Genomic DNA, 53,830 nt, shown 5'->3' with positions numbered 1-53,830 from the left:
CCAGCGCAACGCACTGGTGGTGGGTCTGGCCATGGGCTTCGCGGTCATCCCGAACATCTACTCCATCGCCGAAGACGCCGTGTTCAGCGTGCCGCGTGGCCTGACCCTCGGTTCCCTGGCCCTCGGTGCCACGCCGTGGCAAACCATGACTCGCGTGGTGATCCTCACCGCCAGCCCGGGCATTTTCTCGGCGTTGATGATCGGCATGGGCCGCGCGGTCGGTGAAACCATGATCGTGTTGATGGCCACCGGTAACACCCCGGTCATGGAAATGAACCTGTTCGAAGGCCTGCGCACCCTCGCCGCCAACGTCGCGGTGGAAATGCCCGAGTCGGAAGTCGGCGGCAGCCACTACCGCGTGCTGTTCCTCTCGGCGCTGGTGCTGCTGCTGTTCACCTTCGTCATGAACACCCTCGCGGAACTGATTCGTCAGCGTCTGCGCAAGAAATACTCGTCGCTTTAAGCAAAGGTAGAAGTCTGTGAAACAGAACTCCCTGAAAGGATGGTTCAAGAGCGGCGCCCCCGGCGTCTGGATCAGCGGTGGCGCGGTGTCCATCGCGGTCATCATGACCATTGGCCTATTGGCCGTGATTGCCGTGCGCGGCCTGGGTCACTTCTGGCCCGCGGACCTGGTGCACGCCAGCTACGACGTGCCGGGCCAGGCCAATCACCTGGTGATCGGCGAAATCGTACAGAAGGAAGAAGTGCCGCGTGCCCGCCTGAAGAGTGCCGGTTTGCCGGTGCCTGACGAAGGCCCGGAATTCATGACCCGCGAGTTGATCAAGGTTGGCAACCGCGACTTGAACGGCAACGACTTCACGTGGATTGTCGGCGAGTGGCTAACCAACCTGAAGACCCCGGTCGAATTGATGGCCATCGAGCGTCGCGAGTGGGGCAACTTCTACGGTTACCTGGTCAACGTCAAACAGGACGGCAAGGTCATCGCTGAAGGCGAAGCTGCCTGGCCTGAGTTGCAAGCGCGGATCAACCGTGTGAATCAGCTGGCCGCGCAACTCAAGACGCTGGAGAAGGTCGACATTGGCGCGATCAACGCCGGTCTCGAACGCATCCGCCTGCACGGCCGCAAGCTGGAACTGGACGGCAAGCTCGACGCGGCCGCGCAAGCGGACATGGAATCCGAGCGCGCCGAACTCAATGCCCGTTATCAGGAGATCGAGGCTCGCCTGGGCGACCTGCACGCGCAGTTCAACCGCGACAGCCTCACCGCCCGTGATGCCAACGGCAAGGAAATCGAAATCGGCCTGGGCAAAGTGGTGCACGCCTACCAGCCAAACGCCATGGGCACCTTCACCAAGATCGGCTTCTACTTCAGCAAGGTCTGGGAATTCCTGAGCGACGATCCGCGTGAAGCGAACACCGAAGGCGGGATTTTCCCGGCGATCTTCGGCACCGTGATGATGACCCTGATCATGGCGATGATCGTGACCCCGTTCGGTGTGCTGGCGGCGGTGTACCTGCGTGAATACGCCAAGCAGAACACCCTGACCCGGGTGATCCGCATCGCGGTGAACAACCTGGCAGGTGTGCCGGCCATCGTTTACGGCGTATTCGGTCTGGGCTTCTTCGTTTACGTGCTGGGTGGTTCGGTCGACCGCTTGTTCTTCCCTGAAGCCTTGCCGGCCCCGACCTTTGGTACGCCGGGTCTGCTCTGGGCTTCGTTGACCCTGGCGCTGCTGGCGGTGCCGGTGGTGATCGTGGCCACCGAAGAAGGCCTGGCGCGGATTCCTCGCACCGTGCGTGAAGGCTCGTTGGCCCTCGGCGCGACCAAGGCTGAAACCTTGTGGAAGATCGTGCTGCCGATGGCCAGCCCGGCCATGATGACCGGCATGATCCTCGCCGTGGCCCGTGCCGCCGGTGAAGTGGCGCCGCTGATGCTGGTGGGTGTAGTGAAACTGGCGCCGTCGCTGCCGTTGGACGGCAACTACCCGTACCTGCACCTGGACCAGAAGATCATGCACCTGGGCTTCCACATCTATGACGTCGGCTTCCAGAGCCCGAACGTTGAAGCTGCACGTCCGCTGGTATACGCCACGGCATTGCTGCTGGTGCTGGTGATCGCGACGTTGAACCTGTCGGCGGTGTACATCCGTAACCACCTGCGCGAGAAGTACAAGGCGCTGGATAGCTAATCACCCTGTAGGAGCCGGCTTGCTGGCGATGGCATCACCGCGGTGAACCTGGCAGACCGAGTCGCCAGCATCGCCAGCAAGCCGGCTCCTGCAAAAAATTGTGTAATCCGCGGGTACGACCCTCGGCCTACCGAACCGAATTTGTTAGCACAGGGAGCCTCCCATGCAGCACGAAACACATACCCACGGCATCAACATGTCGGCCCTGGGTCGCGACAAACAGAGCCTGAACCTCGAGCAGGAAACCGTAGCCATTGAAGTGCCGGGCCTGAGCCTGTTCTACGGCGACAAACAAGCGCTGTTCGACGTCAGCATGAACATCCCGAAACAGCGCGTGACCGCCTTCATCGGCCCGTCCGGCTGCGGCAAATCCACGCTGCTGCGCACCTTCAACCGCATGAACGACCTGGTCGATGGCTGCCGCGTCGAAGGCGCGATCAACCTGTACGGCAACAACATCTACCGCAAGGGCGAAGACGTGGCCGAACTGCGTCGTCGCGTCGGCATGGTGTTCCAGAAACCCAACCCGTTCCCGAAAACCATCTACGAGAACGTGGTCTACGGCCTGCGTATCCAGGGCATCAACAAGAAACGCGTGCTCGACGAAGCCGTCGAGTGGGCGTTGAAAGGCGCGGCGCTGTGGGACGAAGTCAAAGACCGTCTGCATGAGTCGGCATTGGGCCTGTCCGGTGGTCAGCAGCAACGTCTGGTGATCGCGCGCACCATCGCCGTGGAACCGGAAGTGCTGTTGCTCGACGAACCGTGCTCGGCACTCGACCCGATTTCGACGCTGAAAGTCGAAGAGCTGATCTACGAACTGAAATCGAAGTTCACCATCGTTATCGTGACCCACAACATGCAACAGGCCGCGCGGGTTTCCGACTACACGGCGTTCATGTACATGGGCAAACTGGTGGAATTCGGCGACACCGACACCCTGTTCACCAATCCGGCGAAGAAGCAGACCGAAGACTACATCACCGGTCGCTACGGCTAGGAAGCTGTGGTTGTTCACTGAACTGACGCTGCGGCCCACCGCACCTTACCGGACGCTCCAAGGACGCCAACATGATTAGTAAAGAAGGCCTTACCCATCACATTTCCGCGCAGTTCAACGCCGAGCTTGAGGAAGTGCGCAGCCACCTCCTGGCCATGGGCGGGCTGGTCGAGAAGCAGGTCAACGATGCGGTGACCGCGCTGATCGAGGCCGACTCCGGCCTGGCCCAGCAGGTGCGCGAGATCGACGACCAGATCAACCAGATGGAACGCAACATCGACGAAGAATGCCTGCGCATTCTGGCCCGTCGACAGCCAGCGGCATCGGACCTGCGTCTGATCATCAGCATCTCCAAGTCGGTGATCGACCTGGAGCGCATCGGTGACGAAGCGACCAAAATCGCCCGCCGCGCCATCCAGCTGTGCGAAGAAGGCGAAGCGCCGCGCGGTTATGTCGAGGTTCGCCACATCGGTGACCAGGTGCGCAACATGGTGCGCGATGCGTTGGACGCATTTGCCCGTTTCGACGCCGACCTGGCGTTGTCGGTGGCGCAGTACGACAAGATCATCGACCGCGAATACAAGACCGCCCTGCGCGAGCTGGCGACCTACATGATGGAAGACCCACGCTCTATCTCGCGGGTCTTGAGCATTATCTGGGTGCTGCGTTCGCTAGAGCGGATCGGCGACCACGCGCGCAACATCTCGGAATTGGTGATTTACCTGGTGCGCGGCACCGATGTGCGTCACCTGGGCCTCAAGCGCATGAAAGAAGAAGTTGAAGGAACAAGCGGTGAAACCGCTAATGTTCCGGGCAAAGCTGACGATAAGTAAGGTTGCCCAAGCAAAGCGCCCGGCCTTTTGGCCGGGCGTTTTTGTTTGCGGTCCACGAATTCGAAAAGCAGCACCCGCGAACGAAAAGAGCCGGCGTGACTGAAGGTTTTTGGCAATGTGCCATCAGCAAAGCGGTATGCTTGCCGGGATTTTTTAAAGGGGTTATGGATGAGTAAGGTCAGTGTTTTGGTCGTGGACGATGCCTCGTTCATTCGTGACCTGGTGAAGAAATGCCTGCGTAACTATTTCCCGGGCATGCGGATCGAAGACGCGGTCAACGGCAGAAAGGCTCAGGCCATGCTGGCGAAGGAAGCGTTCGACCTGGTCCTCTGCGACTGGGAGATGCCGGAAATGTCCGGTCTGGAACTGCTGACCTGGTGCCGCGAGCAAGACAGCCTCAAAAGTATGCCGTTCGTGATGGTGACCAGCCGCGGCGACAAAGAGAACGTCGTCCAGGCGATTCAGGCTGGCGTGTCCGGGTATGTCAGCAAACCCTTCACCAACGAGCAACTGATCACCAAGGTCAAGCAGGCGCTGCACAAGGTCGGCAAGCTCGACGCCTTGATCAACGTCGCAGCGACTAAAACCAGCTCGGCGTTCGCTAACGACTCCCTGAGCGCATTGACCGGCGGCAAACCCGCCGTGGTTGCACCGGCTGCCGCGGCCCCTGCTGCAGCACCCTCCCGAGGATTGCTCAACAGTCCGCCGGTCAAGGCACCGGTGGCTGCTGCTGCCTCCGTCGGCGGAGGCCGTGGTCAGGGTCAATTGCGTTTGCCGAACGGCATCCAGCAATGTGTGATCAAGGCCCTGAGCCTCAAGGAAGCGCTGCTGGTGGTAAAGCGCATCGACACCCTGCCGCAAGTCCTCGACAGCGCCGTACTCGACCTGGAGCAGGGCGACAACGCCGAAACGGCGCGCCTCAATGGCTATCTGCACGCCATCGTCGCCCACGAACAAAAGCCTGACAGCGAATGGCTGCAACTGACCTTCCGCTTCGTCGACCAGGACGCGCAGAAGCTCGACTACATCTCCCGCCTGATTGCCCGTGGCACGGCGCAGAAGCACTTCATACCTGGCGCTTAAGATCGCGTCGCCTGAAAGTCCGCCATCGCGAGCAGGCTCGCTCTTGCACTGGAATGCATTTCCACGTGGAAGCGAGGCTGCTCGCAACGCGTTCTTTACTTATTCCATCTCGCCGAATGGGCAAGCCGTGATTTGATTTATATTGGTTTTGATATAGATTGCTGAGTAAGGGTTTGCGCTCGGCCACTCCTTGCAACAGTCCAGAACGTCACACATCGATTTTGCCTATTACGCTTTTCCTTCCGCCAACAGGAGAAGTCGATGGGAAGACACAAGGATGTGGTGTTTGTCGGGAGTGCGCTCAAGGATCTGAAAGCGTTTCCGGTTGATGCGCGCCGGGCTGTGGGATTCCAGCTGGATCTTTTGCAACACGGTGATGAGCCTTTTGACTGGCGACCTATGAAAACAGTAGGGCGTGGGGTCAACGAAATCCGAATCACCGAGGAGTCGGGGGCGTTTCGCGTGTTCTATGTGGTTAACCGACCGGAGGCAATCTACGTGTTGCACGCCCTTCAAAAGACCACTCGAAAAACCGAAACGCGAGACATCGAACTGGCACGCGCCAGATATCAGGAAATAGGTTAATGCCATGAAGGATCATCAAAACCCGTCCCAGCGTTTTTCGAGTGTTTGGGATGCGTTGGAAGAGACTCCGCAGGAAGCGGCTAATATGCGTCTACGCGCCAAACTGATGCGCACACTTTGCGCCACCATTCGAGCCTGGGAGCTTCCGCAGAAAGAGGCGGCCAAGCGTCTTGATATATCCCAGCCACGGCTCAACGACATGCTTAACGGCAAGATCGACAAGTTTTCTCTGGATGCATTGGTGAATTTGTCAGCCGCTGCAAAGCTTGAAGTCGACATCTGCTTCCCATCGACCCAGACGCTTCAATTGGCCTGACTCGTTCGATGCCAGACAATCGCTCCCACAGGCAACATCAACTCTGTGGGAGCGCGTCTGCTCACGATGGCGTCAGTACGATCACCGTTGATCCCCCGCAATGCCCATTCTGAAACAACTGTCGACCACGCTGGTCAATTCCGGCTGCTAGGCTCAATTGCAGGTCTTACTCGACAGAATTCATCCTCATGTTGACGCGAATACTGCTTTTTTGTGGTCTGTGCATGGCCGCCGCTTCGGCGATGGCCACGACGATCTACAAATCCACCGATGCCAATGGCGTGGTCTCCTACAGCGACTTCCCCACCAGCAAAAACTCCAAGCCGTTTATTTTTCGTGACGGCATGGTCGAGCACCTTGAGCGTCAGGTACGCCTGATCATCATGAAGAAAAATGGCGTGGATAGCGTGTACGTGCGCAATGACCTGTATGCGCCGGTCGAAGTCGAATTGAGTTTTTCCGGGGTGAAAAACGCCAGCGGTGCACCGGGCAAGCCCATTCGGCGGGTGATACCGCAGCGCACCAGCGTTCGCATGGCGCAGCTCACGGCGACCAAGGCTGGAAAGCCACTCTCCTACGTTCCGAAGTTCAATTACTTCCTGGGCGACCCCTCAGGTCCCATGGTGGGCTATCGGTATCCGTTGCCGTGGCGGGGTGGCCCGTTCCGGATCAGTCAGGGCGCCAACGGTCCCTACAGCCACTTCGGCCCCAAGAGCCGTTACGCCATCGACATCGCCATGCCAGAGGGCACGCCAATCATTGCCGCACGGGGCGGGGTGGTGGTGAAAACCGAGAACCGCCAGAGCGGGCGCGGCACCGATGCCTCCGGCAATTTCGTGCGGGTGCTGCACGATGACGGGACCATGGGCGTGTACCTGCACCTCAAGCAAGGTTCGGTCAGGGTGCGAGAGGGGCAAAAGGTGGCGGTAGGCAGTGCATTGGCATTGTCGGGCAACACCGGCAACAGCACCGGGCCGCATTTGCATTTCGTGGTGCAGCGCAATACCGGGATGGGGCTGGTGTCGATTCCGTATCGGTTCAATCAGCCGGTGGGGATGCTGCCCAACTTTGCGTTGGGCAAGCAATAACGACGGTAAAGATGACTTATTGTGGCGAGGGAGCTTGCTCCCGCTCGGCTGCGCAGCAGCCGATAATCCGGTGAATGCGGTTGATCTGAACGATCGCGGTTGCAGGACTTGGAGCCGCTTCGCAACCCGGCGGGAGCAAGCTCCCTCGCCACATGAGTAATCGTTCAGCCGAGGTGTGAGTCAGTCGAGCATCAACACCTTGGCCAGCACGATCTTCGGACCTTTCATCTTCTTGATGATGATCCGCAGACCCTCGACTTCCAGCACTTCTTCCTCTTCCGGCACCCGTTTGAGGCTTTCGTAGACCAGCCCGGCAAGGGTTTCGGCTTCAACGTGGTCCAGATCGATACCCAGCAGACGTTCGACCTTGAACAGCGGTGTATCACCACGCACCAGCAGCTTGCCCGGTTGATACGCGAGGATCCCGCGCTCGGCCTTGCGGTGTTCGTCCTGAATGTCGCCCACCAGCACTTCCAGCACGTCTTCCATGGTCAGGTAGCCGATGATGTTGCCGTCGGCCTCTTCGACCACGGCGAAGTGCGAGCCGCCCTTGCGGAACTGCTCCAGCAATTGTGACAGCGGCATGTGCCGGGAGACGCGTTCCAGCGGGCGAGTCAGTTCGGCCAGGTTGAACGACTCGGGAATGTGGTCCAGCGCCGCCAGCTCCAGCAGCAAATCCTTGATGTGCAGCAGGCCGACGAACTCCTGGCGCTCGCTGTCGTACACCGGATAACGGCTGAACTTGTGGCGACGGAACATCGCCAGGATTTCCTTGAGCGGTGCGTTGAACTCCAGGGTCACCAGGTCTTCGCGGGAGTTGGCCCAGTCGACCACTTCCAGCTCGCCCATCTCTACCGCCGAGGCCAATACGCGCATGCCTTGGTCGCTCGGGTCCTGACCACGGCTGGAGTGCAGGATCAGCTTCAGTTCTTCGCGGCTGTAATGGTGCTCGTGATGCGGGCCGGGTTCACCTTGCCCGGCGATGCGCAAGATGGTGTTGGCGCTGGCGTTGAGCAGGTAGATCGCCGGGTACATGGCCCAGTAGAACAGGTACAGCGGCACAGCCGTCCACAGCGACAGCAGCTCGGGTTTGCGGATAGCCCAGGATTTCGGGGCCAGTTCGCCGACCACGATGTGCAGGTACGAAATGATGAAGAATGCGGTGAAGAACGACACACCTTTGACGATCTCGGCCGACTCGACGCCCACGGCGCTCAGCAACGGCTCAAGAATGTGCGCGAACGCCGGCTCACCGACCCAGCCCAGGCCCAGCGAGGCCAGGGTGATACCCAGTTGGCAGGCCGACAGGTACGCATCGAGCTGACTGTGCACGGTGCGCAGGATGTGGCCACGCCAGCCGTGTTGTTCAGCGATGGCCTCGACGCGGGTCGAGCGCAATTTGACCATGGCAAATTCCGCCGCAACGAAAAAGCCGTTGAGCAAAACCAGGATCAGAGCAAAAAGAATCATGCCGAAGTCGGCGAAAATTGTAGCGAGGGTCAAGCCAGGGGAAGGGTCCATGATGGAGTTTTGCGGTTTCCGTGAATTCGAAAGGGAAGAAAAATGTGTACCTGAAGGGCAGGCACAAGTCAGCCAATGTAGCGGCTGACTCGCAGATTGCCTAGTGGCGCGTGCTGGCCGGTATCAGTCGGCGGTGCTGATGACTCGGGATTTGCTGACCTGGGCAGGCGCGAAATGGCAGGTAAAGGTGCTGCCGTGGCCCGGTACGCTGCTGATTTCCATGCGCGCGCGGTGGCGCAACAGCACGTGTTTGACGATGGCCAGGCCAAGGCCGGTGCCACCGGTGTTGGAATTGCGGCTGGAGTCGACGCGATAGAAGCGTTCCGTCAGGCGCGGCAGGTGTTTGCTGTCGATGCCAATCCCGGAATCCTGCACGCTCAGGTGCGCGCCTTGCTCGTCGCCCCACCAGCGAATGCGGATATTGCCTTCGGCCGGGGTGTACTTCACCGCGTTGAACACCAGGTTGGAAAACGCGCTGCGCAATTCCGCTTCGCTGCCCCTGAGCAGGATGGTCGGGTCGGCCTCGAGGGTGAAGCGCTGGTTCTTCTGCCCGGACAGTTGCTGCGCATCGCTCTTGATCGATTGCAGCAAACCGTCGATCGCCACGGGCTGGTTATCCGACGGGTAGTCGGTGGCTTCCAGTTTGGCCAGCAACAGCAGGTCGTTGAGCAGGGTCTGCATGCGTCCGCCTTGCTGCTGCATCTGCTGCAAGGCCCGGGTCCAGCGCGGGTTCACTTCTTCGACGTTGTCGAGCAGGGTTTCCAGATAGCCGCAGATCACCGTCAGCGGCGTACGCAACTCGTGGGACACGTTGGCGATGAAGTCTTTGCGCATCTGTTCCAGCTGATGAATGCGCGTTACGTCGCGCACCAGCATCAGGTGTTCGTTGTTGCCATAACGGGTGATGTACAGCTGAATACGCACGCGGTCGTTGGTCGGCGAGGGGATTTCCAGCGGCTCGGCGTAGTTGTCCTGCTCGAAGTATTCCTTGAAGCGCGGATGGCGCACCAGGTTGGTCACCGGTTGGCCGCTGTCCTGCGGGGTCTTGAGGCCCAGCAGGGTTTCGGCGGCGCGGTTCCACCATTCCAGGTTGCCGTCGGTGTCGAGCATGATCACGGCGTCTTTCAACGCGGCGGTGGATTCCTGAACCCGGTCGATGACGGCTTGCAGGCGCCCGCGCACCCGTTGGTCACGACGCTGCAGGTGGTAGATGCTGTCGAACACTTCGCCCCACAGGCCGTAGCCATCGGGTGGTGCTTCATCGGGTTGGTGCAGGCGCAGCCATTCGTGCAGGCGCAGCAGTTGCTTGAGGGTCCAGGCCAGGTAAATTCCCAGGCCTGCGGCGAGGCTCCAGCCGTAGTAGCCGGTGATCAGGCCGACCACCAGGCAGGCGGTGACCAGCAGCAGCATGTGGCGAATCAGGGTGCCATGCCAGTTTTGATTCACGTGACGCGCGTCCTTGTCAGAAAAGCAGCTTTTAGCGCCAAGCTGGAAGCGGCTTGGCTTTTAGCTTGCCGCTTGAAGCTTGCAGGTCGTAGCTGCCGTCAAGCTTTGGTAGAAAAGCGGTAACCGGTGCCGCGCACGGTTTGTACCAGATTTTCATAGGCATCGCCGAGGGCTTTGCGCAGGCGACGGATGTGTACGTCGACCGTGCGTTCCTCGACATAGACGTTGCCGCCCCAGACCTGATCAAGCAACTGGCCACGGGTGTAGGCGCGTTCCTGGTGGGTCATGAAGAATTGCAGCAGGCGGTACTCGGTCGGGCCCATTTCTGCCGGTTTGCCGTCGATGGTCACGCGGTGGCCGATCGGGTCGAGCAGCAGGCCGCCGACTTCAATCGGCGCTTCGCCATCGGTAGGACCGGCGCGGCGCAGCACGGCTTTGAGGCGGGCGACCAGTTCACGCGGGGAAAACGGTTTGGTGATGTAGTCATCGGCGCCGACTTCCAGACCCTGAATCTTGTTGTCCTCTTCGCCCTTGGCGGTGAGCATGATGATCGGGATATCCCCGGTCAGCTCATCGCGCTTGAGGCGGCGGGCCAACTCGATGCCGGACGTGCCGGGCAGCATCCAGTCGAGCAGGATCAGGTCTGGCTTGCGGTCGACGATAATGGCATGCGCCTGCTGGGAGTTCTCCGCCTCCAGGCAGTCATAGCCGGCCATTTCCAAAGCAACGGCGATCATTTCGCGAATGGGCGCTTCGTCGTCGACGATCAGAATGCTCCTGCCAACCATGCCTTAATCCTCTTGTCATTTAACTGTCTTGCGCCGCATTAGATAACGGAATTATTGCAGTCGTGTGACAGTATTTTAGTCGACCGGCGATCGCCATGATCCTGGACTAAGCTCTAAGTCCGAATCCTGACAACCGCAAAAGGAAGGTTTCCATGAATCACCTTGCTCAATCCTGGAAGGCATTGCTGGTCACGGCTGCGCTAACGCTGCCGACACTGGCCTTTGCTGCCGATCCGGCGATGATGAAAGACGGCATGATGGTCGACCACAAAGGCATGACCCTGTACACGTTCGACAAGGACTCGGGCGGCAAGTCGATGTGCAACGACGACTGTGCGAAAAACTGGCCACCGATGATGGCGCCGGCGGGTGCCACGGCCGATGGCAAGTGGAGTGTCATCAAGCGCGATGACGGCACGAGTCAATACGCCTACGACGGCAAGCCGCTTTACACGTTTGTGAAGGACAAGGCGCCTGGAGACATGACGGGCGACAAAATGAAGGACGTCTGGCACGTTGTTCGCGAATCGCAAAAGTAATTCTCGCCTGCGCCTCTGCCCCGGTTAACGGGGCAGATTTCTGTCATCGCAGCCCGTAATCCAGCACGATCCCGACAAAAATCGCCAATCCAGCCCAGTGATTGTGCAAAAACGCCTTGAAACAGCGCATGCGGTCCTTGCCTCGGGTGTACCAGAACTCCCAGGCAAAACAGCCCGCTGCCACCGCCAGCCCCAGGTGGAACCAGCCACCGAGTTCGAACTTTGATCCGGCCAGCAACAGGCAACCCAGCGCCAACCCTTGCAGGGACAGGATGATTACCCGGTCCGCGTCGCCAAACAGGATGGCCGTGGACTTCACGCCGATCTTCAAGTCGTCATCGCGATCAGTCATCGCGTAATACGTGTCGTAACCCACCGTCCACAACAGATTGGCGATCCACAGCAGCCACGCCGCCGCCGGCAGTTCGCCGGTCTCGGCGGTGAACGCCATCGGCATGCCCCAGGAAAACGCCGCGCCCAGCACCACTTGCGGGTAGTAGGTGTAGCGCTTCATGAACGGGTAGGTGAAGGCCAGCGCCAGCCCCCCAAATGACAACCAGATCGTCGGGGCATTGGTGCACAGTACCAGCAGAAAACTCACGCCCATCAGCAGTGCAAAAAACACCAGCGCCTCTTTCGAGCTGATCTTGCCGCTGGCCAACGGACGTTGTGCAGTGCGTTTGACGTGGCCATCGACCTTGCGGTCAGCCCAGTCGTTGATTACGCAGCCGCCGGCCCGGGTCAGCACCACGCCGAGGACGAAAATCACGATGTTGGCCAGCGACGGCGAGCCCTTGCCGGCAATCCACAGCGCCCACAGCGTCGGCCACAGCAGCAGGTAGATGCCGATCGGCTTGTCCATGCGGGTCAACTGAATGAAATCCCAGGCCCGTGGGTTCAAGCGGTTCAGGGACTTGAGCAGGCTCTGGTACATCAACGGCTCTCCGGTTGGACGCCGGCGGCGTTCCACAGGGTCGGCAGGAAAATCTCGGCCACCAGGATGCTCAGCGCGCCACGATCGAAGCGCGAGCGGCGGCCCCATAATTCAGGTGCCCGCACGTCGCTCGGCAACCATTCTTGAGGGCAGTGGCAAATCTCGATGGCCTGACGCTGGAATGCACGGTCGCAAAACAGCAATTCGCCCAGGGAGCGACTGCCCAGTTCATCCATGTGCAAGCCGTCGCCCTGCAAGGCGCTGCGCGACGCCACACTGCGGGCAAACACCAAGGCTTCACCATGACCGCGCAAATACACCTCGCGCACCCAGCCTTCGCTGCCTTCGACCAGGTCCAGCGCGATGCATTCATCAGCGCGCAGGGGCTGCCAGCCTTCGAACAACGGCGTGACGCTGAACGCATCGTTGGTCAGATGAATCAGGCGTCTGGTCAGCGAGCCTTCATCGAACAACCAGTCGAGGGTTGAGGCGTCGGGGAGGGTAGCGAGTTGGCTTCTGGGCGCCCAGAGCAGGGATTTTGAGTGCGGCACAGTGAGTCATTATTGGCAGCAAATGAGGCGGCGAGCTTACCATGTCAGCTGATAAGTTTGAGTGATCTGGCCGCCCGTTGCGCCGAACAGGCTTGCATCTGGCCGGTCCCATCAGTACAAAACGCCCTGAGCCGGACAGCAGCGCTTTATCCATCGACTGTTCGCGCCAGTAAAAGCCTGAATCTGAGGAAATACCTGAATGAAAAAGTGGCAATGTGTGGTCTGCGGCCTGATCTACAACGAAGCCGACGGCTGGCCGGATGACGGCATTGCGCCGGGCACCCTGTGGCAGGACGTGCCGGAAGACTGGCTGTGCCCGGATTGCGGCGTCGGCAAAATGGATTTCGAAATGATCGAAATCAACTAAGACATTTAGAGGAGTAAGGAATGAACGCACCTGTCGTGATCGTCGGCACCGGCCTGGCTGGCTACAACCTGGCCCGGGAGTTTCGCAAACTCGATGGCGAAACCCCGCTGCTGCTGATTACCGCCGATGACGGGCGCTCCTACTCCAAACCGATGCTCTCCACCGGTTTCGGTAAAAACAAGGACGCCGACGGCCTGAGCATGGCCGAACCGGGGGCCATGGCCGAGCAGTTGAAAGCCGAAGTGCGCACCCACACGCGCATCAGCGGCATCGATCCTGGCCACAAACGCCTGTGGATCGGTGAAGAAGCGGTGTATTACCGCGACCTGATCCTGGCCTGGGGCGCCGAAACCGTGCGCGTACCTATCGAAGGCGACGCGGCGGACTGCGTATTCCCGATCAATGACCTGGAAGACTACGCTCGTTTCCGCGCAGCGGCCGCCGGCAAGCGTCGGGTGTTGCTGCTCGGTGCCGGCCTGATTGGCTGCGAGTTCGCCAACGACTTGAGCCTGGGCGGCTACGAGGTGCAACTGGTTGCACCGTGCGAACAAGTGATGCCGACCCTGTTGCACCCCGCAGCGGCCGCGGCGGTTCAGGCCGGGCTGGAAAGCCTCGGCGCGCGCTTCCACCTCGGGCCGGTGCTGACACGCCTGCAACGGGTCGACGATGGCCTGGAAGCGCACCTGTCCGATGGCCAGGTCATCCCGTGCGACGTGGTGGTGTCGGCCATCGGCCTGCGCCCACGCATCGATCTGGCGGCCGCTGCCGGGTTGCAGGTCAATCGTGGTGTGATGGTCGATCGTCACCTGAAAACCTCTCATGCCAATATCTACGCGCTGGGCGACTGCGCCGAAGTCGATGGGCTGAATCTGTTGTACGTGATGCCCCTGATGAGCTGTGCGAGAGCGCTGGCCCAGACCCTCGCCGGCAAGCCGACAGCGGTCGCCTATGGCCCGATGCCCATCACCGTGAAAACCCCGGTGTGTCCGGTCGTGGTGTCCCCGCCGCCACGGGGTATGGAGGGCATCTGGACGGTTGAAGGGCAGGGCGCCGACATCAAGGTTTTATGCCGCGATGCCAACGGCAAACTGCTCGGTTATGCCCTGACAGGCGCGGCCGTGATGGAGAAATTGGCCCTGAACAAAGAGCTTCCGGCGCTGCTGGCGTAAATACCGGTCGTTCTGTCGGAATCACCCCCCTTTTGCCCTTACATTGGCCGCGTCGACACTGGCGCGGCTCCTCTCTGCGTGCCATCCTCACTCCCGTCTGCCGCAGAGTAGAGCACCTGCGGCGCTTTGGGCGCTGCTCCACAGAGAGCAGCACGGACATAACAACAAAAAACCGTCAAAGGGGCTTCACTAATATGCGTAAACCAGAACTCGCTGCAGCAATTGCTGAAAAAGCAGACCTCACCAAAGAGCAGGCCAACCGCGTTCTCAACGCCGTTCTCGAAGAAATCACCGGCGCCCTGCACCGCAAAGACAGCGTCACGCTGGTTGGCTTCGGCACCTTCCTGCAACGCCACCGCGGCGCCCGCACCGGCAAAAACCCGCAAACCGGTGAACCTGTCAAAATCAAGGCCAGCAACACCGTTGCGTTCAAGCCAGGCAAGTCGTTGAAAGACAGCGTCAATCCGTAATTGCGGTGATCTCCTTCCCGAATAGGGAGGACCGCAATAAAAAATGGGCATACCGATTAAATCGGATGCCCATTTTTTATGCCTGAAAACACTGTGTCCCTGTGGGAGCTGTTACTTGCGGTTCAGCATCACCGGCAACTGCGCGACCAGCTTCGCGTTATTCAACGGTGCGCGGATAAACCCGCGTTGCGTGCCGTCCGGCCCGATCACCGCCAGGTTGCCGCTGTGGTCGACGGTGTAGTTTGGCTTGCTGGTATCCGCCGGGATGAAAGGGATGCTCACCGCGTTGGCGACTTTTTGCAGTTCTTCTACCGAGGTCGGCGTCAGGCCGATGAACTGCGGATCGAAGTAACCCAGATACTGCTTGAGCTGTTTCGGCGTATCGCGGTTCGGGTCGACGCTGACCAGCACGATCTGCAACTTGCCCACCGCCTCGGGAGGCAGTTCGCTTTTGATCTGACGCAGCTGGGCAAGGGTGGTCGGGCAGATGTCCGGGCAGAAGGTATAACCGAAGAACAGCAGCGACCACTTGCCCTTGAGTTCATTGATCTCGACCGGTTTGCCGTCCTGATCGGTCATCGTCACGCTCGGCAGGGTGCGGCTTTGCGGCAGCAGAATGATGCCTGCGTCGATCAGCGCCGTCGGATCGCCCTGGCCTTTGCCGGAGAGCACTTTGTTGATGGTCAGGCCCAGGACCAGCGCGATCAGGGCGACAAGGATGAAGACGGTTTTCTGGGTTCGAGTCATAGGTTCAACAATAAGTAGTGGTCTACGAGCAGCGCGATGAACAGCAGGAACAAGTAGTAGATAGAGTACTTGAACGTGTTGATCGCCGCGTGCGGCCGAGTGCCACGGTACAGCACCACGGCCCATTGCAGGAACCTCGCGCCCAGGCCAATCGCGCACGTCAGGTAAAGCAGGCCGCTCATGTGAATCACGTACGGCATCAGGCTCACGGCCAGCAACGCGCCGGTGTAAAGCAGGATGTGCACCTTGGTGTAATGCTCGCCGTGGGTCACCGGCAACATCGGAATGTCAGCCTTGGCGTATTCCTCTTTGCGGTGGATGGCCAGCGCCCAGAAGTGCGGTGGGGTCCAGGCGAAAATGATCAACACCAGCAGCAACGGTTCGGCGCTGACGTGACCGGTGGCAGCGGTCCAGCCGAGCAGGGGCGGAGCGGCACCGGCGAGGCCACCGATAACGATGTTCTGTGGCGTCGCGCGTTTGAGGAAGCCGGTGTAGACCACGGCATAGCCGAGCAAAGAGGCGAGGGTCAGCCATGCGGTCAGTGGATTGGTGAAGGCCAGCAACAAGGCCTGCCCCAGCAGAGCCAGCACCAGGGCAAAGGTCAGCGCGGCGGCTGGTGATACCCGGCCTTCAGCCAGGGGACGTTTGTGGGTGCGGGCCATGACAGCATCGATCCGCCGGTCCACCACATGGTTGACCGCTGCCGCACCGCCCGCACACAGGGCGATCCCCAGGTTGCCGAACACCAGCACGGTCCATGGCACCCCGGCGCGAGTGGCGAGGAACATCCCGACCAGCGAGGTGATGAGCATCAGCACCACCACTTTCGGCTTGGTCAGTTCCAGGTAGTCACGCCAGATCGCCTGGCTGTGACGTTCGCCGATCAAAATCGCCATGGCATCTCTCCTTTTATTGTTATGGGCCCGGCTGAATGTTTACGCGGGCTGAAGCGCCAGCGCGAAGGTTGCTTGACCCGGACCAGACTGGTTCGAGCGTGATAATTGACCAACACCATGGTCAGCAACAGGGCGGCTCCCCCGGCGTTGTGTGCGACGGCCACCGGCAGCGGCAGATGGAACAGCACATTGCTGATGCCCAAGGTGATTTGTGCCGCGAGGGCGACCAATACAAGGCCCGTCAGGCGCGTCATGCCGACCATTTTCAGTTGCCAGGCCAGACCGAGCAGCACCAGCGTCACCAGCAACGCGCCGATGCGGTGTGTGAGGTGAATCGCCGTGCGCGCATCGCTGTCCAGTTGTCCGCCGAGGTAGTTCGGGCCGATGTGCTGGGTCAGGTGAAATCCATTGGCGAAATCGGCAGGGGGCAGCCATTGGCCGTGGCAGGTCGGAAAGTCGATGCAGGCCACAGCGGCATAGTTGGAGCTGACCCAGCCACCCAGGGCGATTTGCCCGATCACCAGCAGCAGTCCGGCCGTCGCCCAGTGCTGCAAACGCCGTGGCACCGTCAATGCCGGGAGCACGCCGGAGAGGCGCAAGGTCAACAGGAACAACAGGCTCAACGTGGCAAAGCCGCCGAGCAAATGCCCGGTCACCACTTGCGGCCAAAGCTTGAGCGTCACCGTCCACATCCCGAACGCCGCTTGCGCAATCACCACCGCCAGCAGGAACAACGGCAGCTTCACCGGTTGTCCTGGATGCCGGCGATGGGTCCACGCGCGAACGGCCAGGGCCACAATCAACAGCCCCAGCGCGCCGGCGAAGTAGCGGTGGATCATTTCGTTCCAGCCCTTGTGGGCCTCCACCGGCGTGTCCGGGAAATGCAATTCGGCATGGGCCAGTTGGGCTTCGCTTTTCGGCACGCTGATAAAGCCGTAGCAGCCCGGCCAGTCCGGGCAGCCGAGGCCGGCGTGAGTCAGGCGGGTGTAGGCGCCGAGCAACACCACAATCAGTGCCAGCAAGGTGGCAAACAGCGCGAGGCGAAATCCAGGTTTGGCCATGACGATGCCCTTATCCGATGTTGGACAGTTTCAGCAGGTGACGCAGGTCATTGAGCAGATCCTTGCCTTTGACCGACGGGTCGTAGCGCAGCACCAGGTTGCCGTGGGGATCGATGATCCACAGTTGTGGCGCAGCCTTGTCACCGGTGGTCTTGGTGAACGTGGCGAGGTCCAGCGGATAACGTTGCAGTTGCGGGTATTCGCGGGTCAGCTTGGCCTCGTAATTGCTGCTCAACGGTTGTGCCGCGGCGATCGCATGGCTGGCGCGCCCGGCTTCGCGGCCCAGGCCGATCTGGATCTGCCGCGCCAGGTACACCAGTTGCTGACAGTCGACCGCGCAGTCCTTCGGTGCGGTCACCAGCAACTGCCAGCGCGCTTCCTCAGCCTGCACGCCGAGGTCGGCGCGGGTCTGGCCGTTGCCGATCAATTCGCCGTGATAGCTGCGACCTTCCGGCACCCAGAACTGCAGTTTGTACATGCCGGTGGCGAGGATCATCGGCCCGATCACGCCGAGCAGAATCAACAGCAACTGCACGCGTCCCTTGCGCCGGTTCACCGACGGTTTTGCCTCAGACATGCTGGGTGGATTCATGGCCGCTCCCATGGTGTTTCTCCTTTGCGTTGTGCCAGCCGAGGTAGAGATAAAGGCCAAACAGGGCGATCGACATGGCGAACCACTGCACGGCATAAGCGATGTGTTTTTCCGGCCCCATGGCAACCACTGGCCAATCGGCCTGGTAAGTCGCCGGTCCGGTTTCTGCGCGTAATTCGTAGGCGAAGCCGTCACGGTCGAGGGCTGTCCAGAGCTTTGGCGGGACAACCGCCGTGACCAGTTGCGGCCAGGTCTTGGTGTCGGGATCGGCATGCAACTGGAAAGTCGCGCCGGGCGGAACATAGACCCAGGCATCCAGACTCAATGCCTGGGTGGGTGTGGTGAATTGCGGTGGTGTACGCCGGTCGGGCCACGGCAGCCAGCCACGATTGACCAGCAGCCAAAGTCCGGTCGCCTGATCCTGGAACGGTTGCAGCAGCTCGACGCCGACCTTGCCGTCGCGCTGGCGGTTATCCAGCAACAGGCTGTGGCTGGCGTCGAACTGGCCGTGCAGGCGAACGCGGCGAAAGGCCGGGTCTGCGCTGTGTTGCAGTTCGGTGCTGGCCATTGGTTCGGCAACCCGGCGCTCGCTGTAGGTTTGCAGTAGTGCACTTTTCTCCGCGCCCCGGCCCAATTGCCAGAACCCGAGCGACACCAGCAGCGGCAGCAGCAGGCCTACCACCAATGTCGGCACAATGCCCGGCCGGAAGCGCTTCATGGCGTGGCCAGAAAGTCGGTCGGTGCGATAGCTATACTCAAGTGCATCGCTAGTCCCCCGGAGTCTCACCATGCTCAAAGCAGCCATCGTCCTGATGCTGATTGCCACGGTTGTCAGCCTGTTCAGCGGCCTGTTTTTTCTGGTCAAGGACGACAGCAGCTCGACCCGCCTCGTCATTGCCTTGAGTGTTCGTGTCGCGCTGGCCACCATTACCGTCGGCTTGATCGCCTGGGGTTTCTTCAGCGGCCAGCTGGTTTCCCACACCCCTTGGTAGGGCCTAAAGGACGTAGACGAAAACGAACAGTCCGATCCACACCACGTCCACGAAGTGCCAGTACCAACTCGCCGCCTCGAAGCCGAACTGATGCTCGTTGTCGAAGTGCCCGCGCATCACTCGCATCAGCATCACGAACAGGATGATGGTGCCCATGGTCACGTGCGCGCCGTGGAACCCGGTGAGCATGAAGAAGGTGGCGCCGTAGATGCCCGAACCCAGGGTCAGGCCCAGTTCCTGGTAGGCGTGGATGTATTCTTCAGCCTGGAAGCCGAGGAACGCACATCCCAACAGTACGGTGATCGCCAGCCAGATTTTCAATGCGCCGCGATGGCCTTTTTTCAAGGCGTGATGGGCGATGGTCACGGTCACGCTAGAGCTCACCAACAGCACGGTGTTGAGCAGCGGCAGGCCCCATGGACTGATGACGTCCTTGGGGGGAGGAAACAGTTTCGAGTCCGGGTTGTTCAGCAACGGCCAGACGAACTCGAAGTTCGGCCACAGCATGTGCGCCAGGCCTTTGGTGCCTTCTCCGCCGAGCGCCGGACCGGAGACCTGCCGGACATAGAACAGCGCACCGAAGAAGGCGATAAAAAACATCACCTCCGAGAAGATGAACCAGCTCATGCCCCAGCGAAACGAACGGTCCATCTGCGCGCTGTACAAGCCGCCGCGACTTTCCTTGATCACCGTGCCGAACCAGCCGAACAGCATGTAGGCCAGCAGCAGGCCACCGACGAAAAAGATCAGCGGGCCATGGGATTCGGGCCGCGCCGCTTTCAGATCGTTGAACCAGGTGGCCAGGCCGAACACCGTGACGAACATCCCGACCGTGGCGATGATCGGCCATTTGCTCTGGGCCGGAACGTAATAATGCTCATGAGTTGCCATTTATTGTTCTCCTTATCGGGCACGCTCAACCGCCAGTGTTTACTGCGACCGGTGGATGTCGGGCGGTGATATCGAACAGCGTGTAGGACAGCGTCAGGTGCTTCACTTCCTTGGGCATGTCACGGTCAACGATGAAACGTACCGGCATCTCGATCCGCTGCCCGGGTTGTAGCACTTGCTGGGTAAAGCAGAAGCATTCGGTCTTGTGGAAATACGCCGCCGCCGCGCTCGGCGCGATGCTCGGTACGGCCTGGGCGCTCATCGGCTTGTCGGTGGGGTTGTGCGCGATGAAGATCATCTCGTTCACCGCACCGGGGTTGGCCGTCAGTTCATCGTGCTTGGGATAGAAATCCCAGGACATGTCGGCGGAATTGGTCGACAGGAACTGCACGCGCACCTGCCGCGAGGTATCGACCGTTTGCTCGCCTTCGTACTGACCGGCAGTCTTGCCGTTGATGCCGAACACCTTGCACATCACGTCGTAGATCGGCACCAGGGCAAAGCCGAAGACAAACATCGCGACCACCACCAGCAATAGCCGAGTGACCAGCTTCTTCATCGAAATTGAATCAGCCATGAACTATGCCCTCCACCGAGAACCCTGTGGGAGCTGGCTTGCCAGCGATGGCTGCATGTCTGACACACCGCGGTGATCCCATCGCTGGCAAGCCAGCTCCCACAGGAATATCCACAAGGCAGAAATTGTTCATTTCACTTCCGGCGGCGTGGTGAAGGTGTGATACGGCGCCGGTGACGGAATGCTCCACTCCAGCCCTTCAGCCCCATCCCATGGTTTGGCCGGTGCCGGCGGGCCGCCGCGAATGGTCTTGATCACGATGAACAGGAAGAAAATCTGCGTGGCGCCGAACATGAAGGCACCGATCGACGACACCATGTTGAAGTCGGCGAATTGCAGGTTGTAGTCCGGAATCCGCCGTGGCATCCCAGCCAGGCCCACGAAGTGCATCGGGAAGAAAGCCATGTTCATGCCGATGAACGACAGCCAGAAGTGCAGCTTGCCGAGGGTTTCGTCGTACATGTGACCTGTCCACTTCGGCATCCAGTAGTACGCCGAAGCGAAGATCCCGAAGATCGCGCCCGGCACCAGCACATAGTGGAAGTGCGCGACCACGAAGTAAGTGTCCTGGTACTGGAAGTCCGCCGGGGCGATGGCCAGCATCAGCCCGGAGAACCCGCCGATGGAAAACAGGATCACGAACGCCACCGCAAACAGCATCGGTGTCTCGAAGGTCAGCGAGCCCTGCCACATGGTGCTGGCCCAGTTGAACACCTTCACGCCCGTTGGCACCGCGATCAGCAGCGTGGCGTACATGAAGAACAGCTCGCCCACCAGCGGAATGCCGACCACGAACATGTGGTGCGCCCAGACGATGAATGACAGGAACGCAATACTGGCCGTGGCGTAGACCATCGAGGTGTAGCCGAACAGCGGCTTGCGCGAAAAGGTCGGGATGATCGAGCTGACGGCACCGAAGGCCGGCAGAATCATGATGTACACCTCGGGGTGACCGAAGAACCAGAACACGTGCTGGAACAGCACCGGATCACCGCCGCCGGCAGCACTGAAGAAGCTGGTGCCGAAGTGGATGTCCATCAGCATCATCGTCACGCACCCGGCCAGCACCGGCATCACCGCGATCAGCAGGAACGCGGTGATCAGCCAGGTCCAGACGAACAGCGGCATTTTCATCAGCGTCATGCCGGGGGCGCGCAGGTTGAGGATGGTGGCGATCACGTTGATCGCGCCCATGATCGAACTGATCCCCATCAAGTGGATGGCGAAGATGAAGAACGTCACGCTTTCCGGCGCGTAGGTCGTGGACAGCGGCGCGTAGAACGTCCAGCCAAAGTTCGGCCCGCCCCCCGGGGTGAACAAGGTCGAAACCAGCATGATGAACGCCGCTGGCAGAAGCCAGAAGCTGAAGTTGTTCATCCGTGGCAGGGCCATGTCCGGCGCGCCGACCATCAGCGGAATCATCCAGTTGGCGAGGCCGACGAATGCCGGCATCACTGCGCCGAAGACCATCACCAGGCCGTGCATGGTGGTCATCTGGTTGAAAAATTCCGGCTGGACGATTTGCAGGCCCGGCTGGAACAGCTCGGCGCGAATCACCATCGCAAACGAGCCGCCGAGCAGGAACATGGAAAACGCGAACCACAGGTACAGCGTGCCGATGTCCTTGTGGTTGGTGGTCAGCACCCAACGCATCAGGCCTTTGGCAGGGCCGTGGGCGTGGTCGGCATGACCGTGGTCATCGATTACGGCGCTCATGGCCTGTCTCCTTTAACCGGATGGGCTGGGCAGGCCGGGGCGCAGTGCCCCGACCGGTTCCTGAGGTGAGCAATGGACCGGGTCATTTGCTTTCCGCCTGTTTCAGCTCAAGCACTTCTTTCGGAGTGACCATGTCGCCCTTGTTGTTGCCCCAGGCGTTACGTTCGTAGGTCACGACCGCCGCAATATCGACTTCCGAGAGCTGTTTGCCGAACGCCGCCATGGACGTGCCGGGCTTGCCGTGGAAGACAATGCTCAGGTGATCCTTGATCGGTCCGGTGGCAATTTTCGAGCCCTTGAGTGCCGGGAACATCGGCGGCAGACCTTGACCCTCGGCCTGGTGACAGGCCACGCAAGTGGTGTGATAGACCTTGTCGCCACGCTCCTTGAGCTCGTCGAGGGTCCATTCCTTGCTGGTCAGTTCCTTGAGTTGCGCGGCTTCCGCCTTGCGCTCACCCAGCCATTTCTCGTAATCGGCCTTCTCCTTGACCTCGACCACGATCGGCATGAACCCGTGGTCCTTGCCGCACAGCTCGGCGCACTGACCACGGTAGATGCCGGGCTTTTCGACACGCGTCCAGGCTTCGTTGACGAATCCCGGGATCGCGTCGCGCTTGACCGCGAAGGCCGGCACCCACCATGAGTGGATCACGTCGGCGGAGGTCACGAGGAAGCGCACTTTGGCGCCGATCGGCAGCACCAACGGCTTATCGACCTCAAGCAAGTAGTGCTCGCCCTTGGCTTCCTTGTTGTGGATCTGGTCGGCGGGGGTGGCCAGGTTGCTGAAGAACTCGACGTCCTGGCCCAGGTATTTGTAGTGCCATTTCCATTGATAGCCGGTGACCTGGATATCGATGTCCGGCTCACTGGCGTCGTACATCTTGATCAGGGTCGCCGTCGCGGGAACCGCCATGGCCACCAGGATGATGAAGGGCACGATGGTCCAGAGAATTTCGACGGTGGTGCTTTCATGAAACTTGGCCGCCACCTGCCCGGTCGAGCGGCGGTGCAGGATCATCGACCAGAACATGGCACCAAAGACGATGATGCCGATCACCACACAGATCCAGAAAATGGTCATGTGCAGGTCAAACACAGCGTGACTGATTTCAGTCGCTCCAGGCGCCATATTCACAGTCCAGGCGGCTTGCGCCTGGCTGAAAATCGACCACAACAGGAGGCCCATCCAGACATGTGGATGTCGCATCATTGCGGGTTCCCCTTATCGTTCTTGTTATCCCGCCGGCTTTCACCTGCGGCAAGGGAGCGGCTGCATCAGACTACGAACTTGAGCACCGGGCCTTGCTGCATATGCAGTCGGGCGTCATCAGCTAACTCCATTCCAACCCGAGTATAGACAGCGACTCCCACCTCGCAATGCGAAGGCGTAAATCATCTGAAACAGCATTAACTTGCGTTGCAGGGCACGAATGGAGAAGGATGCAGACGAGTGGTGGCAAACCGATATAACGGGGGCGTCTCAAGGATGAAATAATTATGACAAATGCGTCTTAGCATTTTTCGTAAGCCAGCTAAGTTATGTCTTCCCTATTTCATTGCCTTTGTTTCCTGGAGTTTTCATGAACACCGCCGCATTGCGCGAGCAGATCCAAACAGCCCAACAGCACGAAAAAGAAACCGGACTGCTGACTCGTCAGCTGGAAAGCAAGCTGCCTCATCTACATCCGGCGATCCAGTTGCCCGAGAAGGACGCCCAGGGTGTGCTGACGCGTTTTGTTGCCGCCTACATTGATGAAGTTCCTGATCTGCTGGATGCAGCCAATGAAGTCGCCAGGGAAGCGGGTATCGAGTCACAGATCAAACCGGTGCTGAAAATCGCCGAACAATACTTCCTCCAGCCGCCAGCCATCATGGCCGGCCATGTCGGGCTCGACAGCCTGCTGGACGAGGCTTATCTGGCGCATCGCTTTGTCGAAGAGGTCAACGACCTGTACATCAAGCATTTCGGCCAGCCACTGATCCCCTTGGACATGACTGTCGCCAACCTGATTGCCCACCAATTGATCGGTGAGGAATTTGCCAACCAACTCGATGAGGTCGTGCATCACGCCTTCGACGAAATGCTGAGCGAGGAGAGTTTCGCGCTGGAGTCGGTGGAAGCCTATCGCGAGAAGCTGAGCAGCCCAGAGACCGGCGCCGCGTGGAAGCGCTGGCCATGCATGTCCCGCCGCCTGGGCGTCAACCTGGAGCTGGATCAGACGGTCGTCTGAATATCAGGCGACTCTGTTCCTTGTGGGAGCGAGCAAGCTCGCTCCCACAAGGAATCTTCAGCCAGCCGCACCTATACCAGTGTTAGTCCGTACTCGTCCCTCAAGCCTGCGCTTCAACCCTCGAGACTCAATCAACAGCTTCGAACCCTTGGCCGCATTAGCCCGGCCCCATTCCTCCAGCAACTCCAGACACGAGTGGTCGATGTAGCTCAGGTTATTGAGCGGCACATGCACCGTCGCGCCTGCGGGAATGCTCCCGAGCACCTTGGTCAGCGCGGGTACTTTAAGAAACGTCGCCGCGCCCACCAGACGCAACTCCATCTCGCCGTCCTGAGGCAGGTCGATCAGGCTGATTTTCAAACGTGAAGCCTTCAGCGCCAGTTTCACCAGCGTCAGACCGAAACCGATCAGCACACCGGTCAGCAAATCAGTGAAGACGATGGCCAGCGCGGTAGCGGCATAGGTGAACATCGGCATCCGACCGTAGCGTCCGAGGCCGCGAAAGGCCTTGAGGTCCACCAGCTTGAACCCGGTGTACACCAGCACACCGGCCAGGCTGGCCACCGGAATGCTTTGCAGCACGCTCGACAGCAACAATACGAAAGCCAGCAGCCATAGCCCATGGAATATCGTCGAGTAGCGTGTGGTGGCGCCGGCCTGGACGTTGGCCGAGCTGCGGACGATCACGCCGGTCATCGGCAGGGCGCCGAGCAGGCCGCAGAGCATGTTGCCGACACCTTGCGCCGACAATTCCCGGTCGAAGTCCGAGCGCTGGCCGCTGTGCATCCGGTCTACCGCGGCAGCCGAGAGCAGGGTCTCGGCGCTGGCGATGAACGCCACGGCGAAGGCAGCGACGAGCAGGGTAGGGTCTGCCAGATTGAGCAGGTCTGCCGGTCGCAGCCAGTCAATGGCTTCCCACAGATTGGCCGGCACTTCCACCCGTTTGACCTGCAACGACAGGAGCAGGCTGGCGGTGGTGGCAAGACCGACGCCGAGCAGGGCGCCTGGAATAAAGCGCAGGGAGTACGGGCGCAGTTTTTCCCACAGCCACATCACGGCGATGGTCGATAACCCGAGCAGCCCGGCCTGCCAGCCAACGGACGGTATGGCCTGGGCCACTGCGGCGGGGAAGGTCGCGAGGTTATCCAGCCCCGACGGTTTTGGCGCTGCATCGAGCATCACATGGACCTGTGACAGGACGATCAATACGCCGATCCCGGCAAGCATGCCATACACAACGGCAGGCGCTGTCACACGGAACCAGCAGCCCAGTTTCAAGCGACCGGCCACCAGCTGCAGGAAACCTGCGAGCAGCAAGATCGGCCCGAGCATGACCACGCCATGCTGGCGCACCAGTTCGAACACCAGCACCGCCAAACCGGCGGCGGGGCCGCTCACTTGCAACGGCGAACCGGCCAGCCAGCCCACCACCAAACCACCGATGATCCCGGTGATCAGGCCTTTGGCCGGAGGTAACCCAGACGCGATGGCAATACCCATGCACAGCGGCAGGGCGACCAGGAAAACGACCACAGAAGCCAACAGCTCCCGTGGCAAAACAGCTTTGAATTGCGCAGCACGCATGGTGATTCTCCCGAAGTTTTCTTCAGGCATGGCGAAGCCGGGCTGCCTGATCGGCAGCCTCGACTGTTCCACACAGATTTAGGAGGTTTTAGAAGCGCGCTTTGGGCGTCGCCACCGGAAGGGGCAGGCTGCCATTGAGCGGCAGGAAACATCCCTGATCGGCGTCGTAGGCTTTGATTTCGCTGGTTTCGATGTTGTAGACCCAACCGTGGATAAACAATTGACCATTAGCCATTCGCGAGGCCACCGATGGGTGAGTGCGCAAGTGCTGCAATTGGGCGATGACATTCTCTTCGGTGAGGATGTGCATGCTTTCGCTTTCATTCGCGCAGTTGCAGTTGTCCTGGACCATGGTCTTCGCCACTTCCGCATGCCGCAGCCAGGCTTTGACCGTGGGCATTTTTTCCAGGCTTTGCGGGTTGAGCACCGCGCGCATCGCGCCGCAGTCGGAGTGCCCGCAGATAATGATGTGATGCACGCCGAGGGCCAGTACGGCGTATTCGATAGCCGTGGAAACACCGCCGTTCATTTGCCCGTAAGGGGGGACGACGTTGCCGACATTACGGGTGACGAACAGATCGCCGGGGGAGCTTTGGGTGATCAGTTCAGGAACGATGCGCGAATCGGCGCAGGCGATGAACATGGCGCGTGGCCGTTGGGCTGTGGCGAGTTTTTTGAAGAGTTCTTCCTGCTGCGGAAAAATCTCATGATGAAAATGCAAAAAGCCGTCAACGATATGCTGCAGCGCTGCATCGGCGGTTTCCGCCTCGGGTTGGGCGGAAGCCGACGCAGCCAACGGCTGTTTATCCTTGTCACTCATGATTCATCCTCTTTGGCGGAGTCAGGGAGTTTTCCGTGAAGTCCGGTGTGAAGCCAGTGGCTGTATAAAAAACATCCAGGTCGAAGATCTCGACCCGTCAGTCACTCGATGAACAAGGTAGCGGCCGAATCTTAACTGAAACTGAATAAAGCGCTCTAGAACGTGTGTTCCAGGTCACAAAAAACGTGACTGGCCTAATCTTCCAGCGCGTTCTTCAATATTCAACGATAGGCCAATTCGTCCTCAAATCAGTGACATTTGGCGACCCGGCGGACAAAAGGCCTCGCAGTCCAGGTTGAATCCCTCTCGATGATTGAGCCCAAGGCGCTTGATGGTCTTGGCAAACCGCTGCGCCAGCAGATCGGCAAAGGGTCCTTCTCCGCGCATTCGTGCGCCAAAGCGGCTGTCGTACAACTCGCCGCCACGGCTCTGGCGAATCAGGCTCAGTACATGCGCTGCCCTTTGAGGGTAGTGGGCGGCCAACCATTCTTCGAACAGCGGCGCCACCTCCAGCGGCAGGCGCAACATCATGTAAGCAGCGCTTTGCGCCCCGGCTGCCTGGGCTTCGGTGAGCAGGCTTTCGAGTTCGCTGTCGTTGATCATCGGAATCATCGGTGAACACAGCACCCCCACCGGGATTCCGGCCTCGCGCATGACCCTGATCGCCCGCAACCGGGCCTTGGGCGCTGCGGCGCGCGGTTCGAGGGTGCGTTTGAGTTCGTCGTCCAGCGTGGTCAGGCTGATCATCACCGCCACCAACCGTTGTCGGGCGAGTTCGGCCAGCAGATCGAGGTCGCGCAAAATCAACGAGCCTTTGGTGACGATGGTTACTGGATGCCGGTAACGCAGCAGCACTTCGAGGGTTTGCCGGGTGATCTTGTACTCGCGCTCGATCGGCTGATACGGATCGGTGTTGGAGCCCAGGTTGATCGGCGCACATTGATAACCGCGTTTGGACAGCTGTTGTTCCAGCACCTCCACGGCATTGGTTTTGGCGATCAGCCTGGTTTCGAAATCCAGCCCCGGCGACATGTCCCAATAGGCGTGGCTGGGTCGCGCATAGCAATAAATGCATCCGTGCTCGCAACCGCGATAGGGATTGATCGAGCGATCGAAAGGCAGGTCCGGCGAGTTATTGCGGGTGATGATGGTTTTCGCCGTCTCGATACGCACCTCTGTGCCTTGGGTCGTTGGCACTTCCTGATACCAGCCGTCGTCCTCGGCCACCGAACGATGGGGGGCGAAACGGTTGTGCGGGTTGGTCGCGGTGCCGCGACCGCGTGGGGGCAATGGCGTGTGCATGGGCATGATCCGGATGCTGTATGTGCATACAGTATCGCGGGATCCTTCAGCATGCCACTGCCGTTCGGCACCTTTTACTTTTAAATGTCGCTCAGGCAATTAAGCGAAACATATAAAGTGTGGTTTATATGGAGCGAATATCGGTATTGTTTTCTCGCGGTAAACTTAAAAATTAATATCAATTAAAGGGATTTTATAATGTCGTTTTTTAATCGTCGTGGCATCTTTCTTCAAAAGCTTGGCCCTACTATCGTCGATCCGGATGAAGTCCTGGTTTCCATGCAATTTGCTCTTAAAGAGTCGCTTCAGGATGAAGATGGCGTGTCGACAGACACGTTGCTGGACTCCAGCATCTTCATTGCTTCGTCTTACGATGGTGGAAAGTCTTTCAGCCTTGAGAAGACAAGAGACGTAGATGGTGATGGCGACATCGATCATGACGACAAAGCAAAGATGCTGGCATTGGCCACGGCCTACGCGACTATTGTCAATCCGTAATGGACACTTGCCGTTTCATCGAAGCAGGAAAGGCCGACAGCGAGAATCATTATGTGGAAACCTGATAAAGAAGGTGTGTATCTTCAGCGTGTAGAAACCGATGAAGGTCATGAAATAATTATAAAGTTGGTACGGGCGCTAACTGATAATGTGGATAGCCTGCAGCAGTTAGAGCGTTCTGGAAAAGTAATAAGCATGTCGTTGCATATAGCATTTGACGGTGCCGAAAAATACAAGCTCGATTTCGATCCTTGGTCGGATATCAATGTCATTCCGGATGGAAGCATTGATGAGCAGGATATCAGCGCAATAACGGAAGTTGGACTTTCCTTCTATCGGCAGCAAGTCATAAGCCCGGAGTATGGCGTTTTTCTTTTTCTGAATGACGTTGATCTTGTCGAGGTTTTTGACCCTGCGAAACCGATTGAGGATGTCGCGCCATTGAGACACGTCGTTCGAATTGAAACGCTTGATCTAGACGATACCGATGGACCGGAACTCGACGCATCTTTTTACGCCACATCTATTGATGAAGGTGCCACTTTTGCAGTCAGGAAAATTAACGCCCACAGTTACAATTTGATAGAAACGCCCGGTCTGTCAGACTTGGTCAAAGCTTTTTTCAAACTGAAGCTATAGGACGGCGTCGCTTGAAGTCTGCCGGGTGCCCCCTGACGTTTGGTCACGCGCTCCCGGCAGCAGCCTTTCACATTTAATTCACGCCTGCCTGACAGGTCTTTGACCGCTCAGGCAAGGAGGGTGTTCGTTACATGATGCAGGCGGACATCGATAAGCTGCGAGCTGCGCTGATCAACGGCGATTGCAGCACGAGCCCCTTCGCGGCGTGCTCGATGAAAAACTGGTTCAAATCGGCGCATGTCGAGTAGCAACGCCTCCCACTGCATTGCGCAGTGGAAGGCGCTCTCATCTGAGAACTACTCTTCAGTTTTCTTTTTCAGCTTCGGGTTCGGGAAAAACTGTACGGCCTGAACCTTGGTATCCGGCGCTTTCAGGGCAGACGTATTGACCCGCGTGCCCAATTCCTTGGGCACAGACAGACCTTGTTCATTCAGCGTATCGGAATAACCGCAAGCCACACACTCACGGTGCGGTACGCTGTCTTCGTTCCACATCATCAGCTTGTCCGGCTCGCTGCAGGCCGGGCAAACCGCCCCGGCGATAAAGCGTCGTTTGGTAATCACGGGACCCTCACTCATGCTGCCGCGTCCTCACTCAGGCCGCTGTGGCGCAAGAGTGCGTCAATCGAAGGCTCACGGCCACGGAAGTCGACGAACAACACCATCGGCTCCTGGGAACCACCGCGCGCGAGGATCGCTTCACGGAATGCGCGGCCAGTATTGGCGTTGAGCACGCCTTCTTCCTCGAACTTCGAGAACGCATCGGCGGACAGCACTTCTGCCCATTTATAGCTGTAGTAGCCCGCGGCATAACCACCGGCGAAGATGTGCGCAAAGCTGTTGGGGAAGCGGTTGTAGGCCGGCGGACGCATGACCGAAACCTCGTCACGCACGCCTTCAAGCACTTGCAGCACAGTGCGACCGTCGCCGTGGGTGGCATGCAGCTCGAAGTCGAACAGCGAGAATTCCAGTTGGCGGACCATCATCAGGCCGGACTGGAAGTTTTTCGCCGCGAGCATCTTCTGCAGCAGGTCCTGTGGAAGTGGCTCGCCGGTTTCGTAATGACCGGAAATCAGCGCCAGGCCTTCCGGCTCCCAACACCAGTTTTCCATGAACTGGCTTGGCAGCTCGACCGCATCCCAGGCCACACCGTTAATGCCGGAAACCCCGGCGTGTTCGACGCGAGTCAGCAAGTGATGCAGACCATGACCGAACTCGTGGAACAGGGTGGTCACTTCATCGTGGGTCAGCAGGGCGGGCTTGCCGCTGTCAGCCGGGGTGAAGTTGCAGACCAGGTTGGCCACCGGGCTTTGCAGTACACCTTCGGCGGTGCGGCGACGGTCGCGGGCGCCATCCATCCAGGCACCGCCACGCTTGTTGGCGCGGGCGTAAAGGTCGAAGAAGAAACGACCGACGTGCTGGCCGTTTTCCTTGATCTCGAACAGGCGTACATCCGGGTGCCAGGTGTCGAAACCTTTCTGCTCGGCGATCTCGATGCCGTACAGACGTTGCACAATGGCGAACAGACCGCTCAGCACTTTATCGATCGGGAAGTAGGCGCGAAGGGCTTCCTGGGCAACGCTGTAACGCTGCTCGCGAAGTTTCTCGCCGTAGAAACCGCTGTCCCAGCTCTGCAGATCCGGGCAGCCCTGCTCGGCGGCGTAAGCCTTGAGCTGTTGCAAGTCCTGGGCGGCGAACGGCTTGCTGCGTTGGGCCAGGTCGCGCAGGAAACTCAGCACTTGATCGCTCGACTCGGCCATTTTGGTTGCCAGGCTCAATTCCGAGAAACTGCCGAAACCCAGCAGTCTTGCCAGCTCCTGACGCAGGTCGAGGATTTCTTCCATGACCGGGCCGTTATCGTTCTGACCGGCATTCGGGCCCTGGTCCGACGCACGGGTGCAGTAGGCGGCGTAGACTTCTTCGCGCAATGCACGGTCGTGGGCGTAGGTCATCACCGCGTAGTAGCTCGGGAATTCCAGAGTGATCAGCCAGCCATCCAGCTCTTTGGCCTGCGCGGCGGCAGCCATTTGCGCCTTGGCCGAATCGGTCAGGCCGGCAAGAGCCGCTTCATCGGTAATGTGCTTGGTCCAGGCTTGGGTGGCGTCGAGCAACTGGTTGGAGAAGCGGCTGCCCAGCTCGGACAATTTGCTCTGCACTTCGGCGTAACGCTTCTGCTCGGCTTCCGGCAGGTCGATACCCGACAGACGGAAGTCACGCAGGGCGTGTTCCAGTATGGTTTTTTGCGCGACGTCGAAACCGGCGGCTTCCGGGCTGTTGGCCAGGGCTTCATAGGCCTGGAACAGTTCACGGTTCTGGCCCATTTCAGTGGAGTAGGCGCTCAAGGCCGGCAGGCATGACTCGTAGGCTTCGCGCAATTCGGCGCTGTTGCACACGGCGTTCAAGTGGCTGACCGGGCTCCACGCGGCGCCCAGGCGATCGTTGAGCTCGTCCATCGCCAGCACCAGGCCGGCCCAGGTCGGTTGTTTGCCCTGGGTCTTGAGGATCTCGATAATGGCGGCGCGGTTGTCAGCCAGGATCTGTTCAATGGCCGGTTGCACATGCTCGGCACGGATCGCGGAGAACGGCGGCAGGTCGTAGGACTGCAAAAGAGGGTTGTTCACGCTCACGGTTGGCACCTTGGCTGGAAGAAACATGCAGCCATCTTAATTACAATCGACGTTCACCGCAGCTATCAGCAACAGAGAGAAACCCTATCGTGAATCTTCGCAAGTATCAGAACCACACGCCGCTGCTGGGCAAAGGCGCTTTTGTCGACCGCTCGGCGGTGGTGATCGGCGACGTCGAAATCGGCGAAGACAGCTCGGTATGGCCATTGACGGTGATCCGCGGCGACATGCACCGCATCCGCATCGGTGCGCGCACCAGCGTGCAGGACGGCTGCGTGCTGCACATCACCCATGCCGGGCCTTTCAACCCTGACGGTTACCCGCTGCTGATCGGCGATGACGTGACCATCGCCCATAAAGTCATGCTGCACGGTTGCAGCGTAGGCAGCCGGGTGTTGATTGGCATGGGCAGCATCGTCATGGACGGCGCGGTGGTCGGCGACGATGTGATCATTGGTGCCGGCAGTCTGGTGCCTCCGGGCAAGCGCCTGGAATGCGGCTTTTTGTATGTGGGCAGTCCGGTGAAGCAGGTGCGACCCCTGACCGACAAGGAACAAGCCTTTTTCACTTACAGCGCGGCGAACTACGTGAAGCTCAAGGATCTGCATCTGGCCGAAGGCTACGACCAAATCTGAAACGCTTCTCTATTGCCCAGGAATTTTCATGCATTACCAAACCGTTCTATTTGACCTCGACGGCACACTGACCGACCCGCGCGAAGGCATCACGCGTTCGATTCAGTTCGCCTTGAGCAAGCTCGGCATCGATGAGCCCGACCTGACCCGGCTCGAGCACTTCATCGGCCCGCCGTTGTTGCAGGCATTCATGCAGTTCTATGACTTTGATGAGCCGAAGGCCTGGGAAGCGGTGAATTTTTACCGGGAGCGTTTCAAAGTCACCGGCCTGTACGAAAACCGCGTGTTCGACGGCGTCACACCGCTATTGGAAACCCTCAGCGGACAAGGACGACAGCTGTACGTCGCCACCTCCAAACCGTGGGTGTTCGCCCGTGAGATCGCCCGGCATTTCGACTTCGCCAAGCATTTCAAGGTGATTTATGGGAGTGAACTCGATGGCACCCGGACCAACAAAGTCGAGCTGATCGCGCACTTGATGGCCGAAGAAGGCCTGGACCCGGCCAATACGTTGATGATCGGCGACCGCAAGCACGACCTGATCGGTGCACGTAGCAATGGCCTGGATGCGGCCGCGGTAGGGTACGGGTTTGGCAGTCGGGAAGAGCTGAGCGCTGAAGCACCGGCCTATCATTTTGAAACGCTGGACGAGATGCATCAGGCGTTTTTGCAGCGCTAGTCAGTACGCCATCGCGGGCAAGCCCGCTCCCACAGAGTCCGTGTCAGCCAGACCTTTTTGGATAAACACCTAACTCCTGTGGGAGCGGGCTTGCCCGCGATGAGGGCCTGTCAGCCACTGATGTTCTTTGATTCCGACAACACGTTGAGCGCCACTTTGCGCTCATCTACCGGCAACGCCCCCAGCTTCTGCGCCGCCGCATAGAATTTCAGCCAATCGCGGCCCTCCTTCTCGAACAGCGCAGCAAATGCCGGCACCCACTGGTCATACAGGCCAAACGGCAACAACCGTGCATTGTTCATCGGCGCATTGATCCAGGCGTCGTAACGTTTGTCCCCGGCCCATTGGCGGTCACGCATCTGACGGTATTCGCTGCGCAGACGCTCGAACTCCGCCGCTTTGCGCTGGCGCATTTGCTCCGGCGGCAATGGCTGGGCGTAGAGTTTTTCAAGGCGGGTTCGGCTGTCCAGAACCAGTTGAATGAACTGATCCCGTTGCTGCGCCTTCGCTCCGCTTTCCGGTGGCAGGTGACGGAATGCGCGCCATTGGCGGGTGCCTTCCTGCTCGACGAAGGTGGCGAATGACTCGTTGAACTCCGTGTCGTCCTTCACATATACGCGTTGATGCGCCAGTTCGTGAAAGATCAGCGTGGCGAGGCGTTCATCGCCCCATCCCATCATCGAACTCATGATCGGATCGTTGAACCAGCCGAGCGTCGAATACGCCTCGACACCGCCAATCGACACGTCCAGGCCTTGCAGGCGCTGTAACGCCGCTTCACCGCGAGCCGCGCTCTGGCTGTAATAGCCGCGATAGGCCACGCAGCCGGCAATGGGGAAACAGTGATTTTGTGGTTTCAGGGAAAATTCCGGCGTAGCGAACACGTTCCAGACTACATAAGGGCGGCCTATGTCAGCGTACAAACGGTAACTCTGGTTATCCGGCAGGTGCAGCTGTTGACTGGCGAACGTCCGGGCCTTCTGCGATTCGACCAGGTGCGCACGCAGTTTCTGATCGCGCTGTGGGTCGGCAATGACTTCGGAAACCGGCTCCCGAGCCCGCAGCAGTTGCATCTGACCACTGGCCAGCTGGCTGTAGTAGCTGATGCTGGAGCAACCGTTGAGCAACAAAAACAACACACCCGGAAACAAAACGCGCAAAACGCGATCAAGTAACCCAAGGCTTGGACGCGGCCTGATCAAAATAAAAATCTCTGGAGAGTCTGCTCGCAAGACTATCCCGCTTGACTGGAGCTCCGCTATGCGCAAGTTGATGCTGACGGGAGGCCTGCTGATGCTGGCCGGTTGTGCCGGGTTCGGATTACCTCACCATGATCCGACGCAGGCGTGGATCGATCTGGAGTCGCATCAGGAAGACACGGCCCTGCTGGCGATGGAGGTGGACAACAAGGCAGCCACCGACAAGCGTTACTTCGAGGTGCAGCCGGGCAGCCATGAGTTGACGGTTCGCTACCAGTTCCCGGTTGAGCCCACCAACATCGGCCCCGATGCTGAGCCGCTGTGGCGTGATTGTCAGATGAACGTGAAATTCAAAGACTTCAACGCCGGTGAACGTTACCAACTGCAAGCGGGGAACATTGGTTTTCGTCCGTGGGCCAAACTTTACGATCAGCAGCGAAAAGTCATAGGACAGGGCACACCGGCAGGCTGCCAACGCACTTGATCAGCGCTATTCTGAGTATTCAGATATCGGGATACTCATCATGCGCAGGTTGATGCTGTTACTGACTACAACCGCGGTGGCCGGCTGTTCGGCGCCGATGCCGGCCGCTAATCCGCAAATGGCGTGGGTCGACTTCTCCACGCCTTTCCCAAATGACAAATTGCTGATGGCCGAGCGACTGGACAATCAGCGTTTGCGCGAAGGGCGTTATTTCCAGGTCACGCCCGGTAGCCATGAGCTGACGGTTCGCTTCGACTTTGAAGTGCCAGGCGGAGGTGCGGACTTGTTCAACGGTTCCACGGAGCGGCTGTGCTACATGATCATCAAGTACGATCATTTTGAAGCCGGTCAGCGTTACGTGTTGCAAGCCCGCTCCATGGCATTCACCCCGCAGGCACGCCTGTATAACGCCAAACGTGAAATCGTCGCTGAAGAGCGCCAGATCAACTGTGTGCCGTGAAGTCGGTCAGCGATCGTTCTTCTGGTAGATGATCTTCTTGGTGCCGCCTTCGCAAGAGCCGACCACCATGTTCTGGTCGTGCACTTCGTCATTAGTGACGATTTCCAGGGTATAGGAAGCAACCTTTTGGGCCTGGATCTTGGCTTCGATTTCGGCCTTGAGTTCTTCACAGGGTTTTGGTGCGGCAAAGGCCGATGTGGCCAGCGCGCAACAGATAACCACCAAGGCAAAACGTTTCATGGTTGAGACTCCCTTGAGGCAGCGCGCATGGGGCATGCGTTTATTGCTGCTGTCATTTATTCGACCATAGTTTTGCGCGTGTTGTTTTGTTTCAAGGCAAAAAAGATCGCAGCCTCGGCGGCTCCTGGCTGAGGCGGCAGGAGATGCCGAAGGCTGCGATCTTTACCATGTTTTAACTCACCAACGTCGCGTCCAGGGTGATCTTGGCATTCAGTACCTTGGAAACCGGGCAACCTTCTTTGGCCTTGTTGCTCAGCTCCTCGAACTGCGCCTGGCTGGCGCCGGGAATTTTGGCCTTGAGGATCAGTTTCACGGCCGTGATGGCAAAACCGCCGTCCACCTGATCAAGGGTGACTTCGGCATGGGTATCGATGCTGTCAGCCTTGAGGCCCGCGTCGCCGAGGATCATGGAGAACGCCATGGAAAAACAACCCGCGTGCGCGGCGCCGATCAGTTCTTCAGGGTTGGTGCCCTTGCCGCCTTCGAAGCGCGCCTTGAAGCCGTAGGGCGCTTCCCGCAGCACACCGGTTTCCGTGGAAATCGAGCCGATGCCGGTTTTCAGATCACCTTCCCAATGGGCCGATGCTTTTTTGATGATAGCCATGCCTGTCTCCTCCAAGAGCCGGCGCGAAACATCGCGCCTTTGTGGTTTCGTTCGCTAGGGTTCTGAGGATAGACCGTGGCGCAAAGTTCACCTCATCTGATCGGTCCGCTTTTTTTGTAGGAATTTTTCCCCTGCTATTGAAACTCGGGTATATGCCCTCATTGCATGAAACACGCTTTTGGATTCGGCAGGTTTTCGTTCGCGAGAAAAAACCTGCGCCCTCAATTGGAGAAGCAGGTTTATGAAACGACTGTCCGATATCAAGTTTTCAACCCTCGATCTGGTACCCGTGCGGGAAAATGGCAGCCCAGCCCAGTCCCTGCGCAACTCGCTGGACCTGGCACAGCATGTCGAAAAATTCGGCTACAACCGCTTTTGGGTCGCCGAACACCACAACATGGACGGCATCGCCAGCTCCGCGACCTCGGTGCTGCTGGGGTATCTGGCGGGTGGCACATCGACCATCCGCGTCGGGTCGGGCGGGGTGATGCTGCCCAACCACGCGCCACTGGTGATCGCTGAACAGTTCGGCACTCTGGAAAGCCTCTATCCCGGGCGGATCGACCTGGGCCTCGGACGTGCGCCGGGTTCGGACCAGATGACCGCTCGCGCGTTGCGTCGTGAACGCTCCGGCAGCGCCGACGACTTCCCGGAAGATGTTGCGGAACTGATGCGTTACCTCGGCCCCCGTACGCCGGACCAGCGTGTCATCGCAATGCCGGGCACCGGTACGAATGTTCCGATCTGGCTGTTGGGCTCCAGTCTGTTCAGTGCGCAGCTGGCAGGCGAACGGGGTTTGCCTTACGCCTTCGCGTCACATTTCGCACCGCGGTTCATGCACGAGGCGATTCGCGTCTACCGTAATCACTTCAAGCCTTCCGCGGTTTTGGACAAGCCCTATGTGATGCTTGGCGTACCGCTGGTGGCGGCAGATACCGATGAACAGGCCGACTATCTGGCCACCTCAGTGTTCCAGCGTATTCTCGCCCTGATGCGCGGCCAGAGCCTGGTCCAGCGCCCACCGGTGAAAACCATGGACGGCCTGTGGCTGCCTCATGAGCGAGAAGCGGTGAGTGACTTCCTCGGCCTGGCAATGATTGGCAGCCCGGAGAAAATCCGCGCCAGACTGGAAGTGCTGGTCGAACAGACTCAGCCCGATGAGCTGATTTTTACCTGCGACCTGTACGAACATTCCGATCGTCTGCATTCCTACGAACTGCTAGCCCAAGTCATGAACGGCTGAGGTCAAGCAGGGATAAAAAAGCCGACGCCATGGCGTCGGCTTTTTATTGGCTAAAGAAATCAGGCTATCGCTTGTAGACGATGACCTTGGTGCCGCTTTCACACGTGCCGACCACTTGTCCGCCGGCCTCGGCGCCTTTATCGACAATTTCCAGCGAATACCCGGCAACGCCCTTGGCATCCAGTTTTGCAGCGATTTCAGCTTTGAGCTCTTCGCATGGCTTACCGTTGGCGAACGCGGTGCCTGCAAGGCTCAATAAACCTAGCGCCAAAATAAACTTCTTCATCAGTTGCATCCCCGGTCGGATCAAAGGGGCGCCCAGCATAGGCCGGACGCACTTATGTAGCGCTTTGCCATTTCCTATGGCAATCGGCCAGCGCGCAAGTTCAGAAGATGGGCCGACACTCAGCTGCTGGCAATCCGGAATCCGACTTTGAGCGTCACTTGGAAGTGCGCAGCCTTGCCGTCCTTGATATGCCCACGGGTTTCGGTCACTTCAAACCATTCCAGGTGCTTGATGCTTTTGGCCGCTTCAGCCAGGGCATTGTTGATCGCATCTTCGATGCTGCTGGTGGACGAGCCAACCAGTTCGACTTTCTTGTAGGTGTGATGGTCAGACATGGGCGTTCTCCTTTGGGTGTGAACTACAGCCTAGCAGTGAATTTCTGTCTTACTTCTGTCGCCCGATCCGACATGGAAGTTCACATTTACTGCACTTTCTCGATGCCCTGAAGTCCCAACCAACACACGCCACTCATCAACAATGCAGGAGAGCCACCATGGCTAACAGTTCCCTACGTAAAGCCTCATTGCAAAGTATGGAAGCGGAGATCGAGAGTCTGCTCAAATCCTTGGAAAACCTTAAGGACGACGCCTCGGACGAGTCGCGTAAGACCCTCAAAGTGCTCAAAGGCAATGCCGAAAACGCACTGAGGCATTCGCGCCATCTGCTCGCCGATGCCTATGAAGAGGTCAAGGTCAAAACCCGTGAGACCGGCATTGCCACCCGGGACTACGCCCAGGAACACCCTTGGACTACAGCGGGTGTCGCCGTCGGTGCACTGGGCCTGTTGGCGGCCTACTTGCTGTGCAAACGCGGTGACTGATCCGTTTGGCGCAGCTCATTCTTGAGCCATTGCGCCAATTGCCGGGCGCGCCCGTCCGCGGCGCGCTTGGGCAACCACAGCGCCAGATGTGCCGGGGTTTCGCTGAAGCCCCATGGCGCTATCAGACGGCCGGCTTTCAAATCTTCCGCCACCAACGGCTCCGGGGCAATCGCCACGCCCAACCCGGCCACGGCCGCTTCCAGCAAATAATACAAATGCTCGAAACCCTGCCCGTACTTCAACGCCTTGGCGTCGAGGCCGCTTTGCTGCGCCCAACTGGGCCAGGCTTGCGGACGTGAGGTGGTGTGCAGCAACGGTTCATCGAGCAGGGCAGTGGATGGCGCCGTTTTCAGGCGTTCGTAACCGGCGAACCGCGGACTCATGACCGGACCGATCCGTTCGCTGGCCAGTTCGAAGACTTGCATGTCCGCGGGCCAGGGCGGTTCGGCAAACACCAGCAAAGCATCCAGGCCCGGGCGACGCGGATCGAGATCGCCTTCGCCGGCAGACAGGTGCAAGCGCAGGTCCGGCAGGTCAGCATTCAACCGTCCGAGACGCGGAATGAACCAGCGTGCCAGCAAGCTCCCGGAGCAGCCCAGCACAAACGGCGCGTCGGCTGTGCTTTGTGTGAGTTCTGCGCAGACCGAACGCAAGCGTTCGAAGGCTTCAGCGCTGGCGTCACGTAAGCGCATCCCGGCATCTGTGAGTTTAAGGCCACGACCTTCTTTGATGAAAAGGCTCACACCGAGATGCTCTTCAAGCACTTTGAGCTGCCGGCTGACAGCGCCGTGGGTTACGTGCAGCTGCTCCGCAGCCTGACTGACGCTGTTCAGGCGGGCGGTCGCCTCGAAGGCGCGTAGTGCATTGAGCGGGGGGAGGTCGTGGCTCATTTTATCTGTGAGTTTTCCTGACGGGTTGTGTCGATCTTATCGGTTTTCAGTCCGGGGCGTCAGGGGTAGAGTGGACCCCACTGAATTTTTATGCACCCTTTCACGCATTCAACTGGAGCGCCCAAATGACCCAGACTAATCTGCGCAACGGCCCTGATGCCAACGGCCTGTTTGGCGCGTTCGGCGGCCGTTACGTCGCTGAAACCTTGATGCCTTTGATCCTCGATCTGGCCCGCGAATACGAAGCGGCCAAGGAAGATCCTGCGTTCAAGGAAGAATTGGCCTACTTCCAGCGCGACTATGTCGGACGCCCAAGCCCGCTTTATTTCGCGGAACGCCTGACCGAGTTCTGCGGCGGCGCGAAGATTTACCTCAAGCGTGAAGAGCTGAACCACACCGGCGCGCACAAAATCAACAACTGCATCGGCCAGATCCTGCTGGCGCGACGCATGGGTAAAAAACGCATCATCGCCGAAACCGGCGCTGGCATGCATGGCGTGGCAACGGCCACCGTCGCCGCGCGTTTTGGTCTCGACTGCGTGATCTACATGGGCACCACTGACATTGAGCGTCAGCAGGCCAACGTATTCCGAATGAAGTTGCTGGGCGCCGAAGTGATTCCGGTCGTAGCCGGCACCGGTACCCTAAAGGACGCGATGAACGAAGCCTTGCGTGACTGGGTGACCAACGTCGACAGCACCTTCTATCTGATCGGCACTGTGGCCGGCCCGCACCCTTATCCAGCGATGGTTCGCGACTTCCAGGCCGTCATCGGCAAGGAAACCCGTGATCAATTGCAAGCCCAGGAAGGCCGTCTGCCGGACAGCCTGGTGGCGTGCATCGGCGGTGGCTCCAACGCCATGGGCCTGTTCCATCCGTTCCTCGACGACAAGAGCGTTGAAATCATTGGTGTTGAAGCCGCCGGTTACGGTATTGAAACCGGCAAGCACGCGGCCAGCCTCAACGGCGGCGTACCGGGCGTGCTGCACGGTAACCGCACCTTCCTGTTGCAGGACGAGGATGGCCAGATCATCGACGCTCACTCGATTTCAGCCGGTCTCGATTACCCGGGCATCGGCCCGGAACACGCCTGGTTGCATGACATCGGCCGCGTTCAGTACACCTCGGTGACTGACGACGAAGCCCTCGCGGCGTTCCATCAATGCTGCCGCCTGGAAGGGATCATTCCAGCGCTGGAAAGCGCCCATGCCCTTGCTGAAGTATTCAAACGCGCACCGAGCCTGCCGAAGGATCACTTGATGGTGGTCAACCTGTCCGGCCGTGGCGACAAAGACATGCAAACCGTGATGCATCACATGGAACAATCCAAGCAGGAGAAACACTGATGAGCCGCCTGCAAACACGTTTTGCCGAACTCAAGGAACAAAATCGCGCTGCCCTCGTGACCTTCGTCACCGCTGGCGATCCGGGCTATGACACGTCCCTGGCGATCCTCAAGGGTTTGCCGGCAGCCGGCGCTGACGTGATCGAATTGGGCATGCCCTTCACCGATCCGATGGCCGACGGTCCGGCGATCCAGCTCGCCAACATACGCGCCCTGGGTGCCAGGCAGAATCTGGCGAAAACCCTGGAAATGGTCCGCGAGTTCCGCAAGGACAACAACGAAACCCCGCTGGTACTGATGGGTTACTTCAACCCGATCCACATGTACGGCGTGCCACGCTTCATCGCCGAAGCTAAAGAAGCCGGTGTCGATGGCTTGATCGTGGTCGACATGCCGCCCGAGCATAACGGCGAACTGTGCGACCCGGCTCAGGCAGCTGGCATCGACTTCATCCGCCTGACCACACCGACCACCGATGACGTACGTCTGCCAACGGTGCTCAATGGCAGCTCCGGATTCGTGTACTACGTGTCGGTGGCCGGTGTGACCGGTGCTGGAGCGGCTACGCTGGAACACGTCGAAGAGGCGGTGGCTCGCCTGCGTCGCCATACCGATCTGCCGATCAGTATCGGTTTCGGCATTCGCACGCCAGAACAAGCCGCGGCTATCGCACGTCTGGCCGATGGTGTGGTGGTGGGGTCGGCGTTGATCGATCACATCGCCAATGCCACCACGCCGGATCAGGCAATCGATGGCGTATTGAGCCTGTGCTCGGCGCTGGCCGACGGCGTGCGTAAGGCCCGCGTCAGCTAAAGATAAAGTTCTTGATACAGAGGAATTAGAGCCAGATCGCCGCCTTCGGCCGCTTCTACAGGGAACGCATTTTCATGTAGGAGCCGTCGAAGGCTGCGATCTTTGCTTTTATTACCTCAAGGCAACTCCAACCCACCCGACGCTTTGTGCAATTTGCGCAAGTGCTCACCAATCTGTTTCACGTTGGCTTCGTTGGCAGCCATTTCCGCTGCTCGAGACGGTTCGAGCAGTGCTCGTACTTCCTTGTCCAGATCCCCGGTCAACGCCTGAAGCTGCTTTTGCCGCAGGCTGGTTTCCGACTCCAGGCGCTGCCATTCATGCGGTTGCGGCAAGCCGTATCCGCCGCTGCCAAGCAGTTCTGCCGGTCGGCTGAGAAAGCCACTGTTGTCGAGAATTTGCCTCAGCGTCGCGTTGGCCTTGTCCATTCCGCCGTTTTTCAGCTCGCGAGCGCCCAGATAACGCTGTTTGACTTCGTCCTGAGCCAGCAACATCTGACGCCTGAAACTCGCTTGCTCCAGCAGCAGCAGGGCCGCGCTGGTGCGCAAGTCGGCCTGGTCGAACCACGTGCGGCGTTGCGCAGCCTTCAAGTCCAGCCAGTCTTCGACGGTTTCCTGTTTCACCGGCAAGTGCTTTTTCAACACTTCGAACATCGCTTGATAGCGATCCCGGAATGAATCGAACCGATAGCCCAGGCGCAGTGCTTCCCGTGGATCGTCCAGCACGCTGGTATCCGCCAGCCCGCGCCCTTTCAGCACTTCCAGCAGGCCGTTGGGCATGATGTTGTCCAGAGAGACCAGTTTTGAATTGTTGGTGCCGCTGCGCAGAAGCTTCAGCTCCTCCACGGCGCAGTTGTTGGAGAGGAAAAAGTAATTGCCGTCGTAACTCCAGTGCATCTCGGCGGCTCGTTCCACCACACCTTCAATCTCGCTGCGCGACAGGTTCAATGGCACGGACGCCAGGCTGCGCAGTTCGGTCTTGGTGTACTCGTCGATGACCTGGGCCAACGGCAACACAAACAGGCGTGAGGGATATTTACCCACCAGGCCATCCCAGCTCGACAACTGCACGTCGCCGACGAAGGCTCGGTAAGACAGCACCAGATGCTGGTCCAGATCCAACCGACAATCCGGCCCGCGTGGTCGGCCCGGTGCGCAGATCACCAGGCGCAACATGCTGTGGCCCCAGCGGCTGACCCAGTTCTGATTAGCCTCGGCCAATAGATAGTCGACGGCGTACACCCGCTCCGGATCGACCTGGCCCAGCGGCGTTTTGGCAAAGTCATTACCGGCATTGAGGAAAGCAAAGGTTTTGCCACAGTCGCTTTTGGCGGCTGGGGCCCAGCCAAAGTGTTCTTTGTAATAGCGGTACAGCGCCGGACGACGGCAGGCGTAGCTCGGGTCGAGGAGGAAATACTCCATGTTGACCGCGACGAACTCTTTGGGGCTGCTGGTCTCGTAGATGTCCGGGCTACGGGCGATCTGGCGGTTGTGCTGTTCGCGCTCGCCGCGACGACCCACGTATTGCGGCCAGCCGGCGAGGTCGAGCAGGCGCGGATCGTCGCTGAGGGTGAAGCGGCGGCCAGACTGGCCTCGGCATTGATCTGCAATACCGACCAGTCCTGAGCTGCTGTCTTGCCGGGTGCAACGTTGAATCAGCGTGCGCTGCGTCTGGGGCCACAGGCGCGAGCGATCATAGATGTGGGTCAGTTCGTGCAGCACGGTGGCCAGCATTTCCCGACGCACAGTGCCGTGGGGACGATTGGTTTTCTTGGTTGCGGCGCTGCCATCCGTAAGGCTGGCCAGCAGATTGCGGTTCAGATCGAGCTCAGACACCGGCGATGCCTGGCCGTAGGCGTTGGCGGGCATCTTATCGGTCCAGCCGACGTCGATGCGCCGGTCGAGCTGCTTGATGAAATGCGGCGGCAGGGCCTGCATGGCTTCATCAAGCAAGGCCTGGCTGGCCTGCTGTTGCGCGGGGCTCAGGCCTTCGGTCTTGAGGTGGAGTTCAAGGTCGGCGTGGGCCATGTTGCCGAGCAGCAACATGACCCCGGCCAACAGCCAGGCTGCTGGAGACCTCACAGTGCGAGGATGGCTTCAGCGAGATCCTGATCACTGGCGTCTCGGGCTTCCGGAACGCGCGTGCGCAACAAATTGAAAGCCGATTCCAGGTGCGCACCACGGATGTCTCCGTTGCTGGCGACGAAACTGGCGGCGTCGTCTTGAGCTTCGCGGACGATTTTCGAATCACGAATGGATGTGGTGGTATCGGATGTGAAATCGAGTGTGCGCTCGGTCGCGCGGATAAGAATGTTACTGGTGGCAACCAGGGTATGGGCCTGGGCCACATCGGCCAACAACAGCAGGCCAAGGGTGGCGGCAATCAGCGGGCTACGCATGGAACGACTCCGGAGAAACTTGGGATAACTATTGGACGAGAATTGCCTGTGCCAGTTCAAGGTCGCTGGCATGAAGTTTTGGCTGGGTCCGGCGCAGGTACGACAGGGCCGATTCCAGCTGTGCGCCTCTCAATTGGCCGTCACTGGCGATGAATGCTGCGGCATCATCCCGGGCGGCGAGCAGCAGTTTATGGTCGAAGGGCGCGGAGGTCACCAAGCTTGTGGCGTAACCACTGGCTACAGTGCCTTGGGTCGACAGATTGAAAGCGTCAAAAGCGTAGGCCGAACCCGAGCAGGTGGCCGCAAAAAACACGGGGAGGACGAATGTCTTTGAAAGAAAACCCATGAGACTCGACTGTTGAAAGTGAGCCCCAAGGCTAGCGCAACGCCCGGTCTAGAGCCAGCATGGAAACATTGGGACACGTCGGGCGTGTCCCAAATCAAGGCAAACGCTTAGATCGTCAGGATCGCCTGCGCCAATTGCGCATCGGTAGCGTTCAGCTGAGGCGCCTGGTGCCGAATGTGGTCCATCGCGCTTTCCAGTTTTACCCCACGGATCGCGCCTTCACTGGCGACGAAGCTGGCGGCGTCGTCACGGGCTGCGAGCACGATCTTGTCGTCTTTAAAAGACGAAGTGACGTCCGAGGTCGCATCGGATGTGGCTTTGAGTGCACCGACGACGGCATCGGTGGTCACGATGAAGCTGGTGGCGTGGGCATTGGCAGCCACGGCAAGCAGGGCTGCAGCGCTGAGCAGACGAAGGCGGGTCATGGTGTAACTCCTTTGGATAAACGGATAGAGAGGTGGCGCAATAACTGAACAATCAGACGCCAGACACCTGGCGTTCGCCACGTTCTGACTTGATATTAGGCCGGAGTATGCGGGTTCGAACAGTCTTGAAGAAAAAACACTTAATTAAGCCAGATGGCGCGGATTAATGTCGGCGGCCAACTGTTCTGCTTGATTCGGATATTTGTAAAACTGTACCTGTTTGCTTTTTCGGGCCAAGAACGACAAAACCCGTCGTGATTTCTCACGACGGGTTTTGCCTTGGCAATTCGGGTTGCTGGCGGTGGACCCTACAGGTCAGAGCCAGCGACGCTAACTTAGCGCCAGAACGGCTTGCTCAGCTCTTCGTAGCGTTGTGCTTCGCTAATCCCGGCATCAGCCAGCAGACGCGAATCCAGACGAGCCAATTGGTGGCGGCTGGAGATGCGGCGCTGCCAAAGCATCAGGTTGGCGATAACGCGCAGAGGCATGGAAGCCTGGGTTTTTGCAGCAGTGTCTTCGAAGAACAGTTCGGAACTGAGTGTACGTTCCATGGTTGACATCCTTCCGCTTGTGGCGGGATTAGGTAGTGGTTTAACTGGTGCCCATGATCCTCTCGTTTGCCTAGTCTCTGTAGATACAGTTCATCTGTATTGTGAGAGCTCAGTTAACTGTTTATAGGGGGTGTACTGGTCAAAATTGAGGCAACTGTACCTATCTGCTCCATTGTGGTGCATTTATGGCGGTTGGCCTTGGTTTTGTAGGATATGACGGTAGGAAATTACCAGTACAGCAGTACAGTTTTTGGGAGAAATCAGTTTGACGATCGCCCGCTGACGAAACTGTGTTTGCGTCAGCGGCGATCTGTACCAATTACACCGCGATCATTCGCCCGGTTTCTTCCAGGTTCATGTGCCAGCTCAGGGCATCGCGCAGAATGTGCGGGGTGTGTCCACCTGCCGCGCAAGCGGTTTCGAAGTAACTGTTGAGGGCCTGGCGGTAGTCAGGGTGCACGCAGTTGTCGATGATGACCCTGGCGCGCTCGCGGGGCGCCAGGCCTCGCAGGTCGGCCAGGCCGACTTCGGTGACCAGGATGTCAACGTCATGCTCGGTATGGTCGACGTGGCTGACCATCGGTACCACGCTGGAAATCGCGCCGCCCTTGGCAATCGACTTGGTCACGAAGATCGCCAGATGCGCATTGCGTGCAAAGTCGCCCGAGCCGCCAATGCCGTTCATCATCCGCGTTCCGCAGACATGGGTGGAGTTGACGTTGCCATAGATGTCGAACTCCAGCGCCGTATTGATACCGATGATCCCAAGGCGACGCACCACTTCAGGGTGGTTGGAGATCTCCTGGGGCCGCAGCACCAGTTTGTCTTTGTAGCGCTCCAGGTTGCCGAACACATCGGCATTGCGGCGGCTGGAGAGGGTGATCGAACTGCCTGAAGCAAAGCTCAGCTTGCCGGCGTCGATCAGGTCGAACGTCGAGTCCTGCAGCACTTCGGAATACATCGTCAGGTCTTCGAAAGGCGAGTCGATCAGGCCGCACATCACCGAGTTGGCGATCGTGCCGATCCCGGCCTGCAACGGTCCGAGCTTGTTGGTCATGCGCCCGGCGTCCACTTCCTGTTTGAAGAAATCGATCAAATGGTCGGCGATGGCTTGTGTATCGGTGTCGGGCGGCAGCACGGTGGACGGCGAGTCCGGCTGATGGGTGACCACGATCGCGACGATCTTTTCCGGGGGAATAGGGATGGCGGTGCTGCCAATGCGATCATCGACCTTGACCAGTGGAATCGGCGTACGGGTCGGGCGATAGGTCGGGATATAGATGTCGTGCAGGCCTTCGAGATTCGGGTTGTGCGCCAGGTTGATCTCGACGATCACCTGCTGGGCGAAAATCGCGAAGCTGGCGGAGTTGCCCACGGACGTGGTCGGCACGATATGGCCTTGCTCGGTGATCGCTACGGCTTCGATCACTGCGATGTCCGGTAGCTTGAGTTGCTGGTTGCGCAGTTGCTCGACGGTTTCCGAAAGGTGTTGGTCGATGAACATCACCTCACCGGCGTTGATCGCCTTGCGCAAGGTGCTGTCGACCTGAAACGGCATGCGTCGCGACAGTACGCCGGCTTCGGTGAGTTGCTTGTCGAGGTCGTTGCCCAGGCTGGCGCCGGTCATCAGGCTGATCTTCAGCGGCGTGACCTTGGCTCGCTCGGCCAGTGCGTGGGGTACGGCCTTGGCTTCGCCGGCGCGGGTGAAGCCGCTCATGCCAACGGTCATGCCGTCCTGAATCAGAGCGGCGGCGTCGGCAGCGCTCATCACTTTGTCCAACAACGATGGCAGGCGAATACGGTCACGGTACATGGATTGTTATCTCGGGCAACGGGTATCAGGACGCGCAGTCTAGTTAATTTCCCTGGCCCGTGTCCCGCTACCAAGGTCGCAAACGAGGCGTCTATTCCGGGGTTTTCAAGCAAAACACCGTTACCGGATCGGTAACAAAGGCGCAGATTGTCTGGCCTTTTGCACAAACAAAAACGCCCCGACGAGTCGGGGCGTTCCAGTAGTGCCAGGTGAATTACTCGACGGCTTTAACCATGTCTTCGATGACTTTCTTGGCGTCGCCGAACACCATCATGGTCTTGTCGAGGTAGAACAGTTCGTTGTCCAGGCCGGCATAGCCGCTGGCCATGGAGCGCTTGTTGACGATGATGGTCTTGGCCTTGAACGCTTCGAGAATCGGCATGCCGGCAATCGGCGATTTCGGATCGTTCTTCGCGGCAGGGTTGACCACGTCGTTGGCGCCGAGCACCAGCACCACGTCGGCCTGGCCGAACTCGGAGTTGATGTCTTCCATCTCGAACACCTGGTCGTAAGGCACTTCGGCCTCGGCGAGCAGTACGTTCATGTGCCCGGGCATGCGACCAGCCACCGGGTGAATCGCGTACTTCACGGTGACACCACGATGGGTCAGCTTCTCGGTCAGTTCTTTCAGCGCGTGCTGCGCACGGGCCACCGCCAGGCCGTAACCCGGAACGATGATCACGGTGTCGGCATTGGTCAGCAGGAAGGTCGCGTCGTCAGCCGAGCCGGATTTCACCGGGCGAGCTTCCTTGGCGCCTGCAGGACCAGCGTCGGCTGTATTGCCGAAACCGCCGAGCAACACATTAAAGAAGGAACGGTTCATCGCCTTGCACATGATGTACGAGAGGATCGCACCGGATGAGCCTACCAGCGAGCCGGCAATGATCAGCATCGAGTTGTTCAGCGAGAAGCCGATACCCGCCGCTGCCCAGCCGGAATAGCTGTTGAGCATCGACACCACCACTGGCATGTCTGCACCACCGATCGGGATGATGATCAACACGCCCATGATGAAGGCCAGAGCCAGCATCAAGGCGAAGGCAGTAAGGCTGCCGGTCAGCATGAAGGTCACACCCAGGACCAGTGTGGCAACACCCAGCAGCAGGTTCAGTTTGTGCTGACCGCTGAACTGTACCGGTGCGCCCTGGAACAGGCGGAACTTGTACTTGCCCGACAGCTTGCCGAATGCGATCACCGAACCGGAGAAGGTGATTGCACCAATGGCTGCGCCAAGGAACAGCTCCAGACGGTTACCTGCCGGAATCGCGTCGCCCAGTTGCTTGACGATGCCCAGCGATTGCGGCTCGACCACCGCGGCGATGGCAATGAACACCGCGGCCAGGCCGATCATGCTGTGCATGAACGCAACCAGTTCCGGCATCTTGGTCATTTCAACGCGCTTGGCCATGATCGAACCGGCAGTACCGCCGACCAGCAAGCCAACGATGACGTAGCCGATGCCGGCAGTTGCCAGCTCCGCACCCAGCTTATAAATGAGGCCAACGGTAGTCAGGATCGCCAACGCCATGCCGAGCATGCCGAACAGGTTGCCGCGACGCGAAGTGGTAGGGTGCGACAGGCCTTTGAGGGCCTGAATGAAGCAGATCGACGCGATCAGGTAGAGCGTCGTTACAAGGTTCATGCTCATTACTTCGGCGCCTCTTCTTTTACGGCTTTCGGGGCTTTTTTCTTGAACATCTCAAGCATGCGGCGGGTGACCAGGAAACCACCAAACACGTTGACCGCTGCCAGTGCGACCGCCAGCGTGCCCATGGTTTTACCCAGTGGTGTCACGGTTAAAGCGGCAGCGAGCATGGCGCCGACGATGACAATCGCGGAGATCGCGTTGGTCACCGCCATCAGTGGCGTGTGCAGCGCAGGCGTTACGTTCCAGACCACGTGATAACCGACATAGATCGCCAGCACGAAGATGATCAGGTTGTAGATACCGGGGGAGATAAGCTCTTCCATCGTCTGAATCCCTGCTTAGGCGTTTTTGCGGATGACTTGGCCGTCGCGGCACATCAGGCACGCGGCGACGATGTCGTCTTCGAGGTTGATCTCGAACTGGCCTTCTTTGGTGAAGACCAGCTTCAGGAAGTCCAGCAGGTTGCGGGCGTACAGCGCCGAAGCGTCAGCCGCCACTGCGCCGGCCAGGTTGGTCGGGCCGACAATGGTCACGCCATTCTCGACAACCACCTGGTCAGCCACGGTCAGCGGGCAGTTACCACCTTGGGCCGCGGCGAGGTCGATGACCACCGAGCCTGGTTTCATCTGCGCCACGGTTTCCGCGCTCAACAGTGTCGGTGCCTTGCGGCCCGGAATCAGTGCGGTGGTGATGACGATGTCGGCCTGCTTGGCGCGTTCGTGTACGGCCACGGCCTGGCGCTGCATCCAGCTGGCTGGCATTGGGCGTGCGTAACCGCCAACACCGACGGCGCATTCACGCTCTTCATCGGTCTCGTACGGCACGTCGACGAACTTGGCGCCGAGGGATTCGATCTGCTCTTTTACCGCAGGACGCACGTCTGACGCTTCGATCACCGCGCCCAGGCGTTTCGCCGTAGCGATTGCCTGCAAACCGGCAACACCGGCGCCGAGAATCAGCACGCGCGCCGCTTTCACGGTGCCCGCAGCAGTCATCAGCATCGGCATGAAGCGCGGATAGTAATGAGCAGCCAGCAACACAGCCTTATAACCGGCGATGTTGGCTTGCGACGACAGCACATCCAGGCTCTGGGCGCGGGAAGTACGTGGCGCAGCTTCCAGCGCAAACGCGGTAATGCCGCATTCGGCCATCTTGGCGATCGTTTCATTACTGAACGGATTGAGCATGCCCACCACTACGGTGCCGCTCTTGATCAGTGCGAGTTCGCTGTCGCTGGGGGCGACTACCTTAAGGATCAGCTCTGCACCAAACGCATCGCTGGCGCTGCCAATGCTTGCGCCTGCCGCTTCATAGGCACTGTCGACAACACTGGCATTAATGCCTGCGCCGCTTTGTACAGTGACCTTATGACCCTGGCCGATCAGCTTCTTGATGGTTTCCGGGGTTGCAGCAACCCGTGTTTCACCGGTCTGGGTTTCGAGAGGAACACCAATGTGCACGTCAAATCTCCTGCGTGATCTTATTGAGTAAACCCATGCACTACGGATGGTGCGGCTGGGGCGGCCGATCAGCACGATCCCGCTAAATCAGGGCGGGGCGCGGCATTTTGCAGGCGAACTTTGTGCCCTTCAAGGGATTATGACGGGTGACGGAAAATTAACTACAAGTCACCCCGTGACCGAATGTCGCAACCGACCTGTTCAATCCCTTGCAGGCCGTGCCTTGTAAGGATTCTGGGCGAAATTCAAGAATTTACACATCGGTCATATGAATGATGCGGCATTGACCCAAAATAGTGGCGCAAAGCCGCGTCATCAGGCGCTTGTGGGACGTTTGTACTGCTTCGTCAAACAGTTTGTGTTAATGCGACATATCCGTATATCTGTAGGGTTAAATATTTATTGACTACGGGGTCAGCTAACGGCGCTAGGCCTCTATCCTTCTAGGCTGTAGCTATGCGCTTGATTGACCAGCCAATCTCGAAAAGCCCTTAAAGAGGCAGATTCGACCTTTCGCTCAGGAATCATCAAGTAATAGGCCTTGATGCTCGAGAGCGCCTGAGGGTTGGCGATGACCAGACGGTTCTCGGCCAGCTCGCGTTGAATCAGGAAGGGCGGAATCAACGCAATTCCCATGTCGTGCATCGCCGCCTGGGCGAGCATGGAGAATAGCTCGTAGCGCGGGCCTGTCATGTCGCGGGGGATATTCAGGTGCTGAGAGTTAAACCACTGTCGCCAGGCGTAGGGCCGGGTGGTCTGTTGCAGGAGGGGGAATTCGGCGATTTCGCTGGGAGTCAGAGTGGTCTTCTTTCCGAGTAAGGCGGGACTGCATACGGGCATCGGATTCTCGCCCATCAAGCGGTGGGATTCTGTACCCGGCCAATCCGCATCGCCGAAGTAAATCGCGGCATCGAAGTCGGTGTCGGCAAACAGGAAGGGGCGCGTACGGTTGGTCAGGTTGACCGTCACTTCCGGATGCTTGTGCTGGAAGTCTTTAAGCCGCGGCAGTAACCACTGGGTGCCGAAGGTTGGCACCACGGCCAATTCGATCACGTTGGCTCCCTGCTGGCCCATCACTGACAAGGTATCGCGCTCGACTGCATCTAGCTGAGTGGCAACCCGGCGGCTGTAGGAAAGCCCGGCTTCGGTCAGCTTTACTCCGCGCCGTGAGCGTCGGAAGAGTTCCACGTTAAGGAACTCTTCCAGGCTGGCGATCTGTCGGCAAATAGCTCCCTGGGTCAGCGAAAGCTCTTCGGCTGCCTTGGTAAAGCTTTCGTGTCGCGCTGCCGCTTCAAAACTGATCAGGGCGGTTGTGCTGGGTATCTTCCTGCGCATGTACGTCAACCTCACTAATACATCGCCTTAAATGCGTTGAGCGACGTTTCGGAGTGAGAAATTAGCACAACAGTATGCGAAATCCTCGTTTGCCCAGAAACCGAACCCGGCCTAGGATCAGTCCACGTTATTTGACCTGTTTCGAGAGGACACACTCATGGCCGGTAAAGCTAGCTTCAACTGGATTGATCCCCTGCTGATGGATCAACAGCTCACCGAAGAAGAACGCATGATTCGCGACACTGCTGCACAGTTCGCTCAGCAGAAGCTCGCACCGCGCGTTCTCGAAGCTTTCCGCCATGAAAAGACCGATCCGGCGATCTTTCGCGAGATGGGTGAAGTGGGCCTGTTGGGGGCAACCATTCCTGAGCAATACGGTGGCAGCGGCCTGAACTATGTCAGCTACGGCCTGATTGCCCGTGAAGTCGAGCGTGTCGACTCTGGCTATCGCTCGATGATGAGTGTGCAGTCCTCGCTGGTGATGGTGCCGATCAATGAATTCGGTACCGAAGCGCAGAAGCAGAAATACCTGCCGAAGTTGGCCTCGGGCGAGTGGATTGGCTGCTTCGGCCTGACTGAGCCAAACCACGGCTCCGATCCGGGTGCGATGATTACTCGTGCACGCAAAGTCGAAGGCGGTTACAGCCTGACCGGCAACAAGATGTGGATCACCAACAGCCCGATCGCCGACGTGTTTGTGGTTTGGGGCAAGGACGATGCGGGTGATATCCGCGGCTTCGTTCTGGAGAAGGGCTGGAAAGGCCTGAGCACTCCGGCGATTCATGGCAAGGTTGGCCTGCGCGCGTCGATCACCGGTGAAATCGTCATGGATAACGTGTTCGTGCCGGAAGAGAACATTTTCCCGGATGTGCGTGGCTTGAAAGGTCCTTTCACCTGCCTCAACTCTGCGCGTTACGGCATTTCGTGGGGCGCGCTCGGTGCTGCCGAGTTCTGCTGGCATACCGCTCGCCAGTACACCCTGGATCGTCAGCAGTTCGGCCGCCCATTGGCTGCCACTCAACTGATCCAGAAGAAACTGGCCGACATGCAGACTGAAATCACCATGGCGCTGCAAGGTTGCCTGCGTCTGGGGCGCATGAAGGACGAGGGTACTGCGGCTGTCGAAATCACCTCGATGATGAAGCGTAACTCGTGCGGCAAGTCCCTGGACATCGCGCGCATGGCTCGCGACATGTTGGGTGGCAACGGTATTTCCGATGAGTTTGGTGTTGCCCGTCACCTGGTCAACCTGGAAGTGGTGAATACCTATGAAGGTACGCATGACGTCCACGCGCTGATCCTCGGTCGCGCACAAACCGGCATTCAGGCGTTCTATTAATAGGAGAACGGCCATGGGCGCGCTTTCGCATCTGCGGGTACTGGATTTATCGCGGGTACTGGCCGGGCCGTGGGCTGGGCAGATCCTCGCCGACCTTGGCGCCGAAGTGATCAAGGTCGAGCGCCCGGGTAATGGCGATGACACGCGCGCCTGGGGTCCGCCATTCCTAAAGGACGCTTATGGCGAGAACACCAGTGAGGCTGCCTATTACTTGTCGGCCAATCGCAACAAGCAATCGGTGACTATCGACTTCACGCGTCCGGAGGGGCAGAGGCTGGTGCGTGAGTTGGCCGCCAAGTCGGACATCCTGATCGAGAACTTCAAGGTAGGTGGTCTGGCAGCGTATGGGCTGGACTACGAGACGCTTAGGGCGATTAATCCGGATCTGATCTATTGCTCGATCACCGGTTTTGGTCAAACGGGGCCCTATGCCAAGCGCGCTGGCTACGACTTCATGATTCAGGGGCTTGGTGGTCTCATGAGCCTGACCGGGCGACCTGAAGGCGAGGAGGGCGCCGGGCCGGTAAAAGTCGGCGTTGCGCTGACAGACATCCTGACGGGGCTCTATTCGACGGTAGCAATCCTCGCTGCGCTTGCACACCGGGATCATGACGGTGGCGGGCAGCATATTGATATGGCGCTGCTGGATGTGCAGGTGGCTTGCCTGGCTAACCAGGCGATGAATTACCTGACTACGGGTAATGCGCCGAAACGCTTGGGCAATGCTCATCCGAACATCGTGCCTTATCAGGACTTTCCTACAGCTGACGGCGATTTCATCCTTACCGTGGGTAATGACGGGCAGTTCCGC

Annotated in this window: 61 protein-coding genes and 1 pseudogene (2 of these 62 running past the window's edge); 27 read left to right on the top strand and 35 right to left on the bottom strand. The window is 59.1% G+C overall.

The annotated features are described in order from the left end of the window. From KHO07_RS28380 to KHO07_RS28345, 8 genes are all read left to right on the top strand, one after another. Positions 1–463, top strand: partial view of an ABC transporter permease subunit gene (locus tag KHO07_RS28380; protein WP_212627703.1) — the end only. 1,571 nt of this gene lie to the left of the window's left edge; 463 of the gene's 2,034 nt are visible here — the last part of the coding sequence; its start codon lies beyond the left edge, outside the window; it ends in the stop codon at positions 461–463. A 16-nt stretch (positions 464–479) separates the two neighbouring features. Next, complete coding sequence (pstA, locus tag KHO07_RS28375) at positions 480–2,150, top strand: phosphate ABC transporter permease PstA (protein ID WP_150735845.1); 1,671 nt, start codon at positions 480–482, stop codon at positions 2,148–2,150. 163 nt (positions 2,151–2,313) lie between these two features. Further along, positions 2,314–3,147 (top strand): phosphate ABC transporter ATP-binding protein PstB, encoded by an 834-nt coding sequence (pstB, locus tag KHO07_RS28370; RefSeq protein WP_045057806.1) that lies wholly within the window; start codon positions 2,314–2,316, stop codon positions 3,145–3,147. A 71-nt stretch (positions 3,148–3,218) separates the two neighbouring features. Then, positions 3,219–3,980, top strand: coding sequence for a phosphate signaling complex protein PhoU (phoU, locus tag KHO07_RS28365; RefSeq protein ID WP_008150055.1), 762 nt, complete (start codon positions 3,219–3,221; stop codon positions 3,978–3,980). A gap of 168 nt (positions 3,981–4,148) precedes the next feature. After that, positions 4,149–5,063, top strand: a complete 915-nt coding sequence (locus KHO07_RS28360) for a response regulator (protein WP_150735844.1) — start codon at positions 4,149–4,151, stop codon at positions 5,061–5,063. Between the two features lie 261 nt (positions 5,064–5,324). Then, on the top strand, positions 5,325–5,648 hold the full coding sequence (locus KHO07_RS28355) for a type II toxin-antitoxin system RelE/ParE family toxin (protein ID WP_075947072.1): 324 nt from the start codon (positions 5,325–5,327) through the stop codon (positions 5,646–5,648). 4 nt (positions 5,649–5,652) lie between these two features. After that, positions 5,653–5,964, top strand: a complete 312-nt coding sequence (locus KHO07_RS28350; protein ID WP_150735842.1) for an XRE family transcriptional regulator — start codon at positions 5,653–5,655, stop codon at positions 5,962–5,964. Between the two features lie 188 nt (positions 5,965–6,152). Further along, entirely contained in the window at positions 6,153–7,052 is a 900-nt protein-coding gene (locus KHO07_RS28345; protein ID WP_212626114.1) for a peptidoglycan DD-metalloendopeptidase family protein, read from the top strand. Positions 7,053–7,232: 180 nt separating this feature from the next. On the opposite strand, the gene KHO07_RS28340 is transcribed toward KHO07_RS28345, so the two are convergent. The 3 genes from KHO07_RS28340 to phoB all read right to left on the bottom strand — a co-directional run bounded on the left by KHO07_RS28340 (position 7,233) and on the right by phoB (position 10,807). Beyond that, positions 7,233–8,573 (bottom strand): hemolysin family protein, encoded by a 1,341-nt coding sequence (locus KHO07_RS28340; protein WP_075947075.1) that lies wholly within the window; start codon positions 8,571–8,573, stop codon positions 7,233–7,235. Between the two features lie 123 nt (positions 8,574–8,696). Further along, positions 8,697–9,983, bottom strand: a complete 1,287-nt coding sequence (phoR, locus tag KHO07_RS28335; protein ID WP_244858326.1) for a phosphate regulon sensor histidine kinase PhoR — start codon at positions 9,981–9,983, stop codon at positions 8,697–8,699. Between the two features lie 134 nt (positions 9,984–10,117). Further along, a complete protein-coding gene (gene phoB, locus KHO07_RS28330; protein ID WP_034149326.1) occupies positions 10,118–10,807 on the bottom strand; it encodes a phosphate regulon transcriptional regulator PhoB in 690 nt (229 codons plus the stop codon). A 152-nt stretch (positions 10,808–10,959) separates the two neighbouring features. On the opposite strand from phoB, the gene KHO07_RS28325 reads away from it, so the two are divergent. After that, complete coding sequence (locus tag KHO07_RS28325) at positions 10,960–11,346, top strand: hypothetical protein (protein WP_075947078.1); 387 nt, start codon at positions 10,960–10,962, stop codon at positions 11,344–11,346. 43 nt (positions 11,347–11,389) lie between these two features. Here the strand turns inward: KHO07_RS28325 and ubiA are convergent, their stop codons facing one another. Further along, positions 11,390–12,280, bottom strand: a complete 891-nt coding sequence (gene ubiA, locus KHO07_RS28320) for a 4-hydroxybenzoate octaprenyltransferase (RefSeq protein WP_212626112.1) — start codon at positions 12,278–12,280, stop codon at positions 11,390–11,392. Beyond that, positions 12,280–12,831, bottom strand: coding sequence for a chorismate lyase (locus KHO07_RS28315; RefSeq protein ID WP_212626111.1), 552 nt, complete (start codon positions 12,829–12,831; stop codon positions 12,280–12,282). Before KHO07_RS28315 ends, ubiA begins: the two co-directional genes overlap by 1 nt. Positions 12,832–13,030: 199 nt before the next feature. Between KHO07_RS28315 and KHO07_RS28310 the strand changes: the two genes are divergently transcribed. From KHO07_RS28310 to KHO07_RS28300, 3 genes are all read left to right on the top strand, one after another. After that, entirely contained in the window at positions 13,031–13,198 is a 168-nt protein-coding gene (locus KHO07_RS28310; protein ID WP_007954349.1) for a rubredoxin, read from the top strand. Between the two features lie 20 nt (positions 13,199–13,218). Next, complete coding sequence (locus KHO07_RS28305; protein WP_212626110.1) at positions 13,219–14,367, top strand: FAD-dependent oxidoreductase; 1,149 nt, start codon at positions 13,219–13,221, stop codon at positions 14,365–14,367. A gap of 194 nt (positions 14,368–14,561) precedes the next feature. Further along, on the top strand, positions 14,562–14,837 hold the full coding sequence (locus KHO07_RS28300; RefSeq protein ID WP_003213368.1) for an HU family DNA-binding protein: 276 nt from the start codon (positions 14,562–14,564) through the stop codon (positions 14,835–14,837). Positions 14,838–14,948: 111 nt separating this feature from the next. On the opposite strand, the gene KHO07_RS28295 is transcribed toward KHO07_RS28300, so the two are convergent. From KHO07_RS28295 to KHO07_RS28275, 5 genes are read right to left on the bottom strand one after another with little or no spacing between them, the layout of a single operon-like run. Beyond that, positions 14,949–15,584, bottom strand: a complete 636-nt coding sequence (locus KHO07_RS28295; protein ID WP_150735837.1) for an SCO family protein — start codon at positions 15,582–15,584, stop codon at positions 14,949–14,951. Continuing rightward, complete coding sequence (gene cyoE / locus KHO07_RS28290; protein WP_150735836.1) at positions 15,581–16,480, bottom strand: heme o synthase; 900 nt, start codon at positions 16,478–16,480, stop codon at positions 15,581–15,583. Before cyoE ends, KHO07_RS28295 begins: the two co-directional genes overlap by 4 nt. Continuing rightward, positions 16,468–17,541, bottom strand: a complete 1,074-nt coding sequence (locus tag KHO07_RS28285) for a COX15/CtaA family protein (protein WP_212626109.1) — start codon at positions 17,539–17,541, stop codon at positions 16,468–16,470. The genes cyoE and KHO07_RS28285 overlap by 13 nt, the downstream gene beginning before the upstream one ends. A gap of 10 nt (positions 17,542–17,551) precedes the next feature. Then, entirely contained in the window at positions 17,552–18,145 is a 594-nt protein-coding gene (locus tag KHO07_RS28280) for a hypothetical protein (RefSeq protein ID WP_212626108.1), read from the bottom strand. After that, positions 18,111–18,851 carry an SURF1 family protein gene (locus tag KHO07_RS28275; protein ID WP_150735833.1) on the bottom strand — a complete coding sequence of 247 codons (741 nt, stop codon included), beginning with the start codon at positions 18,849–18,851 and terminating at the stop codon, positions 18,111–18,113. The genes KHO07_RS28280 and KHO07_RS28275 overlap by 35 nt, the downstream gene beginning before the upstream one ends. Positions 18,852–18,921: 70 nt before the next feature. Between KHO07_RS28275 and KHO07_RS28270 the strand changes: the two genes are divergently transcribed. Further along, the gene (locus KHO07_RS28270) at positions 18,922–19,125 is read left to right on the top strand and encodes a twin transmembrane helix small protein (protein ID WP_212626107.1); all 204 of its coding nucleotides are present in this window, start codon (positions 18,922–18,924) and stop codon (positions 19,123–19,125) included. A gap of 3 nt (positions 19,126–19,128) precedes the next feature. Here KHO07_RS28270 and KHO07_RS28265 read toward each other — a convergent pair whose 3' ends face one another. From KHO07_RS28265 to coxB, 4 genes are all read right to left on the bottom strand, one after another. After that, the gene (locus tag KHO07_RS28265) at positions 19,129–20,016 is read right to left on the bottom strand and encodes a cytochrome c oxidase subunit 3 (protein WP_150735831.1); all 888 of its coding nucleotides are present in this window, start codon (positions 20,014–20,016) and stop codon (positions 19,129–19,131) included. 25 nt (positions 20,017–20,041) lie between these two features. Continuing rightward, positions 20,042–20,593, bottom strand: a complete 552-nt coding sequence (locus KHO07_RS28260; RefSeq protein ID WP_150735830.1) for a cytochrome c oxidase assembly protein — start codon at positions 20,591–20,593, stop codon at positions 20,042–20,044. 129 nt (positions 20,594–20,722) lie between these two features. Next, complete coding sequence (ctaD, locus tag KHO07_RS28255) at positions 20,723–22,309, bottom strand: cytochrome c oxidase subunit I (protein WP_075947090.1); 1,587 nt, start codon at positions 22,307–22,309, stop codon at positions 20,723–20,725. Positions 22,310–22,391: 82 nt separating this feature from the next. Then, complete coding sequence (gene coxB / locus KHO07_RS28250; RefSeq protein WP_150735829.1) at positions 22,392–23,519, bottom strand: cytochrome c oxidase subunit II; 1,128 nt, start codon at positions 23,517–23,519, stop codon at positions 22,392–22,394. 370 nt (positions 23,520–23,889) lie between these two features. On the opposite strand from coxB, the gene KHO07_RS28245 reads away from it, so the two are divergent. Then, complete coding sequence (locus KHO07_RS28245; RefSeq protein ID WP_150735828.1) at positions 23,890–24,540, top strand: hypothetical protein; 651 nt, start codon at positions 23,890–23,892, stop codon at positions 24,538–24,540. Between the two features lie 57 nt (positions 24,541–24,597). Here the strand turns inward: KHO07_RS28245 and KHO07_RS28240 are convergent, their stop codons facing one another. From KHO07_RS28240 to KHO07_RS28230, 3 genes are all read right to left on the bottom strand, one after another. After that, a complete protein-coding gene (locus KHO07_RS28240) occupies positions 24,598–26,124 on the bottom strand; it encodes a SulP family inorganic anion transporter (RefSeq protein WP_212626106.1) in 1,527 nt (508 codons plus the stop codon). Between the two features lie 88 nt (positions 26,125–26,212). After that, positions 26,213–26,944: a carbonic anhydrase gene (locus KHO07_RS28235; protein ID WP_150735826.1), complete on the bottom strand. Its 732-nt coding sequence runs from the start codon at positions 26,942–26,944 to the stop codon at positions 26,213–26,215. Between the two features lie 243 nt (positions 26,945–27,187). Further along, the gene (locus KHO07_RS28230; RefSeq protein WP_150735825.1) at positions 27,188–28,246 is read right to left on the bottom strand and encodes a PA0069 family radical SAM protein; all 1,059 of its coding nucleotides are present in this window, start codon (positions 28,244–28,246) and stop codon (positions 27,188–27,190) included. A gap of 198 nt (positions 28,247–28,444) precedes the next feature. Here KHO07_RS28230 and KHO07_RS28225 point away from each other — a divergent pair, with 198 nt between their 5' ends. The 3 genes and pseudogenes from KHO07_RS28225 to KHO07_RS29330 form a co-directional block, all read left to right on the top strand. Beyond that, positions 28,445–28,744, top strand: coding sequence for a hypothetical protein (locus KHO07_RS28225; protein ID WP_150735824.1), 300 nt, complete (start codon positions 28,445–28,447; stop codon positions 28,742–28,744). A gap of 51 nt (positions 28,745–28,795) precedes the next feature. Continuing rightward, complete coding sequence (locus tag KHO07_RS28220) at positions 28,796–29,383, top strand: hypothetical protein (protein WP_212626105.1); 588 nt, start codon at positions 28,796–28,798, stop codon at positions 29,381–29,383. Positions 29,384–29,496: 113 nt separating this feature from the next. Next, positions 29,497–29,631 (top strand): annotated as a pseudogene (locus tag KHO07_RS29330) (protein tyrosine phosphatase); the annotation flags it as partial. A 48-nt stretch (positions 29,632–29,679) separates the two neighbouring features. On the opposite strand, the gene KHO07_RS28215 reads toward KHO07_RS29330, so the two are convergent. Together KHO07_RS28215 and prlC are read right to left on the bottom strand one after the other, a co-directional pair. Next, the gene (locus tag KHO07_RS28215; RefSeq protein ID WP_075947098.1) at positions 29,680–29,961 is read right to left on the bottom strand and encodes a YheV family putative zinc ribbon protein; all 282 of its coding nucleotides are present in this window, start codon (positions 29,959–29,961) and stop codon (positions 29,680–29,682) included. Then, positions 29,958–32,036, bottom strand: a complete 2,079-nt coding sequence (gene prlC / locus KHO07_RS28210; RefSeq protein WP_191635289.1) for an oligopeptidase A — start codon at positions 32,034–32,036, stop codon at positions 29,958–29,960. The genes KHO07_RS28215 and prlC overlap by 4 nt, the downstream gene beginning before the upstream one ends. A 62-nt stretch (positions 32,037–32,098) precedes the next feature. Here prlC and KHO07_RS28205 point away from each other — a divergent pair, with 62 nt between their 5' ends. Then, entirely contained in the window at positions 32,099–32,644 is a 546-nt protein-coding gene (locus KHO07_RS28205) for a gamma carbonic anhydrase family protein (protein ID WP_212626104.1), read from the top strand. A 28-nt stretch (positions 32,645–32,672) separates the two neighbouring features. Beyond that, the gene (locus KHO07_RS28200; RefSeq protein ID WP_150735820.1) at positions 32,673–33,323 is read left to right on the top strand and encodes an HAD family hydrolase; all 651 of its coding nucleotides are present in this window, start codon (positions 32,673–32,675) and stop codon (positions 33,321–33,323) included. A 110-nt stretch (positions 33,324–33,433) separates the two neighbouring features. Here the strand turns inward: KHO07_RS28200 and KHO07_RS28195 are convergent, their stop codons facing one another. Further along, entirely contained in the window at positions 33,434–34,525 is a 1,092-nt protein-coding gene (locus KHO07_RS28195; protein WP_150735819.1) for an aminopeptidase, read from the bottom strand. Positions 34,526–34,583: 58 nt separating this feature from the next. Here KHO07_RS28195 and KHO07_RS28190 point away from each other — a divergent pair, with 58 nt between their 5' ends. After that, positions 34,584–35,006, top strand: coding sequence for a hypothetical protein (locus KHO07_RS28190; protein ID WP_212626103.1), 423 nt, complete (start codon positions 34,584–34,586; stop codon positions 35,004–35,006). A gap of 40 nt (positions 35,007–35,046) precedes the next feature. Further along, entirely contained in the window at positions 35,047–35,466 is a 420-nt protein-coding gene (locus KHO07_RS28185; RefSeq protein ID WP_150735817.1) for a hypothetical protein, read from the top strand. 6 nt (positions 35,467–35,472) lie between these two features. Here KHO07_RS28185 and KHO07_RS28180 read toward each other — a convergent pair whose 3' ends face one another. Both KHO07_RS28180 and KHO07_RS28175 read right to left on the bottom strand, forming a co-directional pair. Next, on the bottom strand, positions 35,473–35,706 hold the full coding sequence (locus tag KHO07_RS28180) for a DUF1161 domain-containing protein (protein WP_150735816.1): 234 nt from the start codon (positions 35,704–35,706) through the stop codon (positions 35,473–35,475). Positions 35,707–35,878: 172 nt separating this feature from the next. After that, positions 35,879–36,310 (bottom strand): OsmC family protein, encoded by a 432-nt coding sequence (locus KHO07_RS28175; RefSeq protein WP_212626102.1) that lies wholly within the window; start codon positions 36,308–36,310, stop codon positions 35,879–35,881. A 241-nt stretch (positions 36,311–36,551) separates the two neighbouring features. Here KHO07_RS28175 and KHO07_RS28170 point away from each other — a divergent pair, with 241 nt between their 5' ends. Then, the gene (locus tag KHO07_RS28170) at positions 36,552–37,553 is read left to right on the top strand and encodes an LLM class flavin-dependent oxidoreductase (RefSeq protein WP_150735814.1); all 1,002 of its coding nucleotides are present in this window, start codon (positions 36,552–36,554) and stop codon (positions 37,551–37,553) included. 64 nt (positions 37,554–37,617) lie between these two features. Here the strand turns inward: KHO07_RS28170 and KHO07_RS28165 are convergent, their stop codons facing one another. Beyond that, a complete protein-coding gene (locus KHO07_RS28165) occupies positions 37,618–37,839 on the bottom strand; it encodes a DUF1161 domain-containing protein (RefSeq protein ID WP_150735813.1) in 222 nt (73 codons plus the stop codon). A 119-nt stretch (positions 37,840–37,958) separates the two neighbouring features. Then, entirely contained in the window at positions 37,959–38,174 is a 216-nt protein-coding gene (locus KHO07_RS28160; protein ID WP_075947107.1) for a dodecin, read from the bottom strand. 158 nt (positions 38,175–38,332) lie between these two features. On the opposite strand from KHO07_RS28160, the gene KHO07_RS28155 reads away from it, so the two are divergent. After that, the gene (locus tag KHO07_RS28155) at positions 38,333–38,659 is read left to right on the top strand and encodes a DUF883 family protein (protein WP_047535917.1); all 327 of its coding nucleotides are present in this window, start codon (positions 38,333–38,335) and stop codon (positions 38,657–38,659) included. Here the strand turns inward: KHO07_RS28155 and KHO07_RS28150 are convergent. Continuing rightward, positions 38,632–39,549, bottom strand: coding sequence for a LysR family transcriptional regulator (locus tag KHO07_RS28150; RefSeq protein ID WP_212626101.1), 918 nt, complete (start codon positions 39,547–39,549; stop codon positions 38,632–38,634). The genes KHO07_RS28155 and KHO07_RS28150 overlap by 28 nt on opposite strands. A 125-nt stretch (positions 39,550–39,674) precedes the next feature. Between KHO07_RS28150 and trpB the strand changes: the two genes are divergently transcribed. Both trpB and trpA read left to right on the top strand, forming a co-directional pair. Beyond that, positions 39,675–40,895, top strand: a complete 1,221-nt coding sequence (trpB, locus tag KHO07_RS28145) for a tryptophan synthase subunit beta (RefSeq protein WP_075947110.1) — start codon at positions 39,675–39,677, stop codon at positions 40,893–40,895. Next, positions 40,895–41,707: a tryptophan synthase subunit alpha gene (gene trpA / locus KHO07_RS28140; protein WP_212626100.1), complete on the top strand. Its 813-nt coding sequence runs from the start codon at positions 40,895–40,897 to the stop codon at positions 41,705–41,707. The genes trpB and trpA overlap by 1 nt, the downstream gene beginning before the upstream one ends. A 116-nt stretch (positions 41,708–41,823) precedes the next feature. Here the strand turns inward: trpA and KHO07_RS28135 are convergent, their stop codons facing one another. From KHO07_RS28135 to KHO07_RS28090, 10 genes are all read right to left on the bottom strand, one after another. Then, entirely contained in the window at positions 41,824–43,785 is a 1,962-nt protein-coding gene (locus tag KHO07_RS28135) for a DUF4105 domain-containing protein (protein ID WP_150735809.1), read from the bottom strand. Then, positions 43,782–44,102 carry a DUF2388 domain-containing protein gene (locus tag KHO07_RS28130; protein ID WP_212626099.1) on the bottom strand — a complete coding sequence of 107 codons (321 nt, stop codon included), beginning with the start codon at positions 44,100–44,102 and terminating at the stop codon, positions 43,782–43,784. The genes KHO07_RS28135 and KHO07_RS28130 overlap by 4 nt, the downstream gene beginning before the upstream one ends. 28 nt (positions 44,103–44,130) lie before the next feature. Beyond that, positions 44,131–44,448 carry a DUF2388 domain-containing protein gene (locus tag KHO07_RS28125; RefSeq protein ID WP_075947114.1) on the bottom strand — a complete coding sequence of 106 codons (318 nt, stop codon included), beginning with the start codon at positions 44,446–44,448 and terminating at the stop codon, positions 44,131–44,133. A 107-nt stretch (positions 44,449–44,555) separates the two neighbouring features. Further along, entirely contained in the window at positions 44,556–44,873 is a 318-nt protein-coding gene (locus tag KHO07_RS28120) for a DUF2388 domain-containing protein (RefSeq protein ID WP_150735807.1), read from the bottom strand. A 335-nt stretch (positions 44,874–45,208) separates the two neighbouring features. Then, a complete protein-coding gene (locus KHO07_RS28115) occupies positions 45,209–45,424 on the bottom strand; it encodes a DUF1127 domain-containing protein (RefSeq protein WP_007902752.1) in 216 nt (71 codons plus the stop codon). A 319-nt stretch (positions 45,425–45,743) separates the two neighbouring features. Continuing rightward, a complete protein-coding gene (locus KHO07_RS28110) occupies positions 45,744–47,237 on the bottom strand; it encodes an acetyl-CoA hydrolase/transferase family protein (protein WP_212626098.1) in 1,494 nt (497 codons plus the stop codon). A gap of 214 nt (positions 47,238–47,451) precedes the next feature. Further along, a complete protein-coding gene (locus KHO07_RS28105) occupies positions 47,452–48,885 on the bottom strand; it encodes an NAD(P)(+) transhydrogenase (Re/Si-specific) subunit beta (RefSeq protein ID WP_150735805.1) in 1,434 nt (477 codons plus the stop codon). Further along, positions 48,885–49,208, bottom strand: a complete 324-nt coding sequence (locus tag KHO07_RS28100) for an NAD(P) transhydrogenase subunit alpha (RefSeq protein WP_003187010.1) — start codon at positions 49,206–49,208, stop codon at positions 48,885–48,887. Before KHO07_RS28100 ends, KHO07_RS28105 begins: the two co-directional genes overlap by 1 nt. 15 nt (positions 49,209–49,223) lie before the next feature. Beyond that, positions 49,224–50,345 (bottom strand): Re/Si-specific NAD(P)(+) transhydrogenase subunit alpha, encoded by a 1,122-nt coding sequence (locus KHO07_RS28095; RefSeq protein WP_150735804.1) that lies wholly within the window; start codon positions 50,343–50,345, stop codon positions 49,224–49,226. Between the two features lie 435 nt (positions 50,346–50,780). Next, positions 50,781–51,680, bottom strand: a complete 900-nt coding sequence (locus KHO07_RS28090; RefSeq protein WP_212626097.1) for a LysR family transcriptional regulator — start codon at positions 51,678–51,680, stop codon at positions 50,781–50,783. 157 nt (positions 51,681–51,837) lie between these two features. Here KHO07_RS28090 and KHO07_RS28085 point away from each other — a divergent pair, with 157 nt between their 5' ends. Then, positions 51,838–53,019: an acyl-CoA dehydrogenase gene (locus KHO07_RS28085; protein ID WP_212626096.1), complete on the top strand. Its 1,182-nt coding sequence runs from the start codon at positions 51,838–51,840 to the stop codon at positions 53,017–53,019. Between the two features lie 13 nt (positions 53,020–53,032). Beyond that, positions 53,033–53,830: the 5' portion of a CaiB/BaiF CoA-transferase family protein gene (locus KHO07_RS28080; protein WP_150735802.1), read on the top strand. The gene runs 423 nt beyond the window's last position; only the first 798 of its 1,221 coding nucleotides appear in the window; the start codon lies at positions 53,033–53,035; its stop codon lies beyond the right edge, outside the window.

The organism is Pseudomonas sp. PP3, assembly GCF_905336995.1.
GTDB lineage: Bacteria > Pseudomonadota > Gammaproteobacteria > Pseudomonadales > Pseudomonadaceae > Aquipseudomonas > Aquipseudomonas reinekei.
Note: the sequence above shows the minus strand (reverse complement) of the source record. Positions and strands in the feature narration are given on the sequence as shown.

What these genes read in the sequence shown, in the direction of transcription:
- ctaD (WP_075947090.1), bottom strand. Translation starts at nt 22,309, where the DNA reads ATGAGCGCCGTAATCGATGACCACGGTCATGCCGACCACGCCCACGGC.
- KHO07_RS28185 (WP_150735817.1), top strand. Translation starts at nt 35,047, where the DNA reads ATGCGCAGGTTGATGCTGTTACTGACTACAACCGCGGTGGCCGGCTGT.
- KHO07_RS28270 (WP_212626107.1), top strand. Translation starts at nt 18,922, where the DNA reads ATGCTCAAAGCAGCCATCGTCCTGATGCTGATTGCCACGGTTGTCAGC.
- cyoE (WP_150735836.1), bottom strand. Translation starts at nt 16,480, where the DNA reads ATGGCGATTTTGATCGGCGAACGTCACAGCCAGGCGATCTGGCGTGAC.
- KHO07_RS28170 (WP_150735814.1), top strand. Translation starts at nt 36,552, where the DNA reads ATGAAACGACTGTCCGATATCAAGTTTTCAACCCTCGATCTGGTACCC.
- KHO07_RS28300 (WP_003213368.1), top strand. Translation starts at nt 14,562, where the DNA reads ATGCGTAAACCAGAACTCGCTGCAGCAATTGCTGAAAAAGCAGACCTC.
- phoB (WP_034149326.1), bottom strand. Translation starts at nt 10,807, where the DNA reads ATGGTTGGCAGGAGCATTCTGATCGTCGACGACGAAGCGCCCATTCGC.
- KHO07_RS28150 (WP_212626101.1), bottom strand. Translation starts at nt 39,549, where the DNA reads ATGAGCCACGACCTCCCCCCGCTCAATGCACTACGCGCCTTCGAGGCG.
- KHO07_RS28175 (WP_212626102.1), bottom strand. Translation starts at nt 36,310, where the DNA reads ATGGCTATCATCAAAAAAGCATCGGCCCATTGGGAAGGTGATCTGAAA.
- KHO07_RS28190 (WP_212626103.1), top strand. Translation starts at nt 34,584, where the DNA reads ATGCGCAAGTTGATGCTGACGGGAGGCCTGCTGATGCTGGCCGGTTGT.
- KHO07_RS28245 (WP_150735828.1), top strand. Translation starts at nt 23,890, where the DNA reads ATGAACACCGCCGCATTGCGCGAGCAGATCCAAACAGCCCAACAGCAC.
- trpB (WP_075947110.1), top strand. Translation starts at nt 39,675, where the DNA reads ATGACCCAGACTAATCTGCGCAACGGCCCTGATGCCAACGGCCTGTTT.
- KHO07_RS28310 (WP_007954349.1), top strand. Translation starts at nt 13,031, where the DNA reads ATGAAAAAGTGGCAATGTGTGGTCTGCGGCCTGATCTACAACGAAGCC.
- KHO07_RS28220 (WP_212626105.1), top strand. Translation starts at nt 28,796, where the DNA reads ATGTGGAAACCTGATAAAGAAGGTGTGTATCTTCAGCGTGTAGAAACC.
- KHO07_RS28305 (WP_212626110.1), top strand. Translation starts at nt 13,219, where the DNA reads ATGAACGCACCTGTCGTGATCGTCGGCACCGGCCTGGCTGGCTACAAC.
- KHO07_RS28105 (WP_150735805.1), bottom strand. Translation starts at nt 48,885, where the DNA reads ATGAGCATGAACCTTGTAACGACGCTCTACCTGATCGCGTCGATCTGC.
- KHO07_RS28345 (WP_212626114.1), top strand. Translation starts at nt 6,153, where the DNA reads ATGTTGACGCGAATACTGCTTTTTTGTGGTCTGTGCATGGCCGCCGCT.
- prlC (WP_191635289.1), bottom strand. Translation starts at nt 32,036, where the DNA reads ATGTTTCTTCCAGCCAAGGTGCCAACCGTGAGCGTGAACAACCCTCTT.
- KHO07_RS28085 (WP_212626096.1), top strand. Translation starts at nt 51,838, where the DNA reads ATGGCCGGTAAAGCTAGCTTCAACTGGATTGATCCCCTGCTGATGGAT.
- KHO07_RS28090 (WP_212626097.1), bottom strand. Translation starts at nt 51,680, where the DNA reads ATGCGCAGGAAGATACCCAGCACAACCGCCCTGATCAGTTTTGAAGCG.
- KHO07_RS28115 (WP_007902752.1), bottom strand. Translation starts at nt 45,424, where the DNA reads ATGGAACGTACACTCAGTTCCGAACTGTTCTTCGAAGACACTGCTGCA.
- KHO07_RS28120 (WP_150735807.1), bottom strand. Translation starts at nt 44,873, where the DNA reads ATGACCCGCCTTCGTCTGCTCAGCGCTGCAGCCCTGCTTGCCGTGGCT.
- KHO07_RS28295 (WP_150735837.1), bottom strand. Translation starts at nt 15,584, where the DNA reads ATGACTCGAACCCAGAAAACCGTCTTCATCCTTGTCGCCCTGATCGCG.
- KHO07_RS28165 (WP_150735813.1), bottom strand. Translation starts at nt 37,839, where the DNA reads ATGAAGAAGTTTATTTTGGCGCTAGGTTTATTGAGCCTTGCAGGCACC.
- KHO07_RS28155 (WP_047535917.1), top strand. Translation starts at nt 38,333, where the DNA reads ATGGCTAACAGTTCCCTACGTAAAGCCTCATTGCAAAGTATGGAAGCG.
- KHO07_RS28100 (WP_003187010.1), bottom strand. Translation starts at nt 49,208, where the DNA reads ATGGAAGAGCTTATCTCCCCCGGTATCTACAACCTGATCATCTTCGTG.
- ubiA (WP_212626112.1), bottom strand. Translation starts at nt 12,280, where the DNA reads ATGTACCAGAGCCTGCTCAAGTCCCTGAACCGCTTGAACCCACGGGCC.
- KHO07_RS28275 (WP_150735833.1), bottom strand. Translation starts at nt 18,851, where the DNA reads ATGAAGCGCTTCCGGCCGGGCATTGTGCCGACATTGGTGGTAGGCCTG.
- KHO07_RS28260 (WP_150735830.1), bottom strand. Translation starts at nt 20,593, where the DNA reads ATGGCTGATTCAATTTCGATGAAGAAGCTGGTCACTCGGCTATTGCTG.
- KHO07_RS28125 (WP_075947114.1), bottom strand. Translation starts at nt 44,448, where the DNA reads ATGGGTTTTCTTTCAAAGACATTCGTCCTCCCCGTGTTTTTTGCGGCC.
- KHO07_RS28340 (WP_075947075.1), bottom strand. Translation starts at nt 8,573, where the DNA reads ATGGACCCTTCCCCTGGCTTGACCCTCGCTACAATTTTCGCCGACTTC.
- KHO07_RS28110 (WP_212626098.1), bottom strand. Translation starts at nt 47,237, where the DNA reads ATGTACCGTGACCGTATTCGCCTGCCATCGTTGTTGGACAAAGTGATG.
- KHO07_RS28285 (WP_212626109.1), bottom strand. Translation starts at nt 17,541, where the DNA reads ATGGCCAAACCTGGATTTCGCCTCGCGCTGTTTGCCACCTTGCTGGCA.
- KHO07_RS28240 (WP_212626106.1), bottom strand. Translation starts at nt 26,124, where the DNA reads ATGCGTGCTGCGCAATTCAAAGCTGTTTTGCCACGGGAGCTGTTGGCT.
- KHO07_RS28180 (WP_150735816.1), bottom strand. Translation starts at nt 35,706, where the DNA reads ATGAAACGTTTTGCCTTGGTGGTTATCTGTTGCGCGCTGGCCACATCG.
- coxB (WP_150735829.1), bottom strand. Translation starts at nt 23,519, where the DNA reads ATGATGCGACATCCACATGTCTGGATGGGCCTCCTGTTGTGGTCGATT.
- KHO07_RS28215 (WP_075947098.1), bottom strand. Translation starts at nt 29,961, where the DNA reads ATGAGTGAGGGTCCCGTGATTACCAAACGACGCTTTATCGCCGGGGCG.
- KHO07_RS28130 (WP_212626099.1), bottom strand. Translation starts at nt 44,102, where the DNA reads ATGCGTAGCCCGCTGATTGCCGCCACCCTTGGCCTGCTGTTGTTGGCC.
- phoR (WP_244858326.1), bottom strand. Translation starts at nt 9,983, where the DNA reads ATGCTGCTGCTGGTCACCGCCTGCCTGGTGGTCGGCCTGATCACCGGC.
- phoU (WP_008150055.1), top strand. Translation starts at nt 3,219, where the DNA reads ATGATTAGTAAAGAAGGCCTTACCCATCACATTTCCGCGCAGTTCAAC.
- KHO07_RS28325 (WP_075947078.1), top strand. Translation starts at nt 10,960, where the DNA reads ATGAATCACCTTGCTCAATCCTGGAAGGCATTGCTGGTCACGGCTGCG.
- KHO07_RS28280 (WP_212626108.1), bottom strand. Translation starts at nt 18,145, where the DNA reads ATGGGAGCGGCCATGAATCCACCCAGCATGTCTGAGGCAAAACCGTCG.
- KHO07_RS28160 (WP_075947107.1), bottom strand. Translation starts at nt 38,174, where the DNA reads ATGTCTGACCATCACACCTACAAGAAAGTCGAACTGGTTGGCTCGTCC.
- trpA (WP_212626100.1), top strand. Translation starts at nt 40,895, where the DNA reads ATGAGCCGCCTGCAAACACGTTTTGCCGAACTCAAGGAACAAAATCGC.
- pstB (WP_045057806.1), top strand. Translation starts at nt 2,314, where the DNA reads ATGCAGCACGAAACACATACCCACGGCATCAACATGTCGGCCCTGGGT.
- KHO07_RS28355 (WP_075947072.1), top strand. Translation starts at nt 5,325, where the DNA reads ATGGGAAGACACAAGGATGTGGTGTTTGTCGGGAGTGCGCTCAAGGAT.
- KHO07_RS28350 (WP_150735842.1), top strand. Translation starts at nt 5,653, where the DNA reads ATGAAGGATCATCAAAACCCGTCCCAGCGTTTTTCGAGTGTTTGGGAT.
- KHO07_RS28235 (WP_150735826.1), bottom strand. Translation starts at nt 26,944, where the DNA reads ATGAGTGACAAGGATAAACAGCCGTTGGCTGCGTCGGCTTCCGCCCAA.
- KHO07_RS28360 (WP_150735844.1), top strand. Translation starts at nt 4,149, where the DNA reads ATGAGTAAGGTCAGTGTTTTGGTCGTGGACGATGCCTCGTTCATTCGT.
- KHO07_RS28225 (WP_150735824.1), top strand. Translation starts at nt 28,445, where the DNA reads ATGTCGTTTTTTAATCGTCGTGGCATCTTTCTTCAAAAGCTTGGCCCT.
- KHO07_RS28200 (WP_150735820.1), top strand. Translation starts at nt 32,673, where the DNA reads ATGCATTACCAAACCGTTCTATTTGACCTCGACGGCACACTGACCGAC.
- KHO07_RS28265 (WP_150735831.1), bottom strand. Translation starts at nt 20,016, where the DNA reads ATGGCAACTCATGAGCATTATTACGTTCCGGCCCAGAGCAAATGGCCG.
- KHO07_RS28230 (WP_150735825.1), bottom strand. Translation starts at nt 28,246, where the DNA reads ATGCACACGCCATTGCCCCCACGCGGTCGCGGCACCGCGACCAACCCG.